The 55,335-nt window shown below is 60.7% G+C and carries 52 protein-coding genes and 3 pseudogenes (1 of these 55 only partly in view); 26 read left to right on the top strand and 29 right to left on the bottom strand.

Annotation, left to right across the window (positions count from 1 at the left end; translation table 11 throughout):
- Positions 1-1,252: the 5' portion of a DUF1631 domain-containing protein gene (locus CHB99_RS08065; RefSeq protein WP_042120940.1), read on the bottom strand. The gene continues 935 nt to the left of window position 1, outside the view; 1,252 of the gene's 2,187 nt are visible here — the first part of the coding sequence; the start codon lies at positions 1,250-1,252; its stop codon lies off the left edge, out of view.
- Positions 1,253-1,511: 259 nt separating this feature from the next.
- Between CHB99_RS08065 and nadC the strand changes: the two genes are divergently transcribed.
- Together nadC and CHB99_RS08055 are read left to right on the top strand one after the other, a co-directional pair.
- Positions 1,512-2,360, top strand: a complete 849-nt coding sequence (gene nadC, locus CHB99_RS08060; RefSeq protein WP_042120941.1) for a carboxylating nicotinate-nucleotide diphosphorylase — start codon at positions 1,512-1,514, stop codon at positions 2,358-2,360.
- A gap of 245 nt (positions 2,361-2,605) precedes the next feature.
- A complete protein-coding gene (locus CHB99_RS08055; protein ID WP_042120943.1) occupies positions 2,606-4,000 on the top strand; it encodes an amino acid permease in 1,395 nt (464 codons plus the stop codon).
- 59 nt (positions 4,001-4,059) lie between these two features.
- On the opposite strand, the gene trxB is transcribed toward CHB99_RS08055, so the two are convergent.
- Positions 4,060-5,022: a thioredoxin-disulfide reductase gene (gene trxB, locus CHB99_RS08050; protein WP_042120945.1), complete on the bottom strand. Its 963-nt coding sequence runs from the start codon at positions 5,020-5,022 to the stop codon at positions 4,060-4,062.
- Positions 5,023-5,156: 134 nt separating this feature from the next.
- Entirely contained in the window at positions 5,157-5,756 is a 600-nt protein-coding gene (locus tag CHB99_RS08045; RefSeq protein WP_042120946.1) for a peroxiredoxin, read from the bottom strand.
- Positions 5,757-6,015: 259 nt separating this feature from the next.
- On the opposite strand from CHB99_RS08045, the gene cysZ reads away from it, so the two are divergent.
- From cysZ to CHB99_RS29485, 5 genes are all read left to right on the top strand, one after another.
- Positions 6,016-6,759 (top strand): sulfate transporter CysZ, encoded by a 744-nt coding sequence (cysZ, locus tag CHB99_RS08040; protein ID WP_042120947.1) that lies wholly within the window; start codon positions 6,016-6,018, stop codon positions 6,757-6,759.
- A 98-nt stretch (positions 6,760-6,857) separates the two neighbouring features.
- Positions 6,858-8,147 carry a site-specific integrase gene (locus CHB99_RS08035; protein WP_052419352.1) on the top strand — a complete coding sequence of 430 codons (1,290 nt, stop codon included), beginning with the start codon at positions 6,858-6,860 and terminating at the stop codon, positions 8,145-8,147.
- A gap of 1,144 nt (positions 8,148-9,291) precedes the next feature.
- The gene (locus CHB99_RS08025; protein ID WP_141137270.1) at positions 9,292-9,708 is read left to right on the top strand and encodes a hypothetical protein; all 417 of its coding nucleotides are present in this window, start codon (positions 9,292-9,294) and stop codon (positions 9,706-9,708) included.
- A gap of 215 nt (positions 9,709-9,923) precedes the next feature.
- Positions 9,924-10,346 carry a hypothetical protein gene (locus tag CHB99_RS29490; protein WP_141137269.1) on the top strand — a complete coding sequence of 141 codons (423 nt, stop codon included), beginning with the start codon at positions 9,924-9,926 and terminating at the stop codon, positions 10,344-10,346.
- Positions 10,347-10,529: 183 nt separating this feature from the next.
- Positions 10,530-12,011 carry a DEAD/DEAH box helicase family protein gene (locus CHB99_RS29485; RefSeq protein WP_141137268.1) on the top strand — a complete coding sequence of 494 codons (1,482 nt, stop codon included), beginning with the start codon at positions 10,530-10,532 and terminating at the stop codon, positions 12,009-12,011.
- Between the two features lie 580 nt (positions 12,012-12,591).
- On the opposite strand, the gene CHB99_RS30530 is transcribed toward CHB99_RS29485, so the two are convergent.
- The 3 genes from CHB99_RS30530 to CHB99_RS08010 form a co-directional block, all read right to left on the bottom strand.
- Positions 12,592-12,849, bottom strand: coding sequence for a helix-turn-helix domain-containing protein (locus tag CHB99_RS30530; RefSeq protein WP_428977839.1), 258 nt, complete (start codon positions 12,847-12,849; stop codon positions 12,592-12,594).
- 161 nt (positions 12,850-13,010) lie between these two features.
- The gene (locus tag CHB99_RS08015; protein WP_042120952.1) at positions 13,011-13,538 is read right to left on the bottom strand and encodes a hypothetical protein; all 528 of its coding nucleotides are present in this window, start codon (positions 13,536-13,538) and stop codon (positions 13,011-13,013) included.
- A gap of 22 nt (positions 13,539-13,560) precedes the next feature.
- A complete protein-coding gene (locus CHB99_RS08010) occupies positions 13,561-13,839 on the bottom strand; it encodes a hypothetical protein (RefSeq protein ID WP_245655566.1) in 279 nt (92 codons plus the stop codon).
- Between the two features lie 159 nt (positions 13,840-13,998).
- On the opposite strand from CHB99_RS08010, the gene CHB99_RS08005 reads away from it, so the two are divergent.
- Complete coding sequence (locus CHB99_RS08005; RefSeq protein ID WP_042120954.1) at positions 13,999-14,229, top strand: helix-turn-helix domain-containing protein; 231 nt, start codon at positions 13,999-14,001, stop codon at positions 14,227-14,229.
- 124 nt (positions 14,230-14,353) lie between these two features.
- Here the strand turns inward: CHB99_RS08005 and CHB99_RS08000 are convergent, their stop codons facing one another.
- From CHB99_RS08000 to CHB99_RS07990, 3 genes are all read right to left on the bottom strand, one after another.
- Positions 14,354-14,620 (bottom strand): DUF3630 family protein, encoded by a 267-nt coding sequence (locus CHB99_RS08000; RefSeq protein WP_042120955.1) that lies wholly within the window; start codon positions 14,618-14,620, stop codon positions 14,354-14,356.
- Positions 14,621-14,784: 164 nt separating this feature from the next.
- Positions 14,785-15,930, bottom strand: coding sequence for a PDDEXK-like family protein (locus tag CHB99_RS07995; RefSeq protein ID WP_042120956.1), 1,146 nt, complete (start codon positions 15,928-15,930; stop codon positions 14,785-14,787).
- A gap of 603 nt (positions 15,931-16,533) precedes the next feature.
- Positions 16,534-17,247, bottom strand: coding sequence for a hypothetical protein (locus tag CHB99_RS07990; RefSeq protein WP_042120957.1), 714 nt, complete (start codon positions 17,245-17,247; stop codon positions 16,534-16,536).
- 417 nt (positions 17,248-17,664) lie between these two features.
- Between CHB99_RS07990 and CHB99_RS07985 the strand changes: the two genes are divergently transcribed.
- On the top strand, positions 17,665-17,901 hold the full coding sequence (locus tag CHB99_RS07985; RefSeq protein ID WP_042120958.1) for a helix-turn-helix domain-containing protein: 237 nt from the start codon (positions 17,665-17,667) through the stop codon (positions 17,899-17,901).
- 396 nt (positions 17,902-18,297) lie between these two features.
- A complete protein-coding gene (locus CHB99_RS07980) occupies positions 18,298-18,921 on the top strand; it encodes a recombinase family protein (RefSeq protein ID WP_042120959.1) in 624 nt (207 codons plus the stop codon).
- A 1,241-nt stretch (positions 18,922-20,162) separates the two neighbouring features.
- On the opposite strand, the gene CHB99_RS07970 is transcribed toward CHB99_RS07980, so the two are convergent.
- Together CHB99_RS07970 and CHB99_RS07965 are read right to left on the bottom strand one after the other, a co-directional pair.
- Positions 20,163-22,112 carry a hypothetical protein gene (locus tag CHB99_RS07970; RefSeq protein ID WP_042120961.1) on the bottom strand — a complete coding sequence of 650 codons (1,950 nt, stop codon included), beginning with the start codon at positions 22,110-22,112 and terminating at the stop codon, positions 20,163-20,165.
- 41 nt (positions 22,113-22,153) lie between these two features.
- Positions 22,154-22,507, bottom strand: coding sequence for a hypothetical protein (locus CHB99_RS07965; RefSeq protein WP_042120963.1), 354 nt, complete (start codon positions 22,505-22,507; stop codon positions 22,154-22,156).
- Positions 22,508-22,994: 487 nt separating this feature from the next.
- Here CHB99_RS07965 and CHB99_RS07960 point away from each other — a divergent pair.
- Positions 22,995-23,195: pseudogene (locus tag CHB99_RS07960) on the top strand (EI24 domain-containing protein); the annotation flags it as partial.
- Here the strand turns inward: CHB99_RS07960 and CHB99_RS07955 are convergent.
- Both CHB99_RS07955 and CHB99_RS07950 read right to left on the bottom strand, forming a co-directional pair.
- Complete coding sequence (locus CHB99_RS07955) at positions 23,196-23,837, bottom strand: DUF1109 domain-containing protein (protein ID WP_042120965.1); 642 nt, start codon at positions 23,835-23,837, stop codon at positions 23,196-23,198. It abuts the pseudogene before it with no gap.
- A complete protein-coding gene (locus tag CHB99_RS07950) occupies positions 23,824-24,411 on the bottom strand; it encodes a sigma-70 family RNA polymerase sigma factor (protein WP_042120967.1) in 588 nt (195 codons plus the stop codon). Before CHB99_RS07950 ends, CHB99_RS07955 begins: the two co-directional genes overlap by 14 nt.
- A gap of 217 nt (positions 24,412-24,628) precedes the next feature.
- On the opposite strand from CHB99_RS07950, the gene CHB99_RS07945 reads away from it, so the two are divergent.
- The 4 genes from CHB99_RS07945 to CHB99_RS07930 are packed head-to-tail and all read left to right on the top strand — an operon-like array spanning position 24,629 to position 26,983.
- Entirely contained in the window at positions 24,629-24,910 is a 282-nt protein-coding gene (locus tag CHB99_RS07945) for a BufA1 family periplasmic bufferin-type metallophore (RefSeq protein WP_042120968.1), read from the top strand.
- Between the two features lie 15 nt (positions 24,911-24,925).
- Positions 24,926-25,759, top strand: coding sequence for an MNIO family bufferin maturase (gene bufB / locus CHB99_RS07940; protein ID WP_042120970.1), 834 nt, complete (start codon positions 24,926-24,928; stop codon positions 25,757-25,759).
- Positions 25,756-26,511, top strand: coding sequence for an HvfC/BufC N-terminal domain-containing protein (locus tag CHB99_RS07935; protein ID WP_042120971.1), 756 nt, complete (start codon positions 25,756-25,758; stop codon positions 26,509-26,511). The genes bufB and CHB99_RS07935 overlap by 4 nt, the downstream gene beginning before the upstream one ends.
- 10 nt (positions 26,512-26,521) lie before the next feature.
- Positions 26,522-26,983, top strand: coding sequence for a DoxX family protein (locus tag CHB99_RS07930; RefSeq protein ID WP_042120972.1), 462 nt, complete (start codon positions 26,522-26,524; stop codon positions 26,981-26,983).
- A gap of 44 nt (positions 26,984-27,027) precedes the next feature.
- Here CHB99_RS07930 and CHB99_RS07925 read toward each other — a convergent pair whose 3' ends face one another.
- A complete protein-coding gene (locus tag CHB99_RS07925) occupies positions 27,028-28,341 on the bottom strand; it encodes a methyl-accepting chemotaxis protein (RefSeq protein ID WP_042120973.1) in 1,314 nt (437 codons plus the stop codon).
- A gap of 179 nt (positions 28,342-28,520) precedes the next feature.
- Here CHB99_RS07925 and CHB99_RS07920 point away from each other — a divergent pair, with 179 nt between their 5' ends.
- Positions 28,521-29,738, top strand: a complete 1,218-nt coding sequence (locus tag CHB99_RS07920) for a glycosyltransferase family 4 protein (protein ID WP_042120974.1) — start codon at positions 28,521-28,523, stop codon at positions 29,736-29,738.
- On the opposite strand, the gene CHB99_RS07915 is transcribed toward CHB99_RS07920, so the two are convergent.
- From CHB99_RS07915 to CHB99_RS07905, 3 genes are all read right to left on the bottom strand, one after another.
- Positions 29,707-30,810, bottom strand: coding sequence for an NADH:flavin oxidoreductase (locus CHB99_RS07915; RefSeq protein WP_042120975.1), 1,104 nt, complete (start codon positions 30,808-30,810; stop codon positions 29,707-29,709). The two genes, CHB99_RS07920 and CHB99_RS07915, sit on opposite strands and share 32 nt — an antisense overlap.
- A 208-nt stretch (positions 30,811-31,018) precedes the next feature.
- Complete coding sequence (locus CHB99_RS07910) at positions 31,019-31,501, bottom strand: glutathione peroxidase (protein WP_042120976.1); 483 nt, start codon at positions 31,499-31,501, stop codon at positions 31,019-31,021.
- A gap of 152 nt (positions 31,502-31,653) precedes the next feature.
- The gene (locus tag CHB99_RS07905) at positions 31,654-32,139 is read right to left on the bottom strand and encodes an FKBP-type peptidyl-prolyl cis-trans isomerase (RefSeq protein WP_042120977.1); all 486 of its coding nucleotides are present in this window, start codon (positions 32,137-32,139) and stop codon (positions 31,654-31,656) included.
- On the opposite strand from CHB99_RS07905, the pseudogene CHB99_RS07900 reads away from it, so the two are divergent.
- The 3 genes and pseudogenes from CHB99_RS07900 to yihG all read left to right on the top strand — a co-directional run bounded on the left by CHB99_RS07900 (position 32,108) and on the right by yihG (position 35,457).
- A pseudogene (locus tag CHB99_RS07900) lies at positions 32,108-32,435 on the top strand (DUF3565 domain-containing protein). The gene CHB99_RS07905 and the pseudogene CHB99_RS07900 sit on opposite strands and share 32 nt — an antisense overlap.
- 34 nt (positions 32,436-32,469) lie before the next feature.
- A complete protein-coding gene (pta, locus tag CHB99_RS07895; RefSeq protein WP_042120979.1) occupies positions 32,470-34,566 on the top strand; it encodes a phosphate acetyltransferase in 2,097 nt (698 codons plus the stop codon).
- A 3-nt stretch (positions 34,567-34,569) separates the two neighbouring features.
- Positions 34,570-35,457 (top strand): 1-acylglycerol-3-phosphate O-acyltransferase, YihG family, encoded by an 888-nt coding sequence (gene yihG, locus CHB99_RS07890; RefSeq protein WP_042120980.1) that lies wholly within the window; start codon positions 34,570-34,572, stop codon positions 35,455-35,457.
- A 117-nt stretch (positions 35,458-35,574) separates the two neighbouring features.
- Here yihG and CHB99_RS07885 read toward each other — a convergent pair whose 3' ends face one another.
- Complete coding sequence (locus CHB99_RS07885; RefSeq protein WP_042120983.1) at positions 35,575-36,273, bottom strand: YiaD family glycine zipper/OmpA-like lipoprotein; 699 nt, start codon at positions 36,271-36,273, stop codon at positions 35,575-35,577.
- A 96-nt stretch (positions 36,274-36,369) separates the two neighbouring features.
- Entirely contained in the window at positions 36,370-37,014 is a 645-nt protein-coding gene (locus CHB99_RS07880; protein ID WP_042120984.1) for an MBL fold metallo-hydrolase, read from the bottom strand.
- 184 nt (positions 37,015-37,198) lie between these two features.
- On the opposite strand from CHB99_RS07880, the gene CHB99_RS07875 reads away from it, so the two are divergent.
- Both CHB99_RS07875 and CHB99_RS07870 read left to right on the top strand, forming a co-directional pair.
- Positions 37,199-38,860, top strand: coding sequence for a hypothetical protein (locus CHB99_RS07875; RefSeq protein WP_042120985.1), 1,662 nt, complete (start codon positions 37,199-37,201; stop codon positions 38,858-38,860).
- A gap of 3 nt (positions 38,861-38,863) precedes the next feature.
- A complete protein-coding gene (locus CHB99_RS07870) occupies positions 38,864-40,063 on the top strand; it encodes a coiled-coil domain-containing protein (protein WP_042120986.1) in 1,200 nt (399 codons plus the stop codon).
- Between the two features lie 6 nt (positions 40,064-40,069).
- Here the strand turns inward: CHB99_RS07870 and CHB99_RS07865 are convergent, their stop codons facing one another.
- Both CHB99_RS07865 and CHB99_RS07860 read right to left on the bottom strand, forming a co-directional pair.
- Positions 40,070-40,996, bottom strand: a complete 927-nt coding sequence (locus CHB99_RS07865) for an AEC family transporter (RefSeq protein ID WP_042120987.1) — start codon at positions 40,994-40,996, stop codon at positions 40,070-40,072.
- Positions 40,997-41,086: 90 nt separating this feature from the next.
- Complete coding sequence (locus CHB99_RS07860; RefSeq protein ID WP_042120991.1) at positions 41,087-41,971, bottom strand: LysR family transcriptional regulator; 885 nt, start codon at positions 41,969-41,971, stop codon at positions 41,087-41,089.
- Between the two features lie 191 nt (positions 41,972-42,162).
- Between CHB99_RS07860 and CHB99_RS07855 the strand changes: the two genes are divergently transcribed.
- On the top strand, positions 42,163-42,552 hold the full coding sequence (locus CHB99_RS07855) for an NUDIX hydrolase (protein ID WP_042120988.1): 390 nt from the start codon (positions 42,163-42,165) through the stop codon (positions 42,550-42,552).
- A gap of 49 nt (positions 42,553-42,601) precedes the next feature.
- On the opposite strand, the gene CHB99_RS07850 is transcribed toward CHB99_RS07855, so the two are convergent.
- A complete protein-coding gene (locus CHB99_RS07850; RefSeq protein WP_042120989.1) occupies positions 42,602-43,093 on the bottom strand; it encodes a GNAT family N-acetyltransferase in 492 nt (163 codons plus the stop codon).
- A gap of 293 nt (positions 43,094-43,386) precedes the next feature.
- Here CHB99_RS07850 and CHB99_RS07845 point away from each other — a divergent pair, with 293 nt between their 5' ends.
- Positions 43,387-44,271, top strand: coding sequence for a DMT family transporter (locus tag CHB99_RS07845; protein WP_084702474.1), 885 nt, complete (start codon positions 43,387-43,389; stop codon positions 44,269-44,271).
- Positions 44,272-44,281: 10 nt separating this feature from the next.
- Here CHB99_RS07845 and CHB99_RS07840 read toward each other — a convergent pair whose 3' ends face one another.
- From CHB99_RS07840 to CHB99_RS07830, 3 genes are all read right to left on the bottom strand, one after another.
- Positions 44,282-44,653: a hypothetical protein gene (locus CHB99_RS07840; RefSeq protein ID WP_042120990.1), complete on the bottom strand. Its 372-nt coding sequence runs from the start codon at positions 44,651-44,653 to the stop codon at positions 44,282-44,284.
- Positions 44,654-45,333: 680 nt separating this feature from the next.
- Entirely contained in the window at positions 45,334-45,930 is a 597-nt protein-coding gene (locus CHB99_RS07835) for a hypothetical protein (protein WP_042130760.1), read from the bottom strand.
- A gap of 145 nt (positions 45,931-46,075) precedes the next feature.
- Positions 46,076-46,951, bottom strand: a complete 876-nt coding sequence (locus CHB99_RS07830) for a LysR substrate-binding domain-containing protein (RefSeq protein WP_042130762.1) — start codon at positions 46,949-46,951, stop codon at positions 46,076-46,078.
- 108 nt (positions 46,952-47,059) lie between these two features.
- Here CHB99_RS07830 and CHB99_RS07825 point away from each other — a divergent pair, with 108 nt between their 5' ends.
- Positions 47,060-47,518, top strand: a complete 459-nt coding sequence (locus tag CHB99_RS07825) for a PACE efflux transporter (RefSeq protein WP_042130765.1) — start codon at positions 47,060-47,062, stop codon at positions 47,516-47,518.
- 385 nt (positions 47,519-47,903) lie between these two features.
- On the opposite strand, the gene CHB99_RS07820 is transcribed toward CHB99_RS07825, so the two are convergent.
- The 4 genes from CHB99_RS07820 to CHB99_RS07805 all read right to left on the bottom strand — a co-directional run bounded on the left by CHB99_RS07820 (position 47,904) and on the right by CHB99_RS07805 (position 52,662).
- Positions 47,904-48,599: a sensor histidine kinase gene (locus tag CHB99_RS07820; protein WP_042130663.1), complete on the bottom strand. Its 696-nt coding sequence runs from the start codon at positions 48,597-48,599 to the stop codon at positions 47,904-47,906.
- Complete coding sequence (locus CHB99_RS07815) at positions 48,599-50,206, bottom strand: tetratricopeptide repeat-containing response regulator (RefSeq protein ID WP_042130665.1); 1,608 nt, start codon at positions 50,204-50,206, stop codon at positions 48,599-48,601. The genes CHB99_RS07820 and CHB99_RS07815 overlap by 1 nt, the downstream gene beginning before the upstream one ends.
- Before the next feature lie 84 nt (positions 50,207-50,290).
- A complete protein-coding gene (locus CHB99_RS07810) occupies positions 50,291-51,376 on the bottom strand; it encodes a sensor domain-containing diguanylate cyclase (protein WP_042130667.1) in 1,086 nt (361 codons plus the stop codon).
- Positions 51,377-51,459: 83 nt separating this feature from the next.
- The gene (locus tag CHB99_RS07805; RefSeq protein WP_042130669.1) at positions 51,460-52,662 is read right to left on the bottom strand and encodes a benzoate/H(+) symporter BenE family transporter; all 1,203 of its coding nucleotides are present in this window, start codon (positions 52,660-52,662) and stop codon (positions 51,460-51,462) included.
- Between the two features lie 213 nt (positions 52,663-52,875).
- Here CHB99_RS07805 and CHB99_RS07800 point away from each other — a divergent pair, with 213 nt between their 5' ends.
- Positions 52,876-54,273 (top strand): aminotransferase-like domain-containing protein, encoded by a 1,398-nt coding sequence (locus CHB99_RS07800; RefSeq protein WP_042130671.1) that lies wholly within the window; start codon positions 52,876-52,878, stop codon positions 54,271-54,273.
- A gap of 323 nt (positions 54,274-54,596) precedes the next feature.
- A pseudogene (locus CHB99_RS29480) lies at positions 54,597-55,335 on the top strand (IS3 family transposase); the annotation flags it as partial.

The raw sequence follows: 55,335 nt of genomic DNA, 5'->3' as shown, positions 1-55,335 counted from the left end.
GGTGATCGTCGCGCCTGTCCCAGCCCATGGCGGCCGCGGCCAGCTCATTGAGCAGGCGCCGCGCCGGGTGGGTGACACGGCTGAAGAAGCGCTTGTCCAGCAACGCCACCTTGAGCATCGGGATCTGCAGGCGCCCGATCAGCACCCGCAGGGAATGGGGCAGGTTGCGGTCGTCGAGAATGAAATCGAAGAGCATGGCGATCAGGTTGATCACGTCCTCGTCGCTGGCCTCCAGACGCCGGTCGCTGCCGCTCTGCACGCTGAGGCGGGTCAGCAACTGTTCGAGGTGATGGCGCAGGTCGAAATCCTCGTGCTCCAGCTCGACGGGCACGTACTGCTGCAGGTGGGTCAGCAGGCGCAGCAGGTCGCGGCCGCTGACCGGACGCGCCGGACCGCCGCCAAGCCGCGGATTCAGACGCCCACGCACCGGGCGCAGCAAGGACTGCAGGGAGGAAAACACCGCCAGGGTGTTGGCATCGAGTGCTTCGACCTCGGCATTCGCCTCGTTGGCCGGCACCCGGATCTCCAGCACCGCGCGATCCTGGGCGCGCCGCTGGGGCAGCGCCTTGAGCTCGGGAAGGATGCCGGTGGCGATCAGCAACTGGTTGGCTTCGCCATAGAGCTGGTCGGCCTCGCGCAGCACGTAGCGCTCGAACAGCTTGAGCAGGACCAGCTTGACCTTGATCCCCACCCCCAGGCTGCGCCCGGCGCGCAGGAAGTATTCACAGAGCAGGGTCGGCCCCAGCGGGTTGTTCTGGTCGCTCAGCCGCTGCTGCAACAGGCTGTTGAAACGCAGGGTCAGCTGGCCGAGGGCGAAACCGTCGCGGGCCAGAACCCGGGCGACCATGCCATCCACCGCCACGGTGCGCTCCAGTTCGTCGCTGGCCACCAGGCTCAGGGTGTCATGGGCTGGCGTGCGGGCCGGCAAGGCGGTGAGCGGGTCACCGTGACCGACCTCCATGAAGGCGGCATAGAAACTGTCGAGAAAACCGCGCTCGATGCTTTTGCGCTTGTGCCGCAGGTCGCGCATGGCCTCGAAGAGCAGGTTCTGCTCCTTGTCGCTGGCGGCCTTGTCGGCCATTTCGAAAAGCGTGTCGTCGGCGTTGTCGAACAGCGCCTGGAGGGACTGGCGCAAATGCAGCGCGGCCTTGTCACGCACATGCAGCAGAGCGACCGGCAGACGAGCCAGGGGCGTGTGCGACGCCTGGATGGCGACGCTGCGCAAGGGCAGCACCTTCCCGTCTTTTTGCATCCCGGACTCCTGGCAGGGGGGGTGACTTCGAAATCGTCAAAGGCATGACGTCAAATATCGGTCGCGCATTATCTGGAAAAAATATCCCGTTCGCCAGAGGTACAACGCGCGGCACTCCAGCTTCGTGTAGACCCCCATTCCCGGCAAAACGCTCAACTTTCCCGACCAAAGGCGCGCCGTCGATACAACGCCCTCTGGCTGCTGCGTTCCCGCCCCCGCCTGCCCTATAATCCCGGCCACTTAGCTTGTGGAGCTTGTCATGCCGAACCTACGCCTCGCCGATCTGACCGCCGAAATCGAAGCCAACGTGCGCCGTGCGTTGCAGGAAGATATCGGCAGCGGCGACATCACCGCCCAACTGATCCCCGCCGAACGCCTGGCCAAGGCCACCATCATCACCCGCGAAGACTGCGTGATCGCCGGGACGGCCTGGGTCGACGCGGTCTTCCGCCAGCTCGATCCGCGGGTGGCGGTGCACTGGCAGGTCCAGGACGGTGAGCGCGCCGTGGTCAACCAGGCGCTGTTCCATCTGGAAGGCCCGGCCCGTTCGCTCCTGACCGGCGAGCGCAGCGCGCTGAACTTCCTGCAACTGCTGTCCGGCGTGGCGACGCGCGCGCAGTTCCTCGCCGACCAGGTCGCCGACACCCAGGTGCGCCTGCTCGACACCCGCAAGACCCTGCCCGGCCTGCGCCTGGCGCAGAAATACGCGGTCACCTGCGGCGGTTGTCACAACCACCGCATCGGCCTGTTCGATGCCTTCCTGATCAAGGAAAACCACATCGCCGCCAGCGGCGGCATCGCCGAAGCCATCGGTGCCGCGCGCCGCATCGCCCCGGGCAAGCCTGTGGAAGTCGAGGTGGAAAGCCTGGATGAACTGCAGCAGGCCCTCAATGGCGGCGCCGACATCATCATGCTCGACGAACTGAGCCTGGACGAAATGCGCGAAGCGGTGCGCCTGACCGCCGGCCGCGCCAAGCTGGAAGCCAGCGGCGGGATCAACGAAAGCACCCTGCGGGTGATCGCCGAGACCGGAGTGGACTACATCTCCATCGGCGCGATGACCAAGGATGTGAAGGCAGTGGACCTGTCGATGCGCTTGAGCCTCTGATCAACCTGTCGGCCTCATCGCTGGCAAGCGATGGGGCCGGTACAGGCAAAGCATGTCGCAATCCGGTACTCCCAGGCCGCACCCGCGTCAATTCCCCCTCCTCCCGCCGCGTTAAGGTAGCCCCGCCGGAACGCCTGAGCCGGCCAACAACTACACGCGTAGAGGCACGTTCCTTGAAGCGGCCCTGATTCGCCCCGTCGCTGCTTCGTCTCTGCCTTCAATGACCCCATCAACAAGAGCAGAGTATGTCGAGCCTGAACGACTCCGGCAGCGGACAGCTGTCCACCGGTTTCAAACCCCGTCACGTCACCATGCTGTCCATCGCCGGGATCATCGGCGCCGGACTTTTCGTCGGTTCCGGACACGCCATCGCCGCCGCCGGACCCGCGGTGATCCTCGCCTACCTGGTGGCCGGCACCCTGGTGGTGCTGGTGATGCGCATGCTCGGTGAAATGGCCGTGGCCAACCCCGACACCGGCTCCTTTTCCACCTACGCGGAAAAGGCCATCGGCCCCTGGGCCGGCTTCACCATCGGCTGGCTGTACTGGTGGTTCTGGGTGCTGGTGGTACCCATCGAAGCGCTGGCCGCCGGGCATATCCTCAACCAGTGGTTCCCGTTGATCGACAGCTGGATCTTCGCCCTCGCCTCGGTGCTGCTGCTGAGCATCACCAACCTGTTCGGCGTGTCGAAGTACGGCGAGTTCGAATTCTGGTTCGCCCTGCTCAAGGTCACCGCGATCATCCTGTTCATCGGCTTCGGCGCGGCGGCGCTCGGCGGCTGGGTGCCGAACCATGAAGGCAGCGGCCTGTTCAGCCTGATGGAAAACCACGGCGGCTTCGCCCCCAATGGCATGACCGCGGTGGTGGGCGCCTTCATCACCATCATGTTCAGCTTCATCGGGACCGAGTCGGTGACCATCGCCGCCGCGGAATCCGGCGAACCTTCGCGCAACATCGCCAAGGCCACCCGCTCGGTGATCTGGCGCATCGGGGTGTTCTACCTGCTGTCGATCATGGTGGTGATTTCCGTGGTGCCCTGGAGCGATCCGCAACTGGCCGAGGTCGGCTCCTACCAACGCGCCCTGGAACTGCTGCAGGTGCCCCATGCCAAGCTGATCGTCGACCTGGTGGTGCTGGTGGCCGTGACCAGTTGCATGAACTCGTCGATCTACATCGCCTCGCGCATGCTGTTTTCCCTGGCCCGACGCGGCGATGCGCCAGCGGCGACAGCACGCACCTCGGGCAACGGCGTGCCACGCAACGCCGTACTGGTGACCGCGTTCATCGGCGCCTTCATTGCCGCGCTCAATCACTTCGCCCCGGCGAGCCTGTTCGACTTCCTGCTCTCCAGCTCCGGCGCGATCGCCCTGCTGGTGTACCTGGCCATCGCCATTTCCCAGTTGCGCATGCGCCGTCGTCACGGCAACGCCCTGACCCTGAAGATGTGGCTGTTCCCCTGGCTGACCTACGGCGTGATCCTGTTCATCTCGGCGGCACTGGCCGTGCTGCTGTTCACCGAAGACCATCGCGCCGAGGCGACCAGCACGCTGATGCTGGCGATGGGCGTGTCGTTGCTGGGGATCGTGATCTGCCGCAAGCGCGGCAAGGAATCGGAGGTGGGGCTGGAACGCGCGTACTGAAGACCCGCGTGAAATGAAAAACCGCGAAGGGCCTGGCCGGCCCTTCGCGGTTTTTTCGATCAGAACGAAGCGTTGGCCAGGCCGTCGAGGTAACGCTCGACGTCCAGCGCCGCCATGCAGCCGGCACCGGCCGAGGTGATCGCCTGGCGGTACACGTGGTCGGCCACGTCACCGGCGGCGAACACACCTTCGATGTTGGTCGCGGTGGCGTTGCCTTCACGACCGCCGGCCACCACCATGTAGCCGTCCTTCAGCTCCAACTGGCCTTCGAACAGCGAGGTGTTCGGGGTATGACCGATGGCGATGAACACGCCGTCGACCTTGATCTCGTCCAGGCTGCCGTCGTTGTTCTTCAGGCGCGCACCGGTGACACCCATGTTGTCGCCCAGGACTTCGTCCAGGGTGGCGTTGAGCTTGAGCTCGATCTTGCCTTCGGCAACCCGGGCGTGCAGCTTGTCGATCAGGATCTTCTCGGCGCGGAAGGTTTCGCGACGGTGGATCAGGGTCACCTTGCTGGCGATATTGGCCAGGTACAGCGCCTCTTCCACCGCGGTGTTGCCGCCACCGACCACGGCGACCGGCTTGTTGCGGTAGAAGAAGCCGTCGCAGGTAGCACAGGCCGACACGCCCTTGCCCATGAACGCTTCTTCCGAAGGCAGGCCCAGGTAGCGGGCGCTGGCGCCGGTGGCGATGATCAGCGCGTCGCAGGTGTAGGTGCCGCTGTCGCCCTTGAGGGTGAACGGCTTCTGCTGCAGCGCGACTTCATTGATATGGTCGAAGACGATTTCGGTCTCGAAGCGCTCGGCGTGTTCCTGCATGCGTTGCATCAGCGCCGGGCCGGTCAGGCCATGGGGATCGCCCGGCCAGTTGTCGACTTCGGTGGTGGTGGTCAGCTGACCGCCAGCCTGCATGCCGGTGATCAGCAGCGGCTTGAGGTTGGCGCGTGCGGCATAGACCGCGGCGCTGTAACCGGCAGGGCCGGAACCGAGGATGATGACGCGAGAATGACGTACTTCGGACATGACACGCTCCTGTCGGACTGGCACTTGCTGGCCAGCCCGGTGACACCGGGATCGCCGGTGAAATTAAAAAAGAACCCGCAAGGCCTTGGGGAAGGCCTGTGGCTGCGGGTTCTGAAAACCGTTGCAGCGAGGCCTTACAGGCTTTTGGCGTTTTCCGCCAGGTAATCGGCGACGCCCTGGGCATCAGCCTTCATGCCTTTCTGGCCTGGTCGCCAGCCGGCGGGGCAGACTTCGCCATGTTGCTCGGTAAATTGCAAGGCTTCGACCAGACGGATCATTTCGTCCACTTCGCGACCCAGCGGCAGGTTGTTCACCACCTGGTGCTGCACCACGCCTTGCTGGTCGATCAGGAACGAAGCGCGCAATGCCACGCCGTCATCGTGCTCGACGCCATAGGCGCGGGTGATCTCGTGCTTGACGTCGGCGACCATGGTGAACTCGACCGCGCCGATGCCACCCTTCTCCACCGGCGTGCTGCGCCAGGCGTGGTGGGTGAACTGCGAATCGATGGAGACGCCGACCACTTCCACACCCAGTTCGCGGAAGCGCGACATGCGGTTGTTGTGGGCGATGATTTCCGACGGACAGACAAAGGTGAAGTCCAGCGGCCAGAAGAACAGCACGACATATTTGCCGCGCAGCGAGGAGAGCTTGAAGCTGTCGACGATCGAGCCGTCGCCCAGGACCGCCGCCGCATCGAAATCAGGGGCTTGCTTGTTGACCAGAATACTCATGGGAACTCCTTGAGAACCGTGGATTCGAAGGCGTTGAAAAAGAATGTGCGCACTGTAGCGAGGGGCCAGAGATTAAGGAAATATCCTTAAACAATCCACCTCATAGACCGGCTCTATACAGCCCGTGATTGTTCAGATCTTTGCCTATGAGTGGCCGCCAGGCGTATTTGTTACACACCGTTTCGCTGCCCCCGAGCGGCTTTCGTCGCGCCAGCAAACTCGGTAAGGTCGGCGCGTTTTCCATCCCCCGGAGCTCCTTATGCAAGCCCCTGTACTATCCGGCCCGCAATACCTGCGCGAAGGCCTGAAGCTGGTCCTCAGTCCCGGGCTGCGCCTGTTCGTGCTGCTGCCCCTGGCAATCAACCTGCTGCTGTTCGTCGGCCTGGTCTACCTTGCCGGGCATCAGTTCGCCCTGTGGGTCGATGCACTGATGCCGACCCTGCCCGACTGGCTGAGCTTTCTCACCTACGTCCTCTGGCCGCTGTTCGTGGTGCTGGTGGCCTTGATGGTGTTCTTCAGCTTCACGATGCTGGCCAATGTCATCGCCGCGCCGTTCAACGGCTTCCTTTCGGAAAAGGTGGAGGTGGTGGTGCGCGGCAAGGACGACTTCCCGCCGTTCAGCTGGGGTGAGCTGATGGCCATGGTGCCGCGCACCTTCGCTCGCGAATTGCGCAAGCTCGGCTACTTCGCGCCGCGGGCGCTGGGGTTGTTCATCCTGTCGCTGATCCCGGTGGTGAACGTCGTCGCCGCACCGCTCTGGCTGCTGTTCGGTATCTGGATGATGGCGATCCAGTACATCGACTACCCGGCGGACAACAACAAGATGAGCTGGCAGGACATGCTCGCCTGGCTGCGGCAGAAGCGCTGGCAGTCGCTGGGCTTTGGCGGCATCACCTACGTCGCGCTGCTGGTGCCTTTCGTCAACATCCTGATGATGCCGGCGGCCGTCGCCGGGGCGACGTTGTTCTGGGTGCGGGAGAAAGGCGAAACCAGCATCCGGTAGCGAGAGGCCTGAGGGTAGCTATTCGACCCGACGGCGACACTGTCAGACCACGAAATCAACGCCCTTTCCCAGCCAACTGATACACAAGGCTGGTACACATGGCACTGATAGCACAACCATTCCGGCATCCTGATTCGGGGATCTACTACCTACGACGCAGGGTGCCGGATGACCTTCGGGCAATCATCGGCAAGACAGAGATTCGCCGTTCCCTCAATACCCGGAATCATCACCAAGCCAAGGCAGCGTTTGCCGTCGCCTATGTCGAGTCTGAACGGCTGTTCACCGATGCCCGTAAAGGACGCTATACCGTCCTTGCTGAGCCGCCGATGCTGGCGCCTAGCTTACCCATGCAGTCGGCACAAACCGCCCCAGGCGCCCATATAAAGCTGTCAGAAGCGCTTGATCGCTACGTCCAGTCCGTGTCGTTGTCGGGCAGATCCGAATATGTTTCTCGACGACATGCCGTGGACTACAGCCGCGCCGTCAATCGGTTCATCAAAGACATGGGTGATGCCCCCATAGCCACAATCCAGCCTTCCGACATCCACGCTTTCGCCGCCAACCTCATCCAGCCTCAAGACACTGCCGTAAAGCCCCTAGCGATCTCGTCCACCCGGCTGCTATTGGCCCGACTGTCATCGGTTCTGGCGTTCTCGGTGGATTCTGGTCTGATGGAGACGAACCCTGTCATTGCCTCTCGTATCCACAAGCGCCTCGGCACCGGTAAGCAGAAACGCCGTCTGGACGACAATCGCGGATACGCTTGGAACGAGCTAGTTGCACTGTTCAGCCATGAAGAATTTCAGCGGTTGAGATATGCAGAGGGTCGTCCTGGCAACGCCGTGTTCTGGATTCCATTGATAGCGGCCTATACGGGCGCTCGCCGCGAAGAACTGGCCCAGCTTTACGTGGCCGATGTTCATCAGCATGGGGAGGGATCATGGTTCATCCGGATCATTGACGACCAGCCCGACAAGTCCGTCAAAACCGACAGCAGTCGCCGTGAAATCCCGGTTCACAACGACTTGATCGCACTCGGGTTGCTAACCCTAATAGAAGGACGACCGTCAGACTCCAGAGTGTTCCCCCAGTTGCTGAAAGTCTCGGACGGGTTTGCAGGCATCGTCTCCAAGTCCTGGCGTCCCATCACACAACGCTGCGGTGTGTACCGGGAAGGGCGCAATCCACTTCATGCCTTCCGGCACAGCTTCAAGACTCTAGCTAGGGAGCACGGAATACCGAAGGAAGTCAGCGACTGGATCACTGGGCATGCTTCGGGACACGTTGGCGACGGCTACGGAATAAACCCGCTGCCTCGAATGGGCTCAGAGATCCAGAAGCTGCCGAGTATCGCGAGAGCGGCTGGGCTGCTACCCACAATCTAAAGAAGGCGGTTACGCGGTGAGGCTCGCAAGCCCCGGCAGCGACGCTGTTGCCAGTTCATACAAGACCCACCGGAGTGGTGGGCTCAGGCTAGACGACCTCATCATGCAACAGGACATCCACTGCATCCGCATTGACGATAGCCGGTAGGGCCAGAACCTGAAGAACCCAGCAGCCGCCGAATACTCCCCCTGCATCCTGTCCTGATTGACCTGGGCCTGCTGGAACACGTCGAGTCTGCCAGAGCAACTGGGGCTGATCGCCTTTTCCCCGAACTGGAGGCCGTCCGGGGAAAGCTGGGCCACGCACCGTCGAAGTGGTTCGGTCACTACAAAACTCGCCTGGGCATCACAGACCCGAGGAAGACATTCCACAGCTTCCGCCACACGCTCATCGACGACCTAGGGGATGCCGGGGTGCAGGGCTCGCTCATCAAGCGGATAGCCGGGCACGAGGATGGAGCAGTCACGTTCAGCATCTACGGCAGCCGTAGCCCGCTCAAGGCGATGGCGGATGCTCTGCGTCACATCCACTTGCTCGCCCCCGCTGTCACTGAAAAAACGGAAACAATCACTAGCGATACAGATACACATAGACCTGTATATACAAATGGGTAAATGGGTAAATGGGTAAATGGGTAAATGGGTAAATGGGTAAATGGGTAAGTACCCACCCACGCGGGCAAGTGAATGGTTGCCTATACAAGCCATGGTTCAATTGATTGCTTGAACCATTGGGTACGTGAACAGGTGCGTACGTGCTTGAGTAAGCGGGTGAGTAGACCGGTGCTTGGTTGATTAATTGCACAAGTAAGCAAGTAAGCAAGTAAGCAAGTAAGCAAGTAAGCAAGTAAGCAAGTATTAGCAACTCAGCCAAACTTATACGCACAAAAAGTTAATTGCTTCCGTTGACAAACAACCATAAACCCATGAAACTCCCAGCCATCTGCAGAGACACCTGAGACGTTGCAGAACAAACATCAACACCCGAATAAATCATCATAGGAGAACTACTCCCCACAGCCACAACCCCATCGCCCACACTCTTAAAGACCATATATTTCACAAACAATCCGCACCCTAACGATAACTAGCCTTAGCCATATCGGAAGACCAACTCATTCAAATTATTGACATTTTAAAGACCATGAACAGTACAAAGCACCCCAGCAGCAACACCTGCAATATCTGTAATCCAGAAAAGTTAGCAGCGATTCTCACCGCATTCCGCTCGCCTTACTGTGGAATCGCTACAGAGGCTGAGCCTTACAAGCCCCATCAAATGTATTTCCTGATGACGACCGAAATGGAAATTACTGGATTCACCTATGAGCCTTCTATTCAAGTGGGACAGCACTGCGTAGCAGCGAGCGACACCGAATGTGATTTCATTGTGCAATTCCAGATCAACTGGCCGGACTCCAACCCATATTACTGGCAGCTTGAGACCTATCGGGCATATCACAAAGCTCGACAAGCCCTTTTTGAGATCAAGCAAAGTCACCCAAAGAGAAAGCGTCGCGAGCACATGGCCAAGATTGAACGACTGAGAAACTTTCCCTAATTTTCTTTGGACGCACGACAACCAAGAGCATGCGTTCATTTGCACTTTCGTAAGTATGGCAGACCCAAGGCCTTTCTGATTGATCAGCACTCCCGGACATATACGCACTTACTGAATTGCCGCCCCCTTGATAACAACCATTAACCTCTCCCACTTTCAAGCACGGGCACGAGCACGGGCACGAAGCATTGTAAAAACTTGACAGGTGTTACCTTATGACAAATAAAACGCCATTCCCCACAGAAAACCACAAAGACCACTTCATTTATGACAACCTACCATTCATCAACCCTGAACATGGAGAGCTAGCTACAGTTGAGTGGGCCACAATAATTAACATTGACCTATTTGAACCAGACAATTACGACCCGGATGACTTTTCCACTCGTCCGTCTTATTACCTGCAAATTACACCCAGCGGGGAGATAAGAGGCGTAACATATGATCACGATGACCATGAAGAGTACTTTTCAGTAGCTGCCGAAAACTCCGACGTAGTATTCCTTAAACTATTCACCATTCAATACCCTAGTCTCACGCCAACGCTAACATCCCTCCTATACTATCGTAAAGACCGGGCAACCAAATTGCGGGAGCAGGTAAACCAAGAAAAAGAAAACCTCTTAAATGAGGATTAATATCATCCTACACTACGATCAGCAAACCTTGATTGATCGCCAACCCTAGCTTCAGAAACTGCCAGAGCGTCCTTGAGCTTTCACATACTTTCAAGCAGAGACTCAAAGCTCTGGCAGTGCATCGTGCCACCCTGAAATCAGTTTACACCGTTAGCATCTAATAACTTAAAAGCCGAACCATCTATGAGAGTCATTTACACAGTAATTGCACCGCCAGGAGCAGGAAAAACATTCTGGCTAATTAACCATCTCACCAAGCTACACGATCAATACTCTGTACTTGTATTTCCAACCAAGATTCTTTCAGCAGAAGTGCAAAACCGAATGCAGGATCTGAAGATGGATTTCAATGCCATCGATAGCAGTACCGTAGAAGGTTCTGTCGTGCAGTGTCTAGAGGAAAGCCTTCTCAACCGCACACACCGGATCCTCATCTGTACTCACGAGTCACTGAGGCGGATCAACCCTGAGACCCTACATGGATGGCGACTATACGTAGATGAGGTCCCGGCAACCTGGGATTGTTCAACACACAAATTTAGCGACCTCTCCTACCGTAAAGCGTTTGGCAGCCTAACCTATGTGACCAAAGTAGGTGGAAAGAACAGAGTAAATGCGAGAGACGATTGCCGCACGCTAATTGAAGGGCTGGCCAACGGAGACGATTCAACTTTTACAGCAGCTGCACGTAGCATTCTCAAGGCGCTACTTGATTGCAGGTATGTTATTGAAGTCGAAGAACTCGACTCTAAGATGCAGCGGACCATCAGAATAATCGGGATCAAACATTACATCCCCGCATTCGAAGCAGCACTGGAGGCGGTGGTCATGGGGGCTGAAGTAGAGAAGACGCTTCTTGGAGTCACCCTGATAGGTGCAGGATGGCGCATTCTTCCCATCGAAACAAACATAGATTTTTCGGGATATGGGAATAACGTTGAAATTCACCCTTTCTTCAGGAACAGGTCTTACTCAAAAAGTGCAGCACTTATGAAGGCAGGTAAGCTTTACCCAGACTATCAAGAAAATTGCTTGCTAGATGCCTGGCTGAAAGTCGATGTATTTAGAATCATCGGAAACAGGAAAGCGATTCTGGTGGCACATCAGTGGTGCAAACCCGAACTACCAGTTCCGCCAAGCCAAGACTTTAGCAATATAAAATTTATCCCTATCGATAGCAGAGGCATCAACGAGTATTCCGAATACAACATTGCCATTTGCCTACAGCACGGAAACATCACCCCAATTGAAGGCAGGAGTTTGAGTACACTTGCAGAACTACTCTCTACCGAGAGCCCAGTAACCTCCAGCCAAGTCAGGGACGCAGTGAAGTACGAGCGATTCTACGAGTCAACCCTTCAATCTGTTTGCAGAACCGCCCTGAGATCCAGAACAAGCCTATCCAATATTTTGCTATTCGTTCAAGACCTTGATATTGCAAACTTTCTTGCAGAAAAAATAGGAAACTGTAATATCAACGAAGCCCTCTCTGAAGATTACATAGCACCAGAGTCTGCATCTAGAACAAAGAGAGAGAACGCCAAGCAAAAAGCCATTAGCCTATGGGATCAAAACTACAGTACTGAGCAGATCGCCAAAGAAATTGGAAAAACAACAAGAACGGTGAATAGCTGGCTCCGCCCTCACCGACAGTTGACAAATTAGATCAACTGGAAATTTCCCCTTAAAGATTCTTTAAGAGGTTTTTTCCTCTATCAGACAACATCCCATGCAGATGAAATCTAGAATTATATGACGTGAAGTCACCGAGATAAAACTGTGCCCCAAGGCACGAAATTAACTCTATCTATTCAGGGAAAGAGATGAACAGAAAGCCCCCTGGATATTGACCTGAAAGTTATCCCCTGCAGAGTCAACCTGTAACGGTACGTTACAAAATAACCCTACAGTTAAAAATAGAATATCTGGGGGCTTTCGCCTCTGCCCCCACTTCATATCCAACCATGCCGAAGGCATAGAAGAGAGAGTGCGTGACGTCCCGTCACGAATATTACCCGTGCTTCAAGGCACATGTGTCAATTCTACAGTCTTAGTGGAAGAGAAGGGCGTACAGCCCCATCCTCCTCTTGATTTCTGCCTTTAACTGCATAGGAGAGCACGGAGACTATTAGTCCGTGGCGGAACGCCAAAACATAGCACCACGTGCCAAGGCACTACAGAAACTTTTCAGTTGATGACGGGCAGCAGGCTATCTTGTTCTGCCCCATCTTACTCAAATGCGGCACTAACCCGTACTGCGGACCTTCCCTGGCCGAGCAACAGCAGGGCTGACGAAATAAGTCAGCGCGCCACCTACAATTCCGCTTTCGGTTCTCACCCAACCTCTCTCGACAAGATAACTAATTGCGCGCTTCACCGTATTCAGCGAGCACTTACATAGACTTGCCAGATCTGACTGACTGATCGACAAGGCTTGCTTGCTATTCATTCTCGCCATCAAGATTAGCATCAAACTCGCAGCGCGAGGGTTCTCAAGATTCATCTTCGCCAGTTTCTGAAGTGAGCCTTGCTCCGCCCGAATACTAGTTTTAGGTAACACACAGGTACTATTCACAACATTCTCGACCATCTTATCCTCTCCAGTAATTGTCATCGCCGCTTCCCCAACCTCTTCTGCGCCTCTACCTAATATGTGATCGCACACTATTGGGCAAACTTGTCCTCAGCCAACAACGCCCGCCTGCTTGTCTCGTACTGGGTGGCGGCCAGGGCGTTCTTCGGCGAGTAGATGGACATACCGGACACGTAGGCAGACCACTTGCCGTACAAGTCCTTGCTCAGCTCCAGGGCCTTGATGGACACCTTGGCCTGTTTCAAACGGGCTATGGCTTCGTTGCCCCTCAGATAGGCATGCTGCTGACACTCCGCCAACGCCTGGGCATTCTCTTCGGGCCGCTTGTTGGAGCCGTAGCTCCGAAGTTGCCGGTACAGGATAAAGCCCATATCCGCCTGACGACCGCACTCATAGGCGCTGTTCTCCAGTACATGCTGGAAGTTCCACGCTGGAGACTGGGCTTCATAGTATTTGACATCTGACGGCTTGAACCACTCCTCGGCTGTAGCCGGAATAGGCGCTTCGGCAGACTCCACCGGTTCGTACCGACCTTGGGCACAGGCGGTCAGGATCACAGTCACTCCCGCCATCAGTGCGAGCTGAACGCTTCGACTCATCTTCGTTGTTTCCCTAAGGCGCTCACTGGACACGGACCGAGCTATAGCCCTTGCTGTTCATGCAGAGGCCGTAAGTCTGCTGCTGCTTCTGCTTGATGTTGACACCCTCCATGAAGGTGCCTCGATACTCGTAGTCAGCAACCTGAACGTAGCTGGCCTGCATCTGGCAGTGGGCGTGGTCCTGGGATGCCTCCTGTTGTGTGACACCCTGCTTCACCATCCGGTATTGCGGCTGGGCAGCACATGCCGCCAACAACAGTGCAGCACCTGCAACCAGTATCCCCAGCATCCTTCCTTTCATGTGTTCCCTCCCGGTGTTGTGCCTGCTCGTGCGGCAGGTCGATCAGCACTCGCCGCAACCATCGCCAGCGATCTACCGCCCTCGAATGACGGGCCGAGGCATCACGAATGTCACGATTAGTGTGTTCACGATTAGAGCACATCACTGGACGATTGGGGAATGCCAGCACCTCCCCCCACCCCAGCCCTTTGCCGACAATTTGGCAGCCGAGTACGCGAGCTACGTCTTGCTCTGGGGATCAATCAAGAAGAGTTCGCAGACAGGTGCGGCTTCGCGAGAACGTACATGTCCCGGATCGAGACAGGCGGTGCCAACCCCTCGATCAACGCCATAAAGGTGTTAGCAGATGCTCTGGGGGTAAGCATCTCGGCCCTGTTCGAAGGGATGTGAGCTACCCGATTGCCAAGAACCGCACCCTCGTGCGACTTGCCGCGATATCTATCCACGTCAGTGAGCGTCCGCTTACGACCCATTGCTGCCACCAAGGACGGTAGCGATCGTTGTGGAGGCGGGCTTACCCACGCAGAGACCGGCTCACGTTCAGCAACATATGTACCCGTTGAGCCGTCTCATCTGCGTTATCAGGAATCAGCACAGAGATGCCCAAATAGTGCTCAAGGTGCAGGGTAAGCGTCTGTTCGCCTACCGCTAGATCCCAATAGCGTTGGTCCAACCCATCGTTTCTTACTTTCCAGTAACCGCCCAGACCTTCCTCAAGAACCTGAGCCACGCTCTCGAAATACTTCCAGTCAGCAATCTCAGATATTTCTATCGTCAACATACGTCACCTCACCCAGTAGGCGCAGATTTTCGTACCACTCGCGAACGTCCGCAATGGGTCGTGAGCGGTCACTCGCGAACGGCTGCAAACAACCCAGAGCGGCCGTTTGCTGCTGGCGACCTTACTCTCGAGCGGGTTCTAAACCCCGCTGGGAATTATAACGTTTAGGAAGACTTGGCAGTCTCCAACGCTCTTGTCCAAAGCAGATGAACCCCGTCAATCAACTCCTTGGCAATCGCCGCCTGAATTGCGGGACTGCGTAACCCTTCTAGGTCTTGTCGCGTGGGGGAACGGAGATCAAGATTGTGGGTTGGATAGCGCCAAAATAGTTCATCAGCTTTGCCTGCGCTGTTTGGTACATCTTTACTGAGATCCAATAATGCCTTGCGATCTGATTCTCGTTCGTGCTCATCAGTACAATAGCCGTAGTAAAGGCGATGATCCACTTGTATGTAGGCATACCCAGGAAATCCGGCAAGTGGGAAGTACAAGCCGTAAAACCGATTGTTCTTCGACTTTGTGTAATAGTTACGAATACTATCGCGATCAGCTGTATCTTCGGCTGCGGGCATCTCTGGATATATTTCCTGCCGGTAAGCCCGCATGTGTTCCCACAGATCTTCCTGCAGATCTACCAGCACCTCTTTGTAAGCCTGTTCAATGTCCGACACCAAAAACAAGTTGTCGTCTTCTCGCAGCCGCTTTTTCAGCTCTTCCATGTATTTTCCTCCTTGGTCTGTAGATGTAAGTTTTTGCAGCAACTCGATGTACTGGAATACACCCTCCCGCAAGCCTGCATCGCGGGCAACGATGGGCACACAAAGTTCCAGCCACCGTATAATGTCGGTCTCGTAACTGATAAGGGAAACCTGCACATCCTTTTTGCTGTGTTCCGCTGGCTCCGAACCGTCCAGCGTCAGGTAAAGGTTCGTGATCTGTTGGTAACCTTCTTTCTTTACCAACAGATCATAGCGATAGAGTTGTTCGTAGGCATCTTGGGCATAGATTTTGTTTTCAACGATAATCGCTTGCCCCTTGGCGTTTCTGATGAAGATATCAATACTTTTGTATTCTGTCTGGACGGTGGTGGTCTCGACCTCAAAGTCATTGATTTTCATCACATCCAAAAAGACCTGGAGCAACCGGCTACCGCAAGCATGGGAGCCGTTGGGGTCTAATAGAAAAGCCAAAAAGCGGGAGTGCAGATAAACTTCATCGCTCTCAGTTCGCAGCACCGAAAATAGGTTGAAGCCGGGCTCCTGATGGTGGGTGGCACGCAAGAGTGCGGCATGATGGAACAGGTCACTCATCGTTTGATTCCTTTTAACCATGAAGACGCAAGGATAATGCTATTTTTACATCTCTTTGCCAACTGCGTTACGTTTCAACCTGCAAACTAAAGGGCGAATACCGTCCTTTACGGTTGATCAGCCCCTCCAACTGACCAATGAACGCACTCACAACCCTCGCTGTCCCCCCGGTGACTAAAGTTGTGACTCCGGCGATGCTTAGATATCAATCTTAAGTGCACGATTCGAATCGTCATTAATTCTGGTGGCACATTCGAGCGATCGCTTCTGGCCGTTTGCTGCCCTGGGCGAACGTCCGCTATGGCTCGAAAGCGGTCAATCGCGGTCGGCTGCTTTCGACCCACAGCAGCCAATCACCTGCAAGCATAGCAATATCAACCGATCAACATTCACTTGCTTCGCCGTCCCTTAGTCGCGAGCCATCTGCCAATCGCCTCAGTCGGCGCCAGATTGAGCTTCTGAAAAAATCACTGGCGCCGTTTGAACTCGGGCAAGTGCACCAACAGGTGGCCAGCCCCCGTTTCGGACAGGATACGAATCTAAGAGTCTTTGACCTGTCACCGCTGCTTAATTCGCCTCGGCACAGGGTTGTGCGAATCGGATCTAGCTGTGGTTTTTAACGGTGTATGTGAACTCTCTGAAGATTGATTGGATCCTGGGGTTTTTCTTGTAGTCGGAGTGCAAGAGATTAGACTCAAAGTTTGTCGCAATGCCCCTGCCCGATGAGATCTCTGTTAGACCGATAGGGGTAAGCGAGTCATTTTTGCGACAAAGTATTTTAAGCTCAAAGTCTTCCGTACTGTAGATGTTGGTGGCGAGTTTTATATTTTCGTGCTTGTTTAATATCTCATTATAGTCGTGAGCGGGAGCACTGCCAGCCAGAGTGAATAGATAAACATTGATGTTTGTATTGATATTTCTGGCTGCCTCAAGAGCTACTACTGTACCTAGCGAATGGGCAGATAAAACAATTTTCTCACCTGATACGTAGAATTTGTTTATGTGCTGAGCGATACCCTTTCCCAGGTCAGCAGCATCGTTGTTCGCTTTGTCCCAGATATCAAAGTATTCGAGTATCTTTTCTTTTTCCCTGTACACACTCCAAAGCCGACTTAAGGACAAATCAAAACTACCCGACTCCCAATCTATGACGTCCGTTGGGAATGCGGCCCCCGTATCATAAAAAACTTTTTCACCTCGCTTTTCAGCCATGATTTTTGGAAGGGTCTTGACTGGCTCCCAATACGACACCAAGTCTTCCCAGCCATTTTTGTCATTGTTAAAACCGTGGATAAATAAAGAATTTGTTCTTTTCATGGCTCCTGCCTAAATCCATTTAAATGTAGAGGCATATTGCCATGCGGCTGGGATTACGTCACCATCTGGACGGTGCCTTCTACCCCGCCAGATTGGCTTGCAGAAACCTCAGGCGTCCTTTTCTAACCCATTTCTCAGTACCTGGATTTGCTGCCAGAACAGAATTCTAAGCATGCGGTGGCTGCGAGGCATCTACGCAATCCATCAACCTGACTTGGCGATCATGTAAGCTTACTGGATATCGTTGATCGTCTGCCCCCGCTCAATCCCGGCGATTACCTTGATACGCTCTGCGGACGGGCGCTCAGCCATCGAAGCAGTGCGGCTGCGTTCGAGCCGCCATGCAGGTCTGGGCGGTATAGAGGCTTTTCTAGTAAAGGGCAACCATTGAGATAGCTGCCTCTCCAACTGTCCGCTTTGGGTCGATTGCAGCCATTCGGGAAGGTTCTACGCGAGCGACGCAAGCTAGCAGGGCTCAGCCAGGAACAATTGGCGGCGGAAGCCGACATTCAGCGGAACTATGTCAGCCTGATCGAGCGAGGTGTGAATCAGCCAACCATCACGGTGATCTTCAAGTTGGCTGCTGCACTGGGATGCTCTCCGTCTCTGCTGGTGGTCGACGTCGAGACGATGACTGAGCTGGTCAAAAAGTAATCAGCATCTAATCCTGTAAATCAGTCCAACTCTGTCGTTCCCCCATCTTCTTTCGGTCTAGCTCCCTGTTTCCGGGGCTTCTGTCACTGCGGTATCAAGCGAAACGTCCCTTCACTCTATATCCCTGATTTCTCAGGGTTAAGCGGAAGAAAGCTGCGGCTAAAACACCTTTCACCTCCACGCCGGGCTCAATTGAACCACCAGGGCCAAAGCCAACGCTTGTTCACACCAGTCCCAGCACGGCCTCGTGCAACCCACCAGAGACATATCATTTGAGTAGAGCCATATGGGAAGGCGATAGGAGCAATCCGAAACCTATCAATCACCAGTAGCTATCTAGCCAAATGATAGATTATCATTTGACTATCGACTTTCTTGACAAAGGATAAATCGGACATGAGCGAAGCCCATCTCTATCTTCGGGCATCCACCAAGGATCAGGACGCGGAACGAGCCAAGCAGCTCCTGCTGGACTTCGCACAGAACCATCACTTGAAGGTCACCGGCATCTACGCCGAGAACATCAGCGGCACCAAGCTGGATCGTCCAGAGCTCTCCCGGTTGTTGGACACAGCTGCCCCTGGAGACGTCCTGCTGGTCGAGTCGGTGGATCGCCTATCCCGTCTGTCCCAGGAAGACTGGTCGCACCTCAAAGGCGTCATAGAAGCCAAGCGGCTACGCCTGGTGGTCGCTGACCTACCCACTAGCCATATGCTCGTGAACGACAAGGGAATCACCGGGCAAGTGATGCAGGTAATCAACAGCATGCTGATCGACCTGATGGCTACGATGGCCCGCCTAGACCAGGAGAAGCGTGTAGAGCGGATCAAGCAGGGGCTGGAGAACAAACGTGCCCGTGGCGAGAAGGTCGGCGGTAAAGGCCGCGATCAGAAGAAATGGGAGAAGGTGGCTGACTTGCTGAAGCGGGGCAGTTTGACGATGGAAGAAATTGCACAGCTAGCGGGTGTGGGAGTTGCGACTGTCTACCGTATCAAGCGGGAATTGTCTCAGCCAGCCTGATGCGTCAGGAGAGTATCTGAAGACGCATTAGATGGACGCGATAAACCAGCGAGGATCGAGTAGGTCACGAGAAGTCGAGAAAACACGCTCACAAACGCATGGACGACCCTAATGAACTGCTGGAAAGGCCCCGAGGGCAGAGTGCCTGTCGAGGCCCAAGTCCGGTCAGAAATTAAACGCTAGCTGCTTGGGAGCACTGCGATAGTGCTGACAGACATTCTCCCAGCGACCAAAACGCCAGCGGGGATATGCGTGAACAAACACGGGCTTGGATGATGGTGCCGACGAGCGGCGATGATGGGATCGATGCATGGTAGATCAGGCCTCTAAAGGATGCAGGTAGATGCAATCCTCTGGGCGAGACGCCTTTACATTTAGAATGTATTGACGTGGCGGTCATGCTGTTGGCTTAATGACCGCCTGCCCAGATTCATGCGTTTTCGAAATGCACGTATCGGGGAGGCGAGTGGGCACGTGAAGTTTGGCGACAGACCGTGCTCACTCGCTAGCTATCCTCTACGACCCCCAATATATGGGGGTTTTGCGTTTCTGAGACCCAAGATAATGCGGTCCCCGGCGTATTGCAAGGCGGCGGCCTGTGGATAACTCGTGTGTAGTTTGTGTGTGAAACGAGACAATACGCTGTGAGCCCCGCCCTGCCACGATGAGACCGCCTGTCATCCTTTTTTCATGCAGGAAAAGACAACGGAGAGATTTTTGCGGGCGCGAACCCTATAACAAAAAAGGTGCGGTCGATGCCTGTCCGTGCGCATATTAGGCTGGCGAGCTGGGGCGGCATTCGAATTGGTTGGCTCATCTTGACGACTATGCCTGCAGGATGGTCCGCAGCAGTCCAGCTGCTTCTAACGCAGACACGCTTATGCACATTCGAGGGCATCACCGTCGCAGGAGCAGCAGACGTCTTGGAGAGCTGTTGCTGATGAACCAGACAGCTCTCAGAGCAGCCTTGGAAGAAGTGTCGTTGTGGGTGAGCCTGCGAGGATCGACACAGGTCCACGACAACGTGATGACAGCCCTTCAGGCAATCGATCAGTACGCCGAGACCATTACCTCGGGCATCGAGCGTCTACGCTCCTGAGCACGCTTACAAGCCGCCTACGGGCGGCTTTTTCGTGCCTGTTGATATTTTGGAATTCTAGCGACCGCCATGGGTACGCTAGGGCGATAGAGCTGAACACCGCCCCACTGAAAGGTGGGTTTCACCAAATTCAGAAAGACTATCAGTGAATATGTTTCTCACGAAAATCTATGTAATCGTGATGTTTAATCCAGTCAATTAGCTTGTAAGGCAGATACAACTTTTTCTTAGCTCGGGAAATCGCTATGTAAACAGCACAAATCCGGTCATCAAACTCATAAGCATCCTTAAACTGCATCGTGGTGAGAAGTCCTGGAGTAAGAAGTACATTATCAAACTCCATACCCCCAGCCTGCCCAGCCCTCATCAACATGCAACTTCTGCTAGCCCGAGCCACAAGGGTTATCATTCCAGTTACATCTGACACCCTGAACCCTTTTTTCAGTTCGGCTTCCACCCAGAGAAACGACTCATCGAACTGGTTTGCATCCCGTACCTGTTGCCAACTCGTCCACTCACTGAAATACGGATGTACTTCACCCTCGTCCCGCTGATGAAAACGGGGATTGAATAAGCCGATGGCAGTGATCATAAACTCCCAAAGCTTCGTCTCTTCATCTCTCGAATAAAAACTGAACGAACACTTTAAATCGCGCAACTGTATTGCCCATTTCATGGTGTCCCACAAAGAAGCGGTTAGGACGACGCAGCCCTCCGGCGGTACGAAGCCTTCGGGATATTCTTCAATACCCACGTCGGCATGCCGCGACCCTTCGAAAGCCTCCTTAGCTTTCTTGGAGTGGCGAGAAATCAACGGATTGACAAGATCTTCGATATTCCGACCAGAACGAACAGAGAAGCCTACGACACTTTGTCGAACCGTTCTTGCACGGACAGCGACGTCGTCACTTCCATGTTGATACTCGTCTCCCAAGGTCACTAGTACCTGTCGCCCACGCTCCAGAATCTGAAGTAACGATGCGGGGACATCCTGGCTTTCATCGACCAGTACATGCGAATAACGAGGCGAAACCAAACGACCTTCCAGGCTCGCACTCTTGATCATCAGCAATACTTCAATATCAGTGAAGCGCCCCCATTCAGGATTCGCTTGAAGGTAAGCCCACAATCGACTGGAGTACTCCAGAAGTATCATAGCGTCGACGTCGGACAGAGTCTTGTGTAGCCGAGGCATGTGCTTTAGCGACAAAGCATAATCCCGTGACCGACAATATCGCCCTAGCATTCTCAGGCAAATATTCACCGTGGCTAATGGATCGTGTGACGCGACACCAATGATATTCAGTTCTTGGGCAAGTGCTTCTTTACCCACCTTGACTCGGAAAATCTTTGATTCGACCGATCTACGATGAAGCAGCTTGGATGCAAACTTTCGAAAAGTGCTGCAGGTTAGCTCTCGGGGGTCACACTTAATTCGCCTCAAAAGATTCGCGAGCTTTTCGTCGGTACGAGCCAACACCAATGTCTTATAGGGCTGCAAGCACTCAACTAATGCTCCAACCAGATGGCTTTTACCGATTCCAGCGTAACCCTGAACATGAAGGTGCTCATCCAAATTAGCTCTAAATGTTCTTACCAGATGGTCCTGCGCTCCGCTCAACCAACGTTCATCGCGATCCGAGATTAACATCTGCATGCGAAATGGATTATTATCACGAGCATGGCGATACTTGTAATCGACATCCCACCTTCCGTTAGGTAATAGATATTTCTGGGCAGCGACCTCATCGACCATTAGGAAGCGTAAATTAGACTTCTCCATAACTTTTATGCCAAAGTAGAGTTTGTTCTGATCGAACAAGCGCCTCGCTTCTGGCAACAGCTTCACTGATGACGGGCCGGAAACACCGACAGCCCAGTCCAGCAACTTAACAAGAATCCGCTCAACTGCTGAAGGGGCAAGATCCATTTCTTTAACCTGCACAAGGTTCTGGATGACCAACAATGCAGCTAGCTCCGGATCCGATAGAGTGCCCAAGGCGTCAGAAGACTTCTCAAGCAGGCCTCGACAAACCTCTTCTGCTATGGGCAGAAACAATGGAGTAGAAAGATCAAGGTGTTCCGGTCGCATATAACCCCATCAGTAACGGCGAAGACAAGCTGAAGCCAACCTTAGTCATATATTTCGTCGGGTTCGAAGTCATCCATATCTGTATCTATATCTTTTTCTTTTCTGTGTAGAATCGAGTCAACAATGTGCTCAACACGATTCTTGGCAGGCTGAACACCCCGAACATCGTTAAGCAATCCCAGCTCGACTAATCTGGAGCTGATCACTTGGGAGGACACTCCAAGGTCGCGACTTAGGTCATTAAGAATCAGAGAGAGCGTCTGGATGTTGTAGTGTTCATAGTCGACATAGATAACGCCGTGTCCACGCCATTTCACATCGTAATGCTCCAAAACAGGCTTCAGATGAGCCTCAAGCGTTTGCCTTGATATCTCTAAACCGGTCAAATCACTCATGGTTGTGATGCTCCCGCTCGCGCCCCAAAGAGAAGACTGCAATTTTACACGGAGGCTAGTGTACTGGATTAGGTGGAATCGCAGTTGATGTCGGCGCTAGAATGCCCAGCACGGCCTACCACTCAGGTGTGGCTAAACGCTGGTCCACTTCTGGATTTTCTTGCGAAGGATCCTTGAGAAATCAAGAACTTATAGAATGGAGGCGGCTCCACTAGCCCCCCTCCTCTCCTGCCAAACGACTCATCTCTATTGCCCTCTCCCTTCTCTTAAACCGACCACTAGTCAGTTGCAGACACTCCTGAATAGCGTCTTGAGTAACCGCCGACGTCATGGACCGACCCCGTCGCCCCATAAAACGGTGCAAGAGCATCTATCAAAGAGTGTGGCCTTCTCAGACCATCCACTCACCTGATACATTTGCTATTCACTCCCTTGGGAAAGGGCGTTGATTTACGCGGTTTCCAGAAGATCTACCGGGTTTTTGCTGTACATCGACTACCCGGCGGACAACAACAAGATGAGCTGGCAGGACATGCTCGCCTGGCTGCGGCAGAAGCGCTGGCAGTCGCTGGGCTTTGGTGGCATCACCTACGTCGCGCTGCTGGTGCCGTTCGTCAACATCCTGATGATGCCGGCGGCCGTCGCCGGGGCGACGTTGTTCTGGGTGCGCGAGCGCGAAGGACGCTGATCACCAGCGCAGCAGGCGCGGTCCCAGGGCCGCGCCGGCCAGGGTCGGCACCAGCATGCCCAGCAGGTACCAGATGCCCCAGAACGGCACACCCATTTCCGGGCAATGCAGGCAGTAGGCAACGGTCGCGGTGGCGCCCGCCAGCAGCCCCCCGGCCGCACCGGCCTGGCGCAGGCGAGTCGGCGCCAGGCCACGCAAGGCCCAGAACACGCCGATGAACACCGGCAGCGACAGCAAGGCGATATTCAGCGCGCAGGTGCGCCAGGTGCGGCCGAAGATCAGTTCGCCGCGCGCCTCCGGCGCGGCACCGGCAAGACTCAGCGCCGCTCCCAGCCAGACCAGGAGCAGCGGTAGCCCGAGCAGCAGCCAGACACCTCCGCCCTTCACCCCCGGCCGCGACAGTCGTCGATTCAGCCAGATCGCCAGCAGTGCCAGGCTGCCCGGCAGGGCCACCTTGGCCCAGAACAGTGGCGTGCGTGCGACTTCGCCCAGATCGGCGCGTACGCCGTAGAGGGAAATGGTCAGCAGCAAGGCGGCCAGCCCGCCGCCCAGCAAGGCGATCCCCAGGCGTCGCAGCAAGACGTGGCGATCCACCGGGCCTTCGCCGCTGGCCAGCACGTTGATCAGTTCATCGGTCTTCATCGTTACCTTTACCTCGAATCAAGCCCGCCAGCGCCTTCAGCCCGCGGTGGATGCCGACCTTGACCGCCGAGCTGGACAACCCGGTGAGTCGCGCCGTTTCCTCCACCGAAAGCCCTTCGACCTTGACATGCACAATCGGCAGACGCTGACGCTCCGGCAGTTGCAGGAGCAGCTTGCCCAGATCACGTCTGGCCGAAACCGACTCCGTGTCGCCCTCGGCAAACAGTTCGCCGTCATCGTCCAACGGGTCATGCAGTGCATCGCGGCGGGCGAAGCCGCGAAAATGATCAGCCAGCTTGTAGCGCGCGATGGCCTGTACCCACACGGTCAGTGGCTGCTCGGCGTGATAGGTGTGCCGGGCATTGTGCACTGCCAGCAACACCTCCTGCAGCAAATCCTCGATCTCGTCCGGACACTGCGCCAGGCGGCGGCGCAGGAAACCACGCAGATGAATGGCCAGGGCAGCGAGAAACTCGCGGTAGGCCGCCGCTTCGCCATTCATGCCGCGCAGCAGCAAGGCCCGCAGAGTCGCCTCACGCTCGCTCAGTACATCCTGTGAAGTAGTTCGTTGCATCGATCGCCCGGGTTACATCCATGGGGAAATTTCGTTTATGGCGTGCCCGGCCTGTCGTGACCGGGAAACGGTGCCAAGGGGAAGCACATTAGAAGGCTGCCGAACAAACCTCAAAAAAAAACTTGCGCAGGCTGTAACCGGTTTCCATCAGGCAACGAACTACTCCTCGAGCCACCGGTACATCACCCTGGCCTTCCAATCTCGTGGAGACTGCATCATGAAAAGCCTCACCCTGACCGCCGCCGCCCTGGCCCTCGCCACCCTCGCCGGCAACGCCATGGCCGACGACACGAAAGCCAACCAGGGCGTCGCCATGGAGAAATGCTACGGCGTGGCCATGGCCGGCAAGAACGACTGCAAGGCCGGTGCCGGCACCACCTGCGCGGGCACCTCGAAGAAAGACTATCAGGGCGATGCCTGGAAGCACGTTCCGGCCGGCACCTGCACCTCGATCAAGACGCCCAGTGGCATGGGTTCGCTGACCCCGCTGAAGTCCTGATCCGGAGCGCCGACCATGAACAGGCACGACCAACTGGGCGCCGGACTCGGGCTGAAGGCGGAGCACTACGCCGAAGCTGCGGAGTGTGCCGCCGAGGGCCTGTGGTTCGAGGTCCATCCGGAGAACTACATGGTCGGCGGTACGCGTCGTGCCTGGCTGCAGCGGATCGGCGAACGCCATCCGCTGTCGCTGCACGGTGTCTCGCTGTCGCTGGCGGCGGACGCCAGCCCTGATCCCGAACATCTGCGGCGCCTGCGCGAGCTGGTGGATCTGCTCGATCCGGTCCTGGTCTCCGAGCACCTGGCCTGGTCGACCTGGCGCGGCAGCTATCACCCCGACCTGCTGCCCTTCCCGCGGACCGACGAGGCGCTGGCGCGCATCGCCGACAATGTCCAGCGCACCCAGGACGCCCTGGGTCGGCGTATCGCCGTGGAAAACCCCAGTCATTACCTGCGCCTGGACGGACATGCCTGGGACGAGATCGATTTTCTCGTCGAACTCACCCGTCGCACCGGTTGCGCGCTGCTGCTGGACGTCAACAACGTTCATGTCAGCGCCCACAACCTCGGCTACGACGCCTGCGCCTGGCTGCAGCGGGTACCCGCCACCGCCATCGCCGAAATCCACCTGGCCGGCTTCAGCCCTGACGAAGCCGGCACCCTGCTGATCGACTCCCACGCCGCGGCCATCGCCGAACCGGTGTGGGCGCTGTATCGGCAACTGATCCAGCGCATCGGCCCGCGTCCCACGCTGATCGAGCGCGACGACGCCATCCCCGCATTCGCCGAGCTGCTGGCCGAACGCGAAATCGCCCAGACCGTGCTCATGTGCGCGAAGGAGCAAGCATGAACCTCTCCCTCGGTCAATTTCAGGATGCCTTCACCGAGGCGCTCTACCAGCGCCCTGCTCCGGCCCTCCAGGACCTCAGCGCGCAGCCGGCATTCGCCGTCTACCGCAACACGGTGCTGAGGGGCTGCGTGGATGCTCTGTGCGCCAATTTCCCCGCGGTCGAACGCCTCGTCGGTACGTCATGGATGCGCGCGGTGGCCAGCGATTACGCGCTGCGCTCGCCACCCGCCGATGTCCGCCTGGTGCACTACGGCGCGGCATTCCCGGCATTTCTCGACGAACTGGAAAACCTCGATGAATGGCCCTGGCTGGCGGATGTCGCCCGCCTCGACCACGACTGGCTGATGGCCTTTTGCGCGCCCGACGAAGCGCAACTGACCCTCGCCGCACTCGCCGGCCACACCGCCAGCGACCTGAGCGAGCGCTGCCTGGTACCGCGGCGTGGCGCACGCTGGCGCTGGTTCGAGACGCACCCGGTCTACAGCCTGTGGCAGCGCAGCCGCGACGGTCTGGACTGGAACGACGACATCCCCTGGCAAGGCGAAGGCGCGCTGCTGGTCGGCAGCCCGGAGGGGGTCAGTCATCAGCCGCTGGAAAAAGGCGCCTGCGCCTTTCTCGAGGCCTGCGCCAGCGGTCACGGCCTCGACCAGGCTTCGAGCCTGGCCCTGCAAGTGCAGGCCGATCTCGACTTCACCGACCTGCTCGGCCGCCTCCTGCGCGCCGGTGTATTCCGCCCACTTGCCCTCGCTTGAAGGAGCCCCCATGGACATCGCCCACCCGACATCGCCCCGTCCGCTGTCACGTTACAACCAACTGGCCGACTTCGCGCAACGCCTGCTCGGCGAGTCACTGCTGTATCTGGTGGCACGCCTGGGAATCGCCTCGGTGTTTTTCCTCTCAGGACGCACCAAGGTCGAAGGGCTGCTGAGCCTGACACCAAGCACCTTCGAACTGTTCCGCAGCGAGTTCATGCTGCCGCTGATCCCACCGCACATCGCCGCCTATCTGGCGACCTACGCGGAACACCTGTTCCCGTTGCTGCTGGTGCTGGGGCTGTTCACGCGGCTGTCGGCGCTGGCACTGCTCGGCATGACCCTGGTGATCGAGATATTCGTCTACCCGGACGCCTGGTCCACTCATCTGTCGTGGGCGGGCCTGCTCTTGCTGCTGGTCGCGAGGGGCGGTGGCGGCTGGTCGCTGGACCGGCTGCTGCGGATTCACTGAAAGCAACGGCCGGCGCCTTGCGCGCCGGCCATCGGTGCCGCGGCTTATTTCAACTGGTTGGAAAACTGCCCAACCGCGTTCACTACCTTCTGTGCCCCATCCTGAATCTCGGTGATCACCGTGCCGGTCTGCCCGGCCAGCTCCAGACCCTGCTCAGCCTGACGCTTGCTGCTGTCGATGATATCCACCGCGGCCTTGGCCAGTTGTTCGTTCTGCTGTACCACCCGGGCGATTTCCTCCGTGGCGGTGCTGGTGCGCGACGCCAGCTGGCGTACTTCGTCGGCGACCACGGCGAAGCCGCGACCCTGTTCACCGGCGCGGGCAGCCTCGATCGCGGCATTGAGCGCGAGCAAGTTGGTCTGCCCGGCGATGTCGCTGATGGTCTTGATGATCGAGCCGATCACCTGAGACTGCTTGTCCAGCGCCTGGATGCCGTCGGCCGCGTCCTGCATGTAGGTTTCCAGGCCGCGCATCACCTCGACGGTCTGGGTCACCACGGCAGTGGCACGACGTGCGCTGGTGTCGGTTTCCAGCGAGGTGGTGTAGGCGATATCGGCAGCCTCGGCGACCGCGTTCTCCTGGTTCACCTGGTCGGTGATGACCGTGGCGAACTTGACCACTTTGTAGAGCACGTCGTGGGCATCAATGATCGGGTTGTACGAGGCTTCCAGCCATACGGTGCGGCCATGGGCGTCGACGCGCTTGAAGCGCTCGGCGACGAACTCGCCACGGCGCAGCTTTTCCCAGAACGCCTGATAGGCGGTGGAGTTGTACTCCTCCGGCTCGCAGAACATGCGATGGTGTTTGCCGCGAACCTGCTCGAGGGTGTAACCCATGGTGCGCAGGAAGCGGTCGTTGGCGCTGAGGACTTCACCGTTGAGGTTGAACTCGATCACCGCGGTGGAACGCATCAGCGCGTTGATCAGGCTTTCGTTTTCGCGAGACGTCTCGATGGTGCGGGTCAGGTCGCTGGAGTGCATCGTGAAGTACCTGATGCGTCCATTGCCATCCTTGACCGGCTGCAGGATCGAGCGCAACCAGGCTTCCTCGCCGTTGCCACGCAGCAGGCGGAAGGCGCCGTTGAGATGTTCGCCACGGGCGATGGCCTGCTTCATGCGCTGATAGAAGTCCAGCGGCTTGACATGGGCGGGGACGATTTCCTCGATATGGCGACCGACCAGTTGCGCGTTGCTGTAGTGCATTTCCTTTTCGAAATTGATGTTCACCGACTCGATGCGTCCGCTGGGATCCAACTGCAGCACCAGCATCTCGCTGTCCAGGCTGTCCTTGACCTGTTCAAGGCTCATCAACCGCTCGCGTAACTCATCGTTTTCTTTTTTCAGTTTGCTGTTGAACATCACCGCTCTCCTGGAGCGCTATCACCATCGGGAATGCCTACTGCATCGGCTGGCGGGCGGCCATTCTTGAGCCATAAAACGGGAATATTTCGCGGGCCGGCGCTGCCGGGAATCGGGCGTCACATATATGTCATGCGCGCGTCATCCAGGCGCAATTTCGCCGCTCGACACTGGGCACCATGACGACACTCCCGTTGCACATCACCCTCATCAGTGAAACCTTCCCACCGGAAATCAACGGCGTGGCCAATACCCTCGGCCGCCTCAGCGAAGGCCTGCGCCAGCGCGGCCATCGGGTGGAACTGGTGCGACCGCGGCAGAGCGACGATCCGCCGGGCCAGCCCGACACCGACCAGTTGCTTTGCCGCGGCTGGCCATTGCCTGGCTATCCCGGTTTGCAGTGGGGTCAGGTGTCGATGCACAAACTGCTGCGACGCTGGCGGCGCGACCGCCCGGACGTTCTGTACATCGCCACCGAAGGCCCGCTGGGGCTAAGCGCCCTGCGCGCGGCGCGGCGCCTGGGCATTGCGGTGGTCAGTGGCTTTCATACCAATTTCCAGCAGTATTCCAGCCAGTACGGCCTCGGTCTGCTGGCGCGGGCGCTGACCCACTACCTGCGCTGGTTCCACCACCGCACCCACAGCACCCTGGTGCCCAGCCCGAGTCAGCGGCTGTCCCTGGAACGGCGTGGCTTCGAGCGCCTGGCCCTGCTCTCCCGGGGTGTCGACAGCAGCCTGTTCAGTCCGGCACGACGCAACCCGGCGCTGCGCGAACAGTGGGGTCTGGGCAACGATGACATCGCCCTGCTCTACGTCGGTCGCCTGGCCGCGGAAAAGAACCTGGGCATGCTCGGACGCACCCTCGAAGAGCTGCAACGCACGTATCCGAAACGGCGCATGCGCCTGGTGATCGTCGGTGACGGGCCGCAATGGGCGGCACTTCAGGCACAACTGCCGGACGCCATCTTCTGCGGCCCGCAGCGCGGCGAGCAGTTGGCCGAACACTATGCCTGTGGCGATATCTTCCTGTTTCCGAGCCTCACCGAGACCTTCGGCAATGTGGTGCTGGAAGCGCTGGCGTCGGGTCTGGGGGTGGTCGCCTATGACGAGGCCGCCGCGGCCCAGCACATTCGCCATGGGCACAATGGCGCGTTGGCCATGCCAGGCGACGCCGCGGCGTTCATCGATGCCGCCTGCTGGCTGCTGGAAGACAGCGAGACCCTGCGCCGGGTGCGCCTGAATGCCCGCCAGCACGCCAGCCGTCAGGGCTGGCCGGCGATCGTCGAGCAATTCGAGATGCACCTGCGCGGGGCCTGCGAACCCTTGCGCGCCGGACAGGCCGGGCGCGACGAGTCCGGCCTGCAGGTCAAACCAGGCTCGTCAGCGCCTCACGGCTGAACGGCAGGATTTCTTCCTCGCGACCATCGCGGACCTTGGCCGCCCACTGTGGATCGACCAGCAGCGCGCGTCCCACCGCCACCAGATCGAATTCCTCGGCGTTCAATCGCTGCAGGAGGTTTTCCAGGCTCGCCGGCTGCGCCACCTTGTCGGTATCGACCATGAACTGCAGGAACTCGCCGTCCAGGCCGACACTGCCGACGGTAATGGTCGGCTTGCCGGTGAGCTGACGGGTCCAGCCAGCGAGGTTGAGCGGCGAACCTTCGAATTCAGGCTCCCAGAAGCGCCGGGTCGAGCAGTGGAAGATATCCACACCGGCGTCCGACAGCGGCTTGAGGAAGTCGGCCAGGGCTTGCGGCGTGGTGACCAGGCGCGCGGTGTAGTCCTGCTGCTTCCACTGGGAGAAACGGAAGATGATCGGGAAGTTCGGGCCGACCGCGGCGCGTACGGCCTGGATCAACTCGATGGCGAAACGCGAACGGCCGGCCAGGTCGCCACCGTATTCATCGGTGCGGCGGTTGCTGGCGTCCCAGAAGAACTGGTCGATCAGGTAACCGTGGGCACCGTGGATTTCCACGCCGTCCATGCCGATGGCCTGGGCGTCCTTCGCGGCCTGGGCGAAGGCGGCGATAACCTCCTGGATGTCCTCGCGGGACATGCCGTGGACGACCACCTGGCCATCCTTGATTTTCTCGCTCGGACCATGGCCCGGCACACTGGCATCCGGCTCGGTGCCGAGACGACGCACCGCGCCCACATGCCAGAGTTGCGGGACGATACGCCCACCTTCGGCGTGGACCGCGTCGACCACCTGCTTCCAGCCGGCCAGGGCGTCGTCACCATAGAAGCGCGGCACGTTCGGGTAGCCGTTGGCGGCCTTGTGGCCGACCGTGGTGCCTTCGGTGACGATCAGGCCGACACCGGCGGCGGCACGACGGCGGTAGTACTCCACCACTTCGGCGTGCGGCACGCCGCCGGGGCAGAAGGTGCGGGTCATCGGCGCCATGACCACACGGGTCGGCAGCTCCAGGGCGCCCAGTTGGAAAGGGGTGAACAGTGCGGTGACGGACATGTGGCGCTCCTCGGGATGAAAGGCGCCTGAGCATAGGATGGGGGGTATGGCGGGACGAGTACTATTGATCTGAGTGATTTAAGGGCATGGGCCTTGTGGTGTTCGTTCGAGCCCCATCGCGGGCAATGCCCGCTCCCACGAGGTCCGCGGCGAACACATGACCTGTGGGAGCGGGCATTGCCCGCGATGAGGCCCTCAAGGGCAACACTCAGCCCAGGGCCTTCTCGATCGCCTGCACCACCGTCGGATCGTCCGGTGCGGTACGCGGCGAGAAGCGCGCCAGTACCCGGCCGTCCTTGCCCACGAGGAACTTCTCGAAGTTCCAGGTGATATCCCCCGGAAACTCCGCGCCCTCGCCCGCCAGCAGGCGATAGAGCGGATGCCGATGCGCACCGTTGACCTCCAGCTTGCTTCCCAGCGGGAAGTTGACGCCGTAATTGAGGCTGCAGAACTCGGCGATCTCCGCCTCGCTGCCCGGCTCCTGTCCGGCGAACTGGTTGCACGGCAGGCCCAGCACCGCGAAGCCCTTGTCCTTGTACTGCTGATAGAGATTTTCCAGCGCCGCGTACTGCGGCGTCAGGCCACATTTGGAGGCGACATTGACCACCAGCACCACCTGGCCCTTGAACGGCGCCAGCGGCAGGTCCTGGCCGTCCAGCGCTTGCAACTTCAGGTCGTGAAATGCACTCATGACGTACTCCCCTCTACGGATCCCGGTTGTCCCGGCGGCCGACCACGAACGCGGCCCACTAAAAAGGCGCCTGGCCTGCCGCATGCACCCTTGCGGGTTGCACAACGGAAGGACAAGGCGCCTTCGCGACTCTCTGAGCTTAGCGCAGAAAATCAGTGGTGATGGCCACCTTCGCCATGGACATGGCCATGGGCGATTTCTTCTTCGCTGGCATCACGGACATTGACCACCTTGACCTTGAAGGTCAGGCGCTGGCCAGCCAGCGGGTGGTTGCCGTCGACGGTGACGTCGTCGCCGTCCAGGTCGCGGATGGTGACGATCTGCATCTGGCCGTCCGGCGCCGAAGCATGGAACTGCATGCCGACTTCCAGTTGGTCGACGCCTTCGAACATGCTGCGGTTCAGGGTGCTGACCAGCTCGGCCAGGTATTCGCCGTAGGCGTCTTCCGGCTCGATGGTGACGTTCAGTTCTTCACCGACGCCTTTGCCTTCCAGCGCTTTCTCCAGGCCCGGGATGATGTTGCCGGCACCGTGCAGATACACCAGCGGCGCGCCGCCAGCGGAGCTGTCGATGACCTCACCGGCGTCGTTGGTCAGGGTATAGTCGATGGAGACAGCCTTGTTGGCGGCGATCAGCATGGGGGCGAGACCTTTTGCATAAGAAGTATGAAGGGCCAAGTGTAACCAACGCATCGCCCGAAAGCGAACGCAACCCGGACAAACGGGTCAGCCGCATCGAGGGCTTTCATCAGGACGAAGACGGCCATTGGGTGGTCGAACTGTCCTGCGCGCATACCCAGCACCTGCGCCACCAGCCTCCCTGGCAATCCCGCGCCTGGGTCCTCGACGCCGCCGAGCGACAACGACGCATCGGCGAGGCTTTTGCCTGTGGCTGGTGCGCACAGGGGTGCGATAGCGATACCCTTGGCAATTGACTCTCTTTTGCACCGCTCATTCCGAGAAGCCCGCATGCAGACTTTTTTCATCGCGCCGACCGACTTCGGGGTTGGCCTGACGTCCATCAGCCTGGGTCTGGTCCGCACCCTGGAGCGCGCCGGCCTGAAGGTCGGCTTCTTCAAGCCGATCGCCCAGCCGCACCCCGGCGACACCGGGCCGGAACGTTCCACCGAACTGGTCTCGCGCACCCACGGCCTGAAGCCGCCCACGCCACTGAGCCTGAGCCATGTCGAGCGCATGCTCGGCGAAGGCCAGCTGGATGAACTGCTGGAAGAAATCATCACCCTGTACCAGCAGGCCTGCGTCGACAAGGACGTGCTGGTGGTCGAGGGCATGGTGCCGACCCGCCATGCCAGCTACGCCGCGCGGGTCAACCAGCACCTGGCCAAGAGCCTGGATGCCGAGGTGATCCTCGTCTCGGCACCGGAGAACGACGTACTCGCCGAGCTCTCCGGCCGGGTCGAACTGCAGGCGCAACTGTTCGGCGGCCCGAAGGACCCGAAAGTCCTCGGCGTGATCCTCAACAAGGTCCGCGGCGACCAATCCATGGCCGATTTCGCCATGCGCCTGCGCGACCATTCGCCGCTGCTGCGCAGTGGCGATTTCCGCCTGCTCGGCTGCATCCCGTTCCAGGCCGGACTCAACGATCCGCGCACGCGCGATGTCGCCGACCTACTCGGTGCCCAGGTCCTCAATGCCGGCGACTATGAAACCCGGCGCATGAACAAAATCATTCTCTGCGCCCGCACCGTGGCCAACACCGTGCCGCTGCTCAAGCCAGGCACCCTGGTGGTGACCCCGGGCGACCGCGACGACATCATCCTCGCCGTGAGCCTGGCGGCGATCAACGGCGTGCCCCTGGCCGGCCTGCTGCTGACCAGCGACAGCAAACCCGACCCGCGCATCCTCGAACTGTGCCAGGGCGCCCTGCTCGCCGGCCTGCCGATTCTCTCGGTGAGCACCGGTTCCTACGACACCGCCAACCAGCTCAACCAGCTCAACAAGGAAATCCCGGTGGACGACCGCGAGCGCGCGGAGATCATCACCGACTTCGTCGCCAGCCACCTCGACGCCGACTGGCTGCACCAGCGCTGCGGAACGCCGCGGGAAATGCGCCTGTCGCCGGCGGTCTTCCGCTACCGCCTGATCCAGCAGGCGCAGGCGGCGGACAAGCGCATCGTCCTGCCCGAAGGCGCCGAACCGATGACCGTCCAGGCCGCCGCCATCTGCCAGGCCCGCGGCATCGCCCGCTGCGTGCTGCTGGCCAAGCCGGACGACGTCCAGGCCGTGGCCCGCGCCCAGGGCATCAGCCTGCCGGAAGGTCTGGAGATCCTCGATCCGGACCTGATTCGCGAACGCTACGTCGAGCCCATGGTCACCCTGCGCAAGAGCAAGAGCCTGAACGCCCCCATGGCCGAGCAGCAGCTGGAAGACCCGGTGGTGATCGGCACCATGATGCTGGCCCTGGACGAAGTGGACGGCCTGGTTTCCGGCCTCGTCCACTCCACCGCCAACACCATCCGCCCGGCCCTGCAACTGATCAAGACCGCGCCGGGCTGCAGTCTGGTGTCCTCGGTGTTCTTCATGCTCTTCCCGGAGCAGGTGCTGGTCTACGGCGACTGCGTGATGAACCCGCACCCGAGCGCCGCCGAACTGGCGGAAATCGCCCGGCAGAGCGCCGACTCGGCGCAGGCCTTCGGCATCGCGCCGCGGGTGGCGATGCTCAGCTATTCCAGCGGCGACTCGGCCACCGGCGAGGAAGTGGAGAAGGTCCGCGAAGCCACCCTGCTCGCCCAGGAGAGCCAACGCGGCCTGCTGATCGACGGCCCGCTGCAGTACGACACCGCCGCCAACCAGGACATCGCCCGCCAGCTGGCGCCCAACAGCCAGGTCGCCGGGCGCGCCACGGTGTTCGTGTTCCCCGACCTGAACAGCGGCAACACCACCCACAAGGCGGTGCAGCGCAGCGCCGACTGCGTCAGCCTCGGGCCGATGCTGCAAGGCTTGCGCAAACCGGTGAACGACCTGCCGCGCGGGGCCCAGGTGGACGATATCGTCTACACCATCGCCCTGACCGCGATCCAGGCCAGCCACGCGGCGGAATACTGAGTCATGGCCGATCATCTGCGCGGCGCTCTCGCCGCCTTGCTGCTGGGACTCAACACCTTGCTCTGCTGCACGCCGCTGTTCATCGTCAGCCTGTTCAAGCTGTGCCTGCCCTTCGCCGCGGCGCAGCGCGTCACCGACGAGTTGATGCGGCACATCCACGAAGCCTGGATCAGCAACAACAAGGGCTGGATGAAGCTGCTCGGGCGCACCCGCTGGCAGGTCGAGGGGCTCGCCGGGCTGGACTACCAGCACAGCTACCTGATCACCAGCAACCACCAGAGCTGGGTCGATATCCTGGTGCTGCAGTACGTGCTGAACCGGCGCATCCGGCCGCTGAAGTTCTTTCTCAAGCAGGCGTTGATCTGGGTCCCGGTGATCGGCCTGGCCTGGTGGGCGCTGGGCTTTCCGTTCATGAAGCGCTACAGCAAGGCGTACCTGGACAAACACCCGGAAAAGCGCGGCAAGGACCTGGAAACCACCCGGCGCACCTGTGCGAAATTCAGCGGTAAGCCGACGGCGATCTTCAACTTCGCCGAGGGCACGCGCTTCACCGCGGCCAAGCATCGCCAGCAGAACTCACCGTTTCGCCACCTGCTCAAGCCCAAGGCCGGCGGGATTGCCTTCGTGCTGGACGCCATGGGTGAGCAACTGGAATCGATCATCGACGTGACCATTCACTATCCCGAGGGTGCCCCGGGGTTCTGGGATCTGTTGTGTGGGCGGGTGCGGCGGATCGTGGTGGAGTTCGAGGAACTGCGGATTCCGGCAGAGTTCCTTGGCCGCAGCTACGACCAGGACGAGGCGTACCGGGCAGCGTTCCAGGCGTGGATCAACCGGTTGTGGGAGAGGAAGGACGAGCGGTTGGAGCAGATGAAGACGTCTGCCCCGTAGGAGCGTGGCTTGCCCGCGAAAGGACCGCGCAGCGGTCCCTGAACAATCGGGACCGCTGCGCGGTCCTTTCGCGGGCAAGCCACGCTCCTACGGATAGGGTGCATGGCGTTGCAGCGATTACTGCTGGTAGTTCTGCCCCGGAATCGGCTTCAGGTTCACTTCCACCCGACGGTTCTGCGCCCGTCCGTTGGCATCGGCATTGCTCGCGATCGGCTGATCCGGGCCCATGCCACGCACGCTCACCCGCGAAGCGTCGACACCCTGCGAGGTCAGGTAGGTGCTCACCGCCTGCGCGCGACGCTGCGACAGGTCCATGTTGTGCTGGCGGCTGCCGGTGCTGTCGGTGAATCCGATCACTTCGATGTTGTTCTGGTTGAACTGCTTGAACGAGTTGGCCAGGTTGTTCAGCGGCGAGTAAAAGCTCGGGGCGATGTTCGCCGAGTCGGTGGCGAAGGTGATGTTGCCCGGCATGATCAGCTTGATCTGGTCGCCTTCACGCTGAACCTCGACACCGGTGTTGGCCATGCTGGCGCGCAGCTCGGCTTCCTGCTTGTCGGCGTAGTAGCCATAACCCGCGGCCGCGGCACCCACTGCCGCCGCGCCGATCAGCGCACCCTTGCCACGGTTGTCGTGGTTGATGGCGGCACCGGCGATTGCGCCGGCCAGTGCGCCCAGGCCACCGTACTTGGCGGTCTTGCTCATCCCTGAGGAGCCCTGCGCCTGACCGCCCTGGTTGTCATAGGGGTTCTGGCCGGCACAGCCGGTCATCAGGGCAGCGGCGGTAGCGACGATAATCAAACGACGCATGGTGAACATGGAAAGCTCCTGCAGTAATTCGGTATAGGTGGCGAACTGCTTTGAGTTCGCCACCAGCCTTGGAGTGCGGCGGAGCGGAAAAATTCCCTGCTGACTTCAGGCCCGTACGAACGGGTTCTCGCGCATTTCCTCGCCCAGGCGGGTGTCGGGACCATGCCCGGCCACCACCGTCGCCTCTTCGTCGAGGCGATACAGCCGCTGTTTGATGGATCGAACGATAGTCGCCTGATCGCCCCCCCACAAATCGGTGCGCCCCACGCCACGGCGGAACAGGGTGTCGCCGGCGATCAGCAGCTTGGCATCGGCGAACCAGAAGCTCATCGAGCCCGGGGTATGTCCCGGCGTGTGCAGGGCCACGCCGCAACCGCAGGCCAGTTCCTCGTCATCGGCCAGCCAGCAGTCCGGCGATGGCACCGGCGTGTAGGGCACGCCGAACATGCGGCACTGCATTTCCAGGTTGTCCCAGAGGAACTGGTCGTCCTTGTGCAGGTGCAGGGTGGCGCCGGTCTTTTCCTTCAACTGCCCGGAGGCGAGGAAGTGATCGAGGTGCGCATGGGTGTGGATGATGCTGACCACCTTCAGGCCATGGGCATCGAGCTTCTGCATGATCAGTTCCGGATTGCCGCCCGGATCGACGACAATGGCCTTTTTCGTCACCGGATCGCCGATGATCGTGCAATTGCACTGCAACGGACCGACAGGGAAGGTTTCGCGGATAAGCGTGGTGGGGGCGGGATTCATGAGCGTATTCCTTCAACAGGCAGGCAGCAATTTTAATCGGTATTCAAAATTGAAAATCAACCATCCGCGAGACGCGGCCGCAGCGCCCGGGCGCCGCGGCCGCGTCTCGCGCAATCAATAGTGGCCTAATGTTATCCTTGTCCTTTTCCCTGCTGCGCAGGCTTCCTCCGACAAGGAACGTCCCATGACCTCCCGGCCGACCCTGCAAGTCGATCCGCTGCTCACCGCCAATCTCGATGCCCTGCTCAGTTCCGTGGTCGATGCCGACCAGCGCCAGCTGCAGGTCCCCGACAGTCCCCGCTCCGAGCGCGAAGCGCTCAAGCACCAGCGTCTCCAGGAACTGCTCAACCGCTGCCGCGAAGAAGCGCTGCAGCAGGTGGTCGGGCCCTTCGGCCTGACCCCGGCGATGTTCTCGGATATCGACGGCGGCAACGTCACCACCCAGCACAACGCCAACCAGGACATCTACGCCAAGGAGTCCGAGTACTACGACCGCGAAGCCGACTACGACTACTCCGCCGCGAAAAGCGAGAAGAAGAAGGAAGCCGTGGAGAACGGCACGATGAACTCGGACACCTTCGTCGACGCTTACACCAACAAGACCGAGGCAACCAAGCGCACGGCCAAGTCGAACGGCAAGCAGGTGATGAACGCCGAACTCGACCACACCATCCCCCTCAAGCAGGCGCACAAGGAAGGCGGCTGGATGCTGACCCCGGAGCAGCGCAAGAAGCTGGCCTCGGAAAAGGACAACCTGCACTTCACCACCCACGAGAACAACCGGGCCAAGAGCGATATCGCCGCCGAGACCGCGCTCAGCGCCGAGAACGGTTACGACGAGTCCATCACCCAGCCCCTGATCGACAAGGCCCGCGCGGCCATCGACTCGCACTTGCCACAGACCGGCGACCGCCTGCTCTACCACGGCAAGGAACTGGGCATCACCGGCGCCAGGGAGTTCGGCAAGACCGGCCTGCGCCGCGCCATGGGCGTGCTGCTGTTCGAAGTGGTCAACGGCAGCTTCGTCGAAGTGCACAAGGTCATCAGCCAGCGCGACGACGAACGCCCCCTGCTCGATCGGGTGATGGCGGCGGTGGAGCGGGTGCTCAAACGTGTGCAGGGCAAGTTCAAGGCTGCCTTCGACGCCTTCTTCGAAGGCGGCCTGCAGGGACTGGTGAGCAACCTGCTGACCTTCCTGATCAACAACCTCATCACCACCTCGGCCAAGGTCGTGACGATCATCCGCGAAGGCATGCAGGAGCTGTTCAAGGCCGTGAAGCTGTTGCTCTGGCCCCCGGAGAACATGTCCGGGGCCGAGGTGGCGCGAGCCGTGAGCAAGAGCCTGGCCGGCCTGTTCACCCTGGGCGCGGGCATGCTCTGGGAGCAGTCGGTGAATGCCTTCATCGTCGGTATTCCGCTGCTCGCGCCAATGGCTGGGGTGATCGCGCCGGTGCTGACCGGCCTGATGACCGGCCTGGCCAATGCCCTGCTGATGTATGGCATCGACTCGTTGATCGACTGGATGCTGGACAAGGGCACCGACTTCATCAACGCGCAGATCAACACCCTCGAAGCCACCGCCGAACTCGGCCAGCGGATGATCGAGCGGGTCGAGCAGCAGTTCCGCCTCTCGGCCCGCTACCGCATGATGGCCCAGCTCAACCAGCGCATCGCCGGGCGCTTCGAGCAGGCCGGCCAGGCCACGCAGGCTGCGCTGGAACACGCACAACAGACCGTGGAAGAACAGGCCGGCACCATCGCCGCCCTGTCCCAGGCGATCGACACGAAAAAACAATTCAACGAACGACTCGGTTCGTTGCTTCAGCAGTTCATGAAGGAAAGCTAAGGAATGTCCCAGGTCATTGCCCAACTGGCCAGCACCGTACCCAGCGAAGATCTGCTGGCGCAGATCGACATCGCCGAGGTGTACGAAAAATTTCATAACACCTTCAAGCGCCTGGATGACTTCAAGCGGGTGCGCGATGAACACGAGCAACGCAGCTTCCTGGGCCGCCTGTTCAACCGTGGCGAGCTGAAGAACGCTCAGCTGGACGCCCAGGAAGTCCAGGCCGAGTTTTCCAAGACCCTGGCCCAGTTGATGGTGATCAGTTCGCTGCAGGCGCAGCAACTGACCGAACAGCAGCAGCAATTGAGCGCCCAGCAAACCGCGCTCGACGCCAGGGCCGAGGAACTCGCCCGGCAGAACACCCGTCTGGAGCAGCACCAGGCGGTGATCAAGCACCAGGCCGCCAACCTGCGCACCTACGTCACCGAACTGCTGAAAGTCCAGGGACTGACCGACGATCATGGCGAGCAGCTGATCAGCATCGCCAACGAAGTGCTGGAAACCCGGGACAAACTGCTGGCCAATTTCGATGAGCGCATGCGGCGGATCCAGGGTGTCCTGGATGAACAGCAGCAGTTGGTGCGGGAAGTCCTCGACGAGCAGTCGAACACCTTCGAACGGGCTCAGGCGCAACTGCGCCAAGGTATCGAGACCGCGTTCGAACAGCGCCTCGCGGCCCTCGACCAGCGCCTGCTGGACACGCTCGAAGCCCGGCATCGCGCCGCCGTGGAAAGCACCGATCGACTGAGCGCCGAGATCACCAGCCAGGCGCAGCAGCAGGAGTACCGCCAGGCCGACCTGAACCGTCAGTTGTCGGAACTGCGCGAAGTACTGGCCGAACAGGAACAGACCCTGCGCAGCGAACGCAGCGAGCGCCAGCAGGAGCAGGCCGAGCGGCAAACCGCGCTGGACGCCCTGCACCAGGCGCACAGCGAGGCGCACGAGCGCCTGGCGCGCAAGCAGGGTCGCCTGCTGGCCGGGCTGTGCGGCCTGGCCCTGGCCGGCGCCGCGGCGATCGGCAGCATGCCGCTGTGGCTGGCGCCGCCAGCGCCAGCGGCCGTCGAAGTCCAGCAGGCTCCGCCAGCGACGCCGGCGGTCGAGGTCCAGCAAGCCCCGGCAGCGACACCGGCCGTCGAGGCCCAGCAAGCCCCGACAGCGACACCGGCGGTCGAGGTTCAGCAGGCCCCGCAAGCGACATCGTGAGCCCGCTCAGATCCACGGCAACAGGCTGCTGACGGCCAACGGCAAGGCCAGCGCCGCCAGCAGGGTCTGCCCGGCGATGATCCCCGCCATCAGGGGCGCATCGCCGCCCAGCTGGCGGGCCATGATGTAGGACGACGACGCGGTCGGCAGCGCCTGGAACAGCAGCGCCGCGATCGCCGCCTCGCCCTTGAGGCCGAACAGATGACAGGCCGCCAGGGTGATCAGCGGCATGACCATGAACTTCGCCACCGACGACTGGCCCACCGGCCGTAGCCAACTGCGCACCGCGCGCAGGTCGAGGGCCGCGCCGACGCACAGCAGGCCCAGCGGCAAGGAGGCCTGGCCCAGGGTTTTCAGCAGCGGTTCGAGCGCCAGCGGCAGCCCCCAGCCAGTGGCGTGCAGCACAATCCCGCCGGCACAGGCCAGCAGCAGCGGATTGAGCGCCATCTGCCTGAGCACGTCCTGCCAGGTCATGCGCCCCGCCGAGCCATAGCGGGCGAACACCAGCACGCAGAGAATATTCACCGTCGGCACGATGGCGGCGTTGGCCACCGCCGCCAGGGCGATGCCCTGGGTCCCGAACAGCCCCGCCGCCGCGGAGACGCCAACATAGTTGTTGAAGCGCACGCCCCCCTGGAACACCGAGGTGAACGCCGCGTCGTCGACCGCGAAGCAGCGCCGCAGCGCCACCAGCAGCAGGGCCACCAGCACGGTGGAGGACACCAGGGCGAGCATCATGCCCTGCACCGGCACACCGTCCAGCTTCGCCGTCGCCAGCCCGTGCACGAACAGCGCCGGCAGCAGCACGTAGTAACTCAGGCGCTCGGCCTGCGGCCAGAAGGCATCGGCGAGGAACTGGCGGTGGCGCAGCCAGGCACCGAGCATGATCAGCAGGGCGATGGGCAACAAGGCGAGAAGCAGGGCAAGGGTCATGGCACCGTCCGGAAAAACGCGGGATGGACGCTACGATAAAGAGCCGCTCGCTTGATTAAAAACGATGAATTATTGAGTCACCCTCAAGTTTTACTCATCGGTCAGCGCCGCCTGGCGCCGCACCGCCTGGGCCAGGGCGGCGGCCAGGCGCCCGCGAGGTCGGTCCTCGCGCTCGATCAGCACCACCTGGCGGGTGCGCTGCGGCTCGCCGAAGGGCATGCACGCCAGCGTGCCCAGGCGCTGCAGATTGCGCGCCGACGACGGCACCACGGACACGCCGAGGCCGCTGGCGACCATCTGGATGATCGCCTCCTGGCTGTCCAGCTCCATGGTCGTGCGCACCCGCAGGCGCAGGCGCCGCAGCTCGCGCTCGATGGTGCGCCCGGCCCAGGCGCGGCGGTCGAAGCGGATGAAGGGTTGTTCCTGGAGCAGCAGGCGCGGCTCGACGTCGGCGAGGTGCCTGGGCGCGATCACCCAGAAGCCCTCCTCGTAGAGGATGGTGCTGACCAGGCCATAGGGATGGGGCTTGACCGGCGCGGTGGTGACCGCCGCATCCAGTTCGCCCGCCTCGACCCGGGTGGCCAGCTCCGCCGACATGCCCGAGGCGACGTTGACCCGCAGATGCGGATGCTCGGCGGCCAGAGCCGCCAACGCCGCCGGCAGGATGCCGGCCAGCGCGGTGTGGATCGCGCCGACCCGCAGGCGACCGCGCAGCTCGCCGTCCTCGCCCAGCTCGACCGCGATAGCGTCGTACAACGCGAGGATTTCCCGCGCCCGCTCCAGCGCCAGGTGCCCGGCCTCGGTGAGCACCGGCAGGCGTCGCGAGCGATCGAACAGCGGGGCGTTGAACTCTTCTTCCAGCCCACGGATATGCAGGCTCACCGCCGACTGGGTGAGGTGCACCGCTTCGGCGGCGCGGGCGAAGGAGCCGTGCTGGGCGATGGCGACCAGGGTACGCAGGGCGCGGAGAGACATGGACAGAGGCCGTGGCAGTGGGGTGGCTGGAGCGCAGGAACGGATCTTGCTGCGCCACAGCATACTATCCTTGGGTAACGGTTCCTTCTCAGTTGTTCGATTGAACCCGACCGCCATCCGGCGAGTCACGGAAAAAAGGACGCGGCGTATACCCAGGACGTTTCGAGAACAACCGATCCAGGACTGAGCCGATGCCAGACAAAGGCCGTGGATGCAAAGCCAGAGCGACGATCATTTGCCTGCGCAGCGGGAAGATACTTCTGGTGCGCAAGAAAGGCGGCAAGTGGAACTTCCCCGGCGGCACCATCGAGGACGGCGAGCAGCCGATCCAGGCGGCGGCGCGGGAACTGCGAGAGGAGACCCGGCTCTGCTGCAGCGGGCTGTTGCCGCTGTGCATTCTCGAAGTCGGCAATGTCGTGCACCACGTCTTCACCACTCAGTTCGACGATTGCAGCCAGGCGGTCGCCAACAATGAAATCGTCGCGTGCAAATGGGTCAGGCGAAACCAGCTGAATGCCACCTTGCTCACCCCGAGCGCCGTCGCGTTGATGACCCGGCAATTGCCCGCCCTGTGCGTCTGACCCTCTCGCTCAATCAAGCGTGGATGGAGCGCCGTACACTGGCGGAGGGTCACCCCAGCACCTTCGCCATCTCCGCCGTCGCATTCCAGCCCAATCCGGCATACACCGGCCGTCCCGCGTCGGTCGCATGCAACACGGCAAAGCCCAACCCGCGCCGGGCAAACTCCGCCTCGGCCAGTTGCATCAATTTCGACGCCAGCCCCCGCCGCCGATACTCCGGTTCCACATACACATTCAGCACATAGCCACGCTGATCCAGCTGCGGATGGGCCGGATGGGGCGGCCAGTCGATGCTCATCAGGCCGATGGCCGCCGCGACCTGCCGGCCGTCTTCCAGCACGAACCCGTAATAACGCCCGTCCGCCAGGCGCGGCTGCAGCCAGGGCCGGAAATGCCCGGTCATCACCTGCAGGGTCGCGGCATCGCCACCGGCCTCGAGAAACATCGCCTCACGGTGCCGGCATACCGTCTCGCCATCGGCGCTGTGCAGGCGCCGCACCGTCAGTTGCGCAAAGTCCAGATCACCCGGGATATCGTTCATCGTACTCATACCTTGGTCGCAGAAGCCGATGCTAGATCCACCCCGCTTGCCGCGTTAGACACAGATCCGCTTTCCGCTCGCCATACAGATGCCAGAGCCGTTTGCTCCGGCGCGCGGGGGCCACAACCAAAGTACCGGCATGGCAAAAGCATCCCACCGGCAAAGAAAAACTTCTTTACCAGCCAGCCCGATGCCCTCTATGAATTGCACAGAACGCCTGTCGTCATGCGATTCCATGCAATCAACGCAACGACAGGCACGACCGTTTTTCTACCTCCCGGGCCAACCCAGAGATGAATGACCACAAGACCACGGCTGCCACAGCGCTCACCCCTCCCGCCGGCTGGATCGCCCCCGCGGCCTTCGCCCTGCTGGCCTTCGCCGCCAACTCGATCTTCTGCCGCCTGGCCCTGGTCCACGGCAACATCGATGCGCACACCTTCACCGCCGTGCGCCTGCTCGGCGGTGCGCTGTTCCTGTTCTGCCTGGTCAGGCTGCGCCAGCCCGGCAAGCCCCTGGGCGGCAGCTGGAAAGGCGGGCTGGCGCTGTTTCTCTATGCCTGGCTGTTCTCCATCGCCTATGTCCGCCTGGGGGCCGGGGTGGGGGCGCTGATCCTGTTCGGCGCGGTGCAGATCACCATGTTCGCCTGGTCACGGCTCAAGGGTGATCGCGTCGAAGGCCGGGTGCTGGCGGGCATGCTGATCGCCTTCGCCGGCCTGATCGCCCTGCTGCTGCCCGGCGCCAACGCGCCGGCGCCGCTCAGCGCGCTGTGCATGGTGATTTCAGGGATCGCCTGGGGTGCCTATTCGCTGATCGGCAAGGGCTCGGCCAATCCGCTCGGCGACACCGCCGGCAACTTCCTGCGCAGCCTGCCGCTGCTGCTGATCCCGGTGCTGGCTGGCGTGTCCGGCGGCCAGCTGAGCATCGACAGCCACGGCCTGGTCTACGCCCTGGCCTCGGGCATGCTCGCCTCCGGAGCAGGCTACGCGGTGTGGTACGGCGTGTTGAAACGGATCAGTGCGCAACAGGCGGCGACCCTGCAATTGAGCGTGCCGGTGATCGCCGCGCTCGGTGGCGTGCTGCTGTTGAGCGAACCGTTGTCGCTGCGCCTAGTGGTGATCTCCACGGTGGTGCTGGGTGGGGTGGGGATGGCGTTGAGCAAGGGCAAGCGGAAATGAAGCTGGCCACTTATTGAATGACGCGATCGTCCCAGCGCGCCGGATCAGGGTTGCTGACCGGGGTTCCCCCGGTGAGGCTGCCATTCTCGTTGATCACTTTGGACACGCTGTCCGATTTGAAATGCCCCCTGACATAGTCCTTGATGCCGCGGGAATTCAGGCACGCCGCGGTGATGGTGCAGGTGTCGCCCGTTGCCACCACGATTGCCGTCGAGCAACTCTTGGCCGCGGAGGATTCCTTCCAGGATTTCTCGCAACTGGCATTGGTCGCCGCGTTGCACAGCGACGCCAGCAGCAATGTCGAAAGCAGCACGACGCTGTTGCGCAGCCCTTGGGAAAAACGCAGGTGGGGCAGAATCGATATCGAATGTAAGTTGCGCATTTCACACGCTCCAGTCATGGGAGAGGATATGCACTACTCACATCGCACGCATCGAGCATCGGATCACCCGCGAGGGCGGTCAATTCCGCAGAAGTGACTAATGCGAAAGTGCGGGCACGGCCACATCATGCAAAGAAACCGCTCTTTGTACACATCTTTGACGGCTTGACGGGGAACCGCATAAAGGCCGCCAGGTGCCTGTCTTGAGTCTTGTAGCGCTCTCAAGATCGAGCGCCGCCCGCGCGGCGCATCGCGGATGAATCCGCTCCTACATTTGTTGCAACGTACCTATGTCTGTCAGGCCATGGTTGACCGCCTTGTTGGTTCGACTCGATACCGAGTCGAGCCCAACAGCCTCCCCGCGATACATCGCCGAAAAAACAAAGGCTGACAACCCAAATCCCACAGGCCATGGCACGTTGCAACAAATGTAGGAGCGGATTCATCCGCGATGCGCCGCGCGGGCGGCGCTCGATCTTCAGAGCGCTGCAAGACTTAAGACAGGCACCTGGCGGCCCTGATGCAGTTTCCCGCCAGGCTTTCGGAGTTGTGTAGATACCTATGCATGTGGGGCCACATCCAGCCACGCCGCGCAAGCCTGCGAACAGGGGACTGGCAGGCTTGAGCAGGGCCACACCTGAGTCCCGCGTCAGCGACCTGACACCGGAGCGAGGCAGTCATCAACGGTAGTCGCCAAGATGGTCGGGATCGGGATCGGGATCCGGAAGATGTTCGCCGCCGCTGAGACCCTGACGGTCAAGCTTTAATTCGAACACACTCTCGAAGACGTAACGCCCGCGCTTTTCAACGAGCCTATTCTCCCCCGACGCGTAGCATGACGCGGTGATGATGCAGCCGTTGATCACCCCCTTCGCCGTCCCGGACTTGCAGTACTTGCCAGCCTGCGAGGCTTTCCAGGCGCCCAGGCAATCCTCGTCTGAAGCCGGGGTGGGCGTCACGACTACTGGTGGCTTTGCTTCGGTCCCGCCGCGCAGGATGCCGTCCTCGTTGGTCAGTTGCGAAACGCTGTCCAGCTTCCTGTGAATGACGTTCGAGGCCTTCATGCCGTAGCCGATGCTCTTCTTGCACTCGACGCTGATTTCACAGGAGCCCGGCTCGTATTGCCGGGTAAAGGCTCTGTCGCAGGAGGAACTTGCCGTCGATTTCGCGAATGCCGTATCACACGCGTCATCCGCATGGACAAGCTGGGGCAGCGTGAGGATTACGAGCAATGCGCTGGCTTTGGTCACGCAGGCAATGGGGGATGCAGTGGTCACGTTGTTTGCTCCGGGATAAGGGAGATCGGCCGTGCACCACTCACATCGCACGGGAACAACTTCCCGCGCGTTCGCCGCACTGTCAATTCATTGCAAACGACTAACTCGAAGGTCGAGGCCCGGCGATTCGATAGCGGTGCAGCCATCAGGCCTGCGTATGCAACCAATCCAGAAACGCCCTGACACTGGCATGTCGCTCCTTCCCCGGCGCACAAAGCGCGAGGTAGGACTTGCCAGGCAGCACGGTCTCGCCACGGTAGGGCACCAGCGTCCCCGCCTTGACGCTGCTGTCCGCCAGCACGCAACTGGCGAGGACGTAGCCCTGCCCTGAAATGGCCGCCTGCAGCGCCAGGTGCTCGTTGCAGTAATCGAGCAGTTCCTTGCCCAGCCACGCCTGCAGACCGGTCTGACCGCACCACTCGGCCCAGGAGAACGGTGCACTGGCGTTGGCGTTCCAGGACAGGTCGATCAACCGTGGCGGATCGTCTCCCGCCCGGGCGAGCAGCCGAGGCGCCGCGAACACACCGAACTGCTCGTCGAGCAGTACTTCCTGGTAAAGCTCGGGATACCCCTGGCTGGTCGCGCGAATGGCGACATGAACATCGTGGCTGCGCAGCAGATCGATCACTTCGGTGTCGGGCACGACACGGATGCGGATGGTCGGATGGCGCAGGTAGAAGTCTTCCAGACGCGGGACCAGCCACAGCGCGGCGAACTCCGGCGTGGTGGTGACGTTGAGGGTGTCCACGTCCTTGCTCTGGCGCTGCGTGTTCAGGACGACCGAAAGCTCATACAGCATCGTGTGCGCCGACTTGAAGACGGTTTCGCCCGCGGCGGTCAGCACCAGCCCGCTGGCCGTTCGCCTGAAAACGCTGGTGCCCAGCCATTCCTCAAGGCTCTTCACTTGCAGCGAAACCGCCGACGGCGTGACCGACAGCTCGACAGCCGCGCGCTTCAGACTGCCCAGCCGGGCAACCGCCTCGAAATACCTCAGCGCGTTCAACGGCAAGTGATTGAACATGGCACCCCTGTCAATTCAGCTCTGCTCAAGGGCGTTGAGTATAGGGAAATTGAGCGCGGGCCCGAAATGCCGTTCCATGCGCTGAACAACCAGCGCACAGGTGCAACCATGCAGGGCCCGAAACGCAAGATCTTCCAGGCTGTGGCCTACGAACTGATAGCGGTGTTCTGCATCGCCCCGGCCTTCACCCTCGTCTACGACAGCGGGCTGGCCCACTCGACCGCGCTGTCGCTGCTCATCTCGACCGTCGCGATGAGCTGGAACATGCTCTACAACCACGTCTTCGAACGCATCGAGCGCACCCTGGCAAACCGCGAGCGGACCCTCGGCCGGCGGGTGATCCACTCGCTCGGTTTCGAAGGCGGCTTGACCCTCATCCTGGTGCCACTGGTCAGCTACTGGCTGGACATCAGCCTGCTCCAGGCGCTGATGACCAATCTGGCGCTGTTCGTGTTCTTCTTTTTCTATGCGTTCGCCTTCCAATGGGGCTTCGACAAGCTGTTCGATGTGCCCGATTCGGCGAAGCCGGAGAAGTGTCTGGATCCCGAGCTGAGAGGGCAACTCTGAGGGCTTTACAGCAGACCGCATCAGGGCTGCCAGGAGCTAGCCTTGAACCTTGCAGCGTTCTTGAGATCGAGCGCCGTCCGCACGGCGCTTCGCGAGCAAGCTCGCTCCTACATCTTGTTGCAACGCGCCATGGCCTGTGGGATTGGTGTTGTCAGCCTTGGTGCCTGGCTGGAGTCGGGCGAGAGGCCATCTAACGCGGGGCGGCTATTGGGTTCGGCTTGATATCGCGTCGAGCGCACCAAGCGGCCAATGGCGGTCTGTCAGACAAAGGTACGTTGCAACAAACTGTGGGAGCGAGCTTGCTCGCGAAGCGCCGCGCGGGCGGCGCTCGATCTCAAGAGCACAGCAAAGCTCAAGGCGAGCACCTGCCAGCCATTACACTCCCCTACGGCAGATACAACCTGAACAACCCACCCCCCAACGTCCCGCCATTGGCAATCTCGATCCTGCCCGGCACCCCGTTGCGTTCATGCAGCGCCGCAATCCGCGCCGCAAAATACAACCCCAGCCCGGTACTCGCCGTGCTGTGCTCGATGCCCTGCACGTACTGGTCCTGCTGCTCGATCATCGCCGCCGGGAAGCCGGTGCCGTCGTCGTTGACGCTGATCACCAGCGCGTCGTTTTCCTCACGCACGCTCACCAGCAAGGCATGCCCGGCATAGCGGGTGGCGTTGTTGATGATGTTGGAGATCACCGAGCCCACCAGCTCGCGGTCGAAGAACCCCAGCGGCGCGGCTTCATCGATCTCGTAGCGGGCGACGATGCCGCGACTGTCGAGAATCTCCTGATAACCGGCGAGCAGGCCGCCGATGAAGTCGTCGAGCTCGTGGTAGTCGGGCAGCATCGGCAACTGGTTGATCCCCAGTTTGTACAGGCCGAGCAACTGCACCAGCATGCCGTTGAGGTGGACGAACTCATGCTCGATCACCACCTGCTCCGGGGCCTGGTGCTGCCCTTCCGGCAGGCGCGCGAGCCACTGGCTGTGGGCCTGCATGAGCATGGCCAGCGAGTTCTTCATGTCGTGCACGGTGGAGGCGATCACCGTGGAAAAATCCAGCCCCGATTCCTTGTCCCTGGACATCATGACCCCACAGCGCGAATGCGCAGTTTGCGGTAGCGCTCGTAGCGCGGATCGGTATCGGGAATGCCGGCCACCTTGGCCAGGCAATCGCGACACTCCTGCAGCACCGCCGCCGGCGGGTTCTCCCCGCCCATGCGCAACAGGGCCTGGGCGGTGTTGAGGGCGATGCTGATGTTCTTCGATTGCAGTTTCAGCGCCTTGCGGAACAGGTTCAGGGCGTCGTTCAACTGCCCGGCCTGGTAGCTGCGCACGCCCTGGCGATTGAGGTCGACCGCTTCATTGCCGGCACCGAGGATGGCCGGGTCGTCGGTGAGCCTGGCGATGTTCTGCATCACCGCGTTGTCGTCGCCGTAGACCTCGACGCAGTTGCGCAGGATGTTCTTGCCGGCGTCCTCCTGCCCCAACTGCTTGAGCTGGGCGGCGACGGCCAGGGCCGCCTCGGCGGAGAAGAACTGGTCCATGGTTTCCAGGCGGGCCATGGCCGCTTCGGTGAGCTTGGCGGCGGTCTCGGCATCGCCGGCCTGGGCCACGCCGGTGGCCTTGATCAGCCGGGCACGCACCTGCAGGCCCTGGTCCTCGGCGTACTCCTTGGCGACATCGCCGAGCACCTGGTTGATCTCGACCCGGGTTCGCGCGTCGAGGCCGTTGCCGGCGTTCTTCTGGATCAGCGCCTGGGCCAGGCCGAGGTTGCTTTCCGGGTCCTTGAAGCGCGAGTTCTGGCCCTGGCTGACAGCCTGGCGATAGGCCCGCGAGGCACCGTCGAAGTCGGCGTTGCCCAGGGCCAGCTTGCCCAGCAGCATCTGCCGCTTGACCGCCAGCGGCGACAGGCGCACGGCATCTTCCAGCACATGCTGGGCGCGGCGGGTCTCGCCGCCGGCGACCAGCACCTCGGCCAGGCCGTCGTACAGCCCGGGCATCATCGAGAAGGTCTTGATCGCCTGCTCGTAGACATCCTTGGCCTGGCTCACCTGCCCGCGCTTGAACAACAGCTTGCCCAGCGCCGAATAGGCCCAGGGCGTCGGCCGGTTGGCGAGGATGGCCTTGAGGAAGCGCTCCAGCTCTTCATGGCGGTTCAGCGCGGCCATGGCATCGGCGCGGTAGCGCAGGCACAGCGGGGCGAAGCGCGGGTCCTTCTTGCACAGTTGCTCGCAGGCCACCAGCACTTCCGCCGGACGCCCGCGATCGAGGGCCTGGAGGATCGGCTTGAGCAGGGTCTTGCGCTGCACCAGCTTGTCCAGCCGCTGGGTCAGGCCGACGCGGTTGAACGGCTTGGTCAGGTAGGCATCCGGCTCGTGTTCGAGGGCACTGAGGACCACGGCCTGGCTGCTCTCGGCGGTGATCATGACGAAGATCGATTCGTGGCTGATCAGCTTGTCGAGCATCAGGTCCTCGAGGACCTGCTGGCCGTTCTTCTTGCCGTCGCCCATGTGGAAATCGTGGAGGACGAAGTCGTAGCGCTTCTGCGCGCACATGCGGATCGCGGTCTCGCCACTCTCGGCGGTGTCGACGTCCTTGATCCCCATCTCGCGCAGCATCGAACGCAACGACGTGCGGAAGTCGGTGAAGTCATCGACGATGAGAAAACTCTTTTGGCTGTAGACCAGCATCCGCAAAACCTGTCTTGGAAATTATTGAAACACGCACGCAACACACACAAGGACAGGCCCGGCGCCCCCGCGAGGGCACGCCGGTCACGCATGAGCGTCGGCCGGCGCCAGCAACCCGTGGCTTCCCAGCCGGTATTGATTGTCGCCACTGCGCTTGGCCTCGTACATCGCCAGGTCAGCGGCGTGGAGCAGCGTATCCATGCCCGTGGCGTGCTGCGGAAACACCGCCACGCCCAGGCTGCTGCCCACCTGCAGGATGCCTTCGGCCAGGCTGATCGGCTCGGCCAGGGTGTCGATCAGGCGACGGCACAGCGCATGCAATTGCGTCTCGCAGGCATCGTCCTCGGGCATCCCGTCGAGGATCAGCACGAACTCGTCGCCGCCGATCCTCGCTACGGTATCGGCAGCACGCAACATTTGCTTGAGCCGCCGGGCGATCTGCACCAGCACACGGTCGCCGACAGCGTGGCCGTGGTGGTCGTTGATGCGCTTGAAACCATTCAGATCGAGAAAGATCAGGGTCACCCGGCCAGCACTGGCGCGGGCCTGTTCCAGAGCCTGCAGCAGCCGGTGCTCGAGCACCAGGCGGTTGGGCAGGCCGGTCAGCGCATCGCTGTGGGCCAGTTGCTGGAGCTGGGTGGCCCAGGCCTTTTCCTCGGTGATCTCGCGGACCACGCCGATCATTTTCACCGCCACGCCATCGCCATTGCGCACGATGTTGCCGGTCTCGCGCAGCCAGTGGACGCTGCCGTCGGGCCAGACCACGCGGTATTCCTCGTCGTGGTTGTTGCCGGTGGCGATACAGCGCAGCTCTCCGGCGCGGACCTGGGCGCGGTCATCGGGATGCACGGCGTTGCAGAAGCGCTCGTAGCTGGGCGTGATCTCGCCGACCTGGTAGCCGAACATGCCGTAGATGGCGTCGGACCAGTACAGCACCTCGGTGTCGATATCCCAGTCCCAGGTACCGATCCGGGCGAAGTACTGGCTGCGCTGGTAGCGTTCGCTGTCGTCGCGGGGGGCGAAGGTCGGCGGGCTCTGCGGCTGGTTGTCGAGGCGGATCTGGCACACCGCGAGACGGGCGCGCAGACGCCGCTCGCGGCGTCGGGCGCGCAGCAGCAGGGCCAGCAGCATCAGCGATGTGCCAAGGGCGAGCCAGTCGAAGGCGGTCATGGGGCGGGGCCGGAAGAAGGAAAGCGGCGCTAAAATAGCTAATTGCCACCATCCGCGTCCAATTTTCCGCGCCCCGCTGTGCGCTAGTTCACTCCCGCCGCGGCGCCGGCGGCCTTGCGCTGGCGGCTGTAGTTCAACGCCCAGTGCGCCACCAGGCCGAAGATCAGGCCCCAGAAGGCCGCGGCGAGCCCCAGGAAGCTCATGCCCGAAGCGGTCACCAGGAAGGTGATCAAGGCCGGCTCGCGCTGCTTTTCATCGGCCATGGCACCGGCCATGCCGGTCATGATCGCGCCGAACAGGGCCAGCCCGGCCAGGGCGGCGATCAGTTCCCGCGGCAGGGCGGCGAACACCGAGGCCAGGGTGGCGCCGAAGGTGCCCATGAGGATGTAGAACAGCCCGCAGGCGATCCCGGCGATATAGCGTTTGCCCGGTTGTTCGTGGGCTTCACGGCCGGTGCAGATCGCCGCCGTGATGGCCGCGAGGTTGAAACCGTGGGAGCCGAACGGCGCCAGCAGCACCGAGCCTATCGCGGTGACCGCGAGGATCGGCCGCGCCGGGGTGGTGTAGCCGGCGCTGCGCATCACCGCCATGCCCGGTACGTACTGGCCGGTGAGGCTGACCAGGGCCAGCGGCAGGCCGATATTGACGATGGCGTGCCAGCTCCATTGCGGGGCGATGAACACCGGTTCGGCCAAGGCCAGGGTCAGCGCCGAGGCGTTCAGCTGGCCGAGCAGGCCGGCCACCGTGCAGCCGACGAGCAGCACCGAGAGAATCGCGTAGCGCGGCGACAGGCGCTTGAACAGCAGGTAGCTGGCGAACATCGCCAGGACCAGTGTCGGCTGCAGCTTGATCGAGGTGAACAGCTCGGCGCCGAAACGGAACAGGATGCCGGCCAGCATCGCCGCGGCGATGGCCTTGGGCAGGCGGCTCATCAGGCGGTCGAAAGCGCCGCTGAGGCCGACCACGGCGATCACCAGCGCGGCGACGATATAGGCGCCCACCGCCTCGGCCAGCGACACCTGCGGCAACATCGATACCAGCAGCGCCGCGCCCGGCGTCGACCAAGCGGTGATCACCGGCGCACGCAGGCGCCAGCTGAGCAGCAGGCCGGTGACGCCACTGCCGATGGAAATCGCCCAGATCCATGACGACACCTCGGCCGGAGCCAACTGCGCCTCGCGGGCCGCCTGGAAGACGATGATCAGCGGGCCGGCGTAGGAAATGATCACAGCGATCAGGCCGGCGACGATCGCCGACAGCGAACAATCTTTTCTCAGGGACTCCATACAGCTCTCCAGTCAGCGGGGCAGGCAAATTGATTCGATTCATTTCAAATCTATTCGATTCAATCGAATCAATTCAATAGACTCAATTAAACAATTTGAAATATTCTTCACCCCTTCATGCCTGCCCGGGGTCCGCCCGGATTGCATCGCTGCGAGGTCCGATTGCTGCGATGTGATAGGCTCGGCGCACTTGTTTGCCTCGGTAGTACGTCCATGTGGGTTCCCCAGCTCAATGCCTTCAATCAACCGGTCTACCTGTCCATCGCCGACGCGCTGGAGCGGGATATCGCCAGCGGCCAGCTCAAGCCGGGCGAGCGCCTGCCGACCTTGCGCGAACTGGCCCAGGGGCTGCAGGTGACGCCGGGCACGGTCAGCCGGGCCTATGGCGAGGCGCAGCGCCGCGGGTTGCTGCAGGGCGAGGTCGGGCGTGGCACCTATGTGCGGGCGACGCCGCGGGCCGAGCCGCCGGCGCCGGAGTCGCTGGTCCGGCCCGCCAGCCTGTCGGCGGAGCCGCGGGTGCTCGACCTGTCGATCATCAAACCGGCGGGCGACACCGCATCCACCTGGCTGCGCGGTGCACTGGTGGAGCTGGCCAACGGCACCGACTTCGCCCAATCCCTCGACTACGCCCCGGACGGTGGTCATCCGGCGCACCGCGAGGCTGGTGCGCAGTGGTTGCGGCACTCGTTGCCGGAGGCCACCTGGCAGCAGGTGGTGATTACCGCCGGTGCCCAGCATGGCCTGCTGGTGGCGATCAGTGCGCTGACCGAAAGCAACGACCTGATCCTCTGCGAGTCGCTGTGCTATCCGGGGATCATTTCCCTGGCGCACAGCCTGCAGCGGCGTTTGCGTGGCGTGGAGATGGACGAGGAAGGCATCATCCCCGCCTCGCTGCGCGAACTGTGCCAGCGCGAGCGCCCGGCCATGCTGGTGTGCGTCGCCACCTGCCAGAACCCCACCACCGCCACCATGTCGCACCGACGCCGGGCGGAAATCGCCGCCATCGCCGAGGAATTCGACTTCCTGATTCTCGATGACGACATCTACGGTTTCCTCGCTGCCGACACCACGCTGCGGCCGTTGGCCAGTTATGCGCCGGAGCGTTCGGTGTATCTCACCAGCCTGTCCAAGTCGGTGTTGCCGGCGTTGCGCATCGGTTACCTGTACAGCCCGCCGCGCCTGCTGTCGCGCCTGACCGCGATGGTCCGCAGCAGCGTATGGATGCCCTCCCCGCTCACCGCGCAGTTGGCCAGCAACATCATCGCGCAGGGGCTGGATCAGCGCCTGGTGCAGTTGCAGCGGGACGAGGCGGCGAAGCGTCAGGCGCTGGCGCGGGAATTGTTGCCGGGCCTGAAGATCAAGGCCGAGCCGCACAGCTATCACCTCTGGCTGGAACTGCCGGAGCCGTGGAGCGCGGATGAGTTCGCCACCCTGGCGCGGGCGCAGGGGGTGAAGGTGCTCAGCGGATCGCAGTTCCAGGCGCAGCGCAGCGGCGGGAGTCGTGGTGTGCGGGTGGTGCTGATGTCACCGACCCGGGAGGATGAACTGCGCTTTGCCTTGACCCAGTTGGCGAGTCTGGTGGGGGTTGCGGATCCGCGGCGGTTTTATTGAGCGCTGAGCGGGAGAGCAGTCCATCTTGTGGGAGCGAGCTTGCTCGCGAACGGATGCGCAGCGGCCGTAAAACATGACAACCCGGATCCGGGACTGCTGCGCAGTCCTTCGCGAGCAAGCTCGCTCCCACAGAGGTGTCGTTGCCAGGCTGAGCCCAGTTGCCTGGCACCGTTTCAGCTCATCCGCGATGCCACACCCGACAAGCCCACCTGCCCTGTGGGAGCGAGCTTGCTCGCGAACGGGCGCGCAGCGGCCGCATGTGCTGGTCTAATGGCTCCGGACACCTCAATTAGGGAGAATCCCCCTACTGAGGAGTACCCCCGATGACCAAGAAGTACAGAAGATTCACCACCGAGTTCAAACTCCAGGTCTGCAAGATGATTGTTGATCAAGGTCTGAGCGTGAACTCGGTTTGTGTCGACATGGGCTTGAATGACACCGCTGTCCGCCGCTGGGTAGAGCAGTACAAGGCCGAGCAGTTGGGCGGAGCAGGGATAGGCAATCCGTTGACCAGTGAACAGCAGCGAATTCGCCAGCTTGAGCAGCAAGTCCGAGAGCTGAAGATGGACAACGACATACTAAAAAAAGCTACGGCCTTCTTTGCCCGCGAGTTGAAGTGATCCATCAACTGGTTCGTCAATTGCAAAGTAAGGCTTTCCCGGTGGCGCGCGTTTGTCGCGTGCTTCAGATCAGTCGCTCGGGCTTCTATGAGGCCCATGAGCGACAGGCGAAACCCAATCCAATTTGCCCTGTCGGCATCAAGCTCAAGGCTGCATTCGTGTCGTCTGGAGACTGCTACGGCAGCCGTCGACTAGTGGGTGTTTTGCGGCAGGAAGGCGTGTCCATTGGCCGCTTCAAGGTACGTCGCTTGATGAAGCTCTACGACTTGCGCTGCGCCTGGAAGCGCAAGTTTGTTCATACCACCACCAGTAATCACGACTTGCCGATAGCTGAAAACCTGCTCAACCGTCAGTTCATGCCGGGAGGCATCAATCAGTCATGGGTTGCAGATATCACTTACATCCGAACGCGCAGCGGATGGGTGTACCTGGCGGCCGTCAT

The sequence above is a fragment of the Pseudomonas japonica genome (genome assembly GCF_900188455.1).
Taxonomy (GTDB): domain Bacteria; phylum Pseudomonadota; class Gammaproteobacteria; order Pseudomonadales; family Pseudomonadaceae; genus Aquipseudomonas; species Aquipseudomonas japonica.
Note: the sequence above shows the minus strand (reverse complement) of the source record. Positions and strands in the feature narration are given on the sequence as shown.

What these genes read in the sequence shown, in the direction of transcription:
- CHB99_RS29485 (WP_141137268.1), top strand. Translation starts at nt 10,530, where the DNA reads ATGAGAGTCATTTACACAGTAATTGCACCGCCAGGAGCAGGAAAAACA.
- bufB (WP_042120970.1), top strand. Translation starts at nt 24,926, where the DNA reads ATGAACAGGCACGACCAACTGGGCGCCGGACTCGGGCTGAAGGCGGAG.
- CHB99_RS07825 (WP_042130765.1), top strand. Translation starts at nt 47,060, where the DNA reads ATGCAGGGCCCGAAACGCAAGATCTTCCAGGCTGTGGCCTACGAACTG.
- CHB99_RS07815 (WP_042130665.1), bottom strand. Translation starts at nt 50,206, where the DNA reads ATGCTGGTCTACAGCCAAAAGAGTTTTCTCATCGTCGATGACTTCACC.
- pta (WP_042120979.1), top strand. Translation starts at nt 32,470, where the DNA reads ATGCAGACTTTTTTCATCGCGCCGACCGACTTCGGGGTTGGCCTGACG.
- CHB99_RS08035 (WP_052419352.1), top strand. Translation starts at nt 6,858, where the DNA reads ATGGCACTGATAGCACAACCATTCCGGCATCCTGATTCGGGGATCTAC.
- cysZ (WP_042120947.1), top strand. Translation starts at nt 6,016, where the DNA reads ATGCAAGCCCCTGTACTATCCGGCCCGCAATACCTGCGCGAAGGCCTG.
- CHB99_RS07925 (WP_042120973.1), bottom strand. Translation starts at nt 28,341, where the DNA reads ATGTTCAACAGCAAACTGAAAAAAGAAAACGATGAGTTACGCGAGCGG.
- CHB99_RS07880 (WP_042120984.1), bottom strand. Translation starts at nt 37,014, where the DNA reads ATGAATCCCGCCCCCACCACGCTTATCCGCGAAACCTTCCCTGTCGGT.
- CHB99_RS07830 (WP_042130762.1), bottom strand. Translation starts at nt 46,951, where the DNA reads ATGTTCAATCACTTGCCGTTGAACGCGCTGAGGTATTTCGAGGCGGTT.
- CHB99_RS07910 (WP_042120976.1), bottom strand. Translation starts at nt 31,501, where the DNA reads ATGAGTGCATTTCACGACCTGAAGTTGCAAGCGCTGGACGGCCAGGAC.
- CHB99_RS07845 (WP_084702474.1), top strand. Translation starts at nt 43,387, where the DNA reads ATGAATGACCACAAGACCACGGCTGCCACAGCGCTCACCCCTCCCGCC.
- CHB99_RS08025 (WP_141137270.1), top strand. Translation starts at nt 9,292, where the DNA reads ATGAACAGTACAAAGCACCCCAGCAGCAACACCTGCAATATCTGTAAT.
- nadC (WP_042120941.1), top strand. Translation starts at nt 1,512, where the DNA reads ATGCCGAACCTACGCCTCGCCGATCTGACCGCCGAAATCGAAGCCAAC.
- CHB99_RS08015 (WP_042120952.1), bottom strand. Translation starts at nt 13,538, where the DNA reads ATGAGTCGAAGCGTTCAGCTCGCACTGATGGCGGGAGTGACTGTGATC.
- CHB99_RS07915 (WP_042120975.1), bottom strand. Translation starts at nt 30,810, where the DNA reads ATGTCCGTCACCGCACTGTTCACCCCTTTCCAACTGGGCGCCCTGGAG.
- CHB99_RS07855 (WP_042120988.1), top strand. Translation starts at nt 42,163, where the DNA reads ATGCCAGACAAAGGCCGTGGATGCAAAGCCAGAGCGACGATCATTTGC.
- CHB99_RS07820 (WP_042130663.1), bottom strand. Translation starts at nt 48,599, where the DNA reads ATGTCCAGGGACAAGGAATCGGGGCTGGATTTTTCCACGGTGATCGCC.
- CHB99_RS08055 (WP_042120943.1), top strand. Translation starts at nt 2,606, where the DNA reads ATGTCGAGCCTGAACGACTCCGGCAGCGGACAGCTGTCCACCGGTTTC.
- CHB99_RS07935 (WP_042120971.1), top strand. Translation starts at nt 25,756, where the DNA reads ATGAACCTCTCCCTCGGTCAATTTCAGGATGCCTTCACCGAGGCGCTC.
- CHB99_RS07865 (WP_042120987.1), bottom strand. Translation starts at nt 40,996, where the DNA reads ATGACCCTTGCCCTGCTTCTCGCCTTGTTGCCCATCGCCCTGCTGATC.
- CHB99_RS07980 (WP_042120959.1), top strand. Translation starts at nt 18,298, where the DNA reads ATGAGCGAAGCCCATCTCTATCTTCGGGCATCCACCAAGGATCAGGAC.
- CHB99_RS07850 (WP_042120989.1), bottom strand. Translation starts at nt 43,093, where the DNA reads ATGAACGATATCCCGGGTGATCTGGACTTTGCGCAACTGACGGTGCGG.
- CHB99_RS07840 (WP_042120990.1), bottom strand. Translation starts at nt 44,653, where the DNA reads ATGCGCAACTTACATTCGATATCGATTCTGCCCCACCTGCGTTTTTCC.
- CHB99_RS07805 (WP_042130669.1), bottom strand. Translation starts at nt 52,662, where the DNA reads ATGGAGTCCCTGAGAAAAGATTGTTCGCTGTCGGCGATCGTCGCCGGC.
- trxB (WP_042120945.1), bottom strand. Translation starts at nt 5,022, where the DNA reads ATGTCCGAAGTACGTCATTCTCGCGTCATCATCCTCGGTTCCGGCCCT.
- CHB99_RS07930 (WP_042120972.1), top strand. Translation starts at nt 26,522, where the DNA reads ATGGACATCGCCCACCCGACATCGCCCCGTCCGCTGTCACGTTACAAC.
- CHB99_RS07990 (WP_042120957.1), bottom strand. Translation starts at nt 17,247, where the DNA reads ATGAAAAGAACAAATTCTTTATTTATCCACGGTTTTAACAATGACAAA.
- CHB99_RS07810 (WP_042130667.1), bottom strand. Translation starts at nt 51,376, where the DNA reads ATGACCGCCTTCGACTGGCTCGCCCTTGGCACATCGCTGATGCTGCTG.
- CHB99_RS07885 (WP_042120983.1), bottom strand. Translation starts at nt 36,273, where the DNA reads ATGTTCACCATGCGTCGTTTGATTATCGTCGCTACCGCCGCTGCCCTG.
- CHB99_RS30530 (WP_428977839.1), bottom strand. Translation starts at nt 12,849, where the DNA reads ATGAATCTTGAGAACCCTCGCGCTGCGAGTTTGATGCTAATCTTGATG.
- CHB99_RS07905 (WP_042120977.1), bottom strand. Translation starts at nt 32,139, where the DNA reads ATGCTGATCGCCGCCAACAAGGCTGTCTCCATCGACTATACCCTGACC.
- CHB99_RS08010 (WP_245655566.1), bottom strand. Translation starts at nt 13,839, where the DNA reads ATGAAAGGAAGGATGCTGGGGATACTGGTTGCAGGTGCTGCACTGTTG.
- CHB99_RS07955 (WP_042120965.1), bottom strand. Translation starts at nt 23,837, where the DNA reads ATGAAGACCGATGAACTGATCAACGTGCTGGCCAGCGGCGAAGGCCCG.
- CHB99_RS29490 (WP_141137269.1), top strand. Translation starts at nt 9,924, where the DNA reads ATGACAAATAAAACGCCATTCCCCACAGAAAACCACAAAGACCACTTC.
- CHB99_RS08005 (WP_042120954.1), top strand. Translation starts at nt 13,999, where the DNA reads ATGCCAGCACCTCCCCCCACCCCAGCCCTTTGCCGACAATTTGGCAGC.
- CHB99_RS07920 (WP_042120974.1), top strand. Translation starts at nt 28,521, where the DNA reads ATGACGACACTCCCGTTGCACATCACCCTCATCAGTGAAACCTTCCCA.
- CHB99_RS07860 (WP_042120991.1), bottom strand. Translation starts at nt 41,971, where the DNA reads ATGTCTCTCCGCGCCCTGCGTACCCTGGTCGCCATCGCCCAGCACGGC.
- yihG (WP_042120980.1), top strand. Translation starts at nt 34,570, where the DNA reads ATGGCCGATCATCTGCGCGGCGCTCTCGCCGCCTTGCTGCTGGGACTC.
- CHB99_RS07970 (WP_042120961.1), bottom strand. Translation starts at nt 22,112, where the DNA reads ATGCGACCGGAACACCTTGATCTTTCTACTCCATTGTTTCTGCCCATA.
- CHB99_RS07950 (WP_042120967.1), bottom strand. Translation starts at nt 24,411, where the DNA reads ATGCAACGAACTACTTCACAGGATGTACTGAGCGAGCGTGAGGCGACT.
- CHB99_RS08045 (WP_042120946.1), bottom strand. Translation starts at nt 5,756, where the DNA reads ATGAGTATTCTGGTCAACAAGCAAGCCCCTGATTTCGATGCGGCGGCG.
- CHB99_RS07800 (WP_042130671.1), top strand. Translation starts at nt 52,876, where the DNA reads ATGTGGGTTCCCCAGCTCAATGCCTTCAATCAACCGGTCTACCTGTCC.
- CHB99_RS07995 (WP_042120956.1), bottom strand. Translation starts at nt 15,930, where the DNA reads ATGAGTGACCTGTTCCATCATGCCGCACTCTTGCGTGCCACCCACCAT.
- CHB99_RS07965 (WP_042120963.1), bottom strand. Translation starts at nt 22,507, where the DNA reads ATGAGTGATTTGACCGGTTTAGAGATATCAAGGCAAACGCTTGAGGCT.
- CHB99_RS07945 (WP_042120968.1), top strand. Translation starts at nt 24,629, where the DNA reads ATGAAAAGCCTCACCCTGACCGCCGCCGCCCTGGCCCTCGCCACCCTC.
- CHB99_RS07875 (WP_042120985.1), top strand. Translation starts at nt 37,199, where the DNA reads ATGACCTCCCGGCCGACCCTGCAAGTCGATCCGCTGCTCACCGCCAAT.
- CHB99_RS08000 (WP_042120955.1), bottom strand. Translation starts at nt 14,620, where the DNA reads ATGTTGACGATAGAAATATCTGAGATTGCTGACTGGAAGTATTTCGAG.
- CHB99_RS07870 (WP_042120986.1), top strand. Translation starts at nt 38,864, where the DNA reads ATGTCCCAGGTCATTGCCCAACTGGCCAGCACCGTACCCAGCGAAGAT.